Annotated in this window: 44 protein-coding genes and 1 tRNA gene; 20 read left to right on the plus strand and 25 right to left on the minus strand. The window is 39.6% G+C overall.

Annotated features, from left to right (window positions below; genetic code table 11):
* Window positions 1-187: hypothetical protein (locus H6H03_RS39955; protein ID WP_206757990.1), on the plus strand; the 187-nt coding region annotated here is incomplete at its 5' end.
* Here the strand turns inward: H6H03_RS39955 and H6H03_RS15940 are convergent.
* From H6H03_RS15940 to H6H03_RS15960, 5 genes are all read right to left on the minus strand, one after another.
* Window positions 152-388, minus strand: a complete 237-nt coding sequence (locus tag H6H03_RS15940; protein WP_242057858.1) for a hypothetical protein — start codon at window positions 386-388, stop codon at window positions 152-154. The genes H6H03_RS39955 and H6H03_RS15940 overlap by 36 nt on opposite strands.
* A 702-nt stretch (window positions 389-1,090) precedes the next feature.
* A complete protein-coding gene (locus tag H6H03_RS15945; protein WP_190956065.1) occupies window positions 1,091-2,593 on the minus strand; it encodes an MOP flippase family protein in 1,503 nt (500 codons plus the stop codon).
* A 1,063-nt stretch (window positions 2,594-3,656) separates the two neighbouring features.
* Window positions 3,657-5,342 carry a dihydroxy-acid dehydratase gene (gene ilvD, locus H6H03_RS15950; RefSeq protein ID WP_190956066.1) on the minus strand — a complete coding sequence of 562 codons (1,686 nt, stop codon included), beginning with the start codon at window positions 5,340-5,342 and terminating at the stop codon, window positions 3,657-3,659.
* 190 nt (window positions 5,343-5,532) lie between these two features.
* Window positions 5,533-7,839, minus strand: a complete 2,307-nt coding sequence (locus tag H6H03_RS15955) for a beta strand repeat-containing protein (RefSeq protein WP_190956067.1) — start codon at window positions 7,837-7,839, stop codon at window positions 5,533-5,535.
* An 881-nt stretch (window positions 7,840-8,720) separates the two neighbouring features.
* Window positions 8,721-10,154 carry a calcium-binding protein gene (locus H6H03_RS15960; protein WP_190956068.1) on the minus strand — a complete coding sequence of 478 codons (1,434 nt, stop codon included), beginning with the start codon at window positions 10,152-10,154 and terminating at the stop codon, window positions 8,721-8,723.
* A gap of 832 nt (window positions 10,155-10,986) precedes the next feature.
* Between H6H03_RS15960 and modA the strand changes: the two genes are divergently transcribed.
* The 5 genes from modA to H6H03_RS15985 all read left to right on the plus strand — a co-directional run bounded on the left by modA (window position 10,987) and on the right by H6H03_RS15985 (window position 15,023).
* Window positions 10,987-11,904 carry a molybdate ABC transporter substrate-binding protein gene (gene modA / locus H6H03_RS15965; RefSeq protein ID WP_199338956.1) on the plus strand — a complete coding sequence of 306 codons (918 nt, stop codon included), beginning with the start codon at window positions 10,987-10,989 and terminating at the stop codon, window positions 11,902-11,904.
* A gap of 66 nt (window positions 11,905-11,970) precedes the next feature.
* Entirely contained in the window at window positions 11,971-12,546 is a 576-nt protein-coding gene (locus H6H03_RS15970; RefSeq protein WP_190956069.1) for a DUF642 domain-containing protein, read from the plus strand.
* 395 nt (window positions 12,547-12,941) lie between these two features.
* Complete coding sequence (locus H6H03_RS15975) at window positions 12,942-13,583, plus strand: PEP-CTERM sorting domain-containing protein (protein WP_190956192.1); 642 nt, start codon at window positions 12,942-12,944, stop codon at window positions 13,581-13,583.
* Between the two features lie 333 nt (window positions 13,584-13,916).
* The gene (locus H6H03_RS15980; RefSeq protein WP_190956070.1) at window positions 13,917-14,588 is read left to right on the plus strand and encodes a DUF642 domain-containing protein; all 672 of its coding nucleotides are present in this window, start codon (window positions 13,917-13,919) and stop codon (window positions 14,586-14,588) included.
* Window positions 14,589-14,949: 361 nt separating this feature from the next.
* Window positions 14,950-15,023, plus strand: a tRNA-Met gene (locus H6H03_RS15985).
* Window positions 15,024-15,235: 212 nt separating this feature from the next.
* Here H6H03_RS15985 and H6H03_RS15990 read toward each other — a convergent pair.
* Window positions 15,236-15,994: a carbonic anhydrase gene (locus H6H03_RS15990; RefSeq protein WP_190956071.1), complete on the minus strand. Its 759-nt coding sequence runs from the start codon at window positions 15,992-15,994 to the stop codon at window positions 15,236-15,238.
* Window positions 15,995-16,129: 135 nt separating this feature from the next.
* Window positions 16,130-18,433: an amylo-alpha-1,6-glucosidase gene (locus H6H03_RS15995; RefSeq protein ID WP_190956072.1), complete on the minus strand. Its 2,304-nt coding sequence runs from the start codon at window positions 18,431-18,433 to the stop codon at window positions 16,130-16,132.
* A 130-nt stretch (window positions 18,434-18,563) separates the two neighbouring features.
* Here H6H03_RS15995 and H6H03_RS16000 point away from each other — a divergent pair, with 130 nt between their 5' ends.
* From H6H03_RS16000 to H6H03_RS16010, 3 genes are all read left to right on the plus strand, one after another.
* On the plus strand, window positions 18,564-19,175 hold the full coding sequence (locus tag H6H03_RS16000; protein ID WP_190956073.1) for a peroxiredoxin: 612 nt from the start codon (window positions 18,564-18,566) through the stop codon (window positions 19,173-19,175).
* 215 nt (window positions 19,176-19,390) lie between these two features.
* The gene (locus H6H03_RS16005; protein WP_190956074.1) at window positions 19,391-19,933 is read left to right on the plus strand and encodes a peroxiredoxin family protein; all 543 of its coding nucleotides are present in this window, start codon (window positions 19,391-19,393) and stop codon (window positions 19,931-19,933) included.
* Between the two features lie 345 nt (window positions 19,934-20,278).
* Window positions 20,279-21,736 (plus strand): AAA-like domain-containing protein, encoded by a 1,458-nt coding sequence (locus tag H6H03_RS16010; RefSeq protein ID WP_190956075.1) that lies wholly within the window; start codon window positions 20,279-20,281, stop codon window positions 21,734-21,736.
* A 19-nt stretch (window positions 21,737-21,755) separates the two neighbouring features.
* Here the strand turns inward: H6H03_RS16010 and H6H03_RS16015 are convergent, their stop codons facing one another.
* The gene (locus H6H03_RS16015) at window positions 21,756-27,398 is read right to left on the minus strand and encodes an AAA family ATPase (protein WP_190956076.1); all 5,643 of its coding nucleotides are present in this window, start codon (window positions 27,396-27,398) and stop codon (window positions 21,756-21,758) included.
* A 313-nt stretch (window positions 27,399-27,711) separates the two neighbouring features.
* Complete coding sequence (locus H6H03_RS16020; protein ID WP_190956077.1) at window positions 27,712-29,784, minus strand: calcium-binding protein; 2,073 nt, start codon at window positions 29,782-29,784, stop codon at window positions 27,712-27,714.
* Window positions 29,785-30,445: 661 nt separating this feature from the next.
* Here H6H03_RS16020 and H6H03_RS16025 point away from each other — a divergent pair.
* From H6H03_RS16025 to H6H03_RS16035, 3 genes are all read left to right on the plus strand, one after another.
* A complete protein-coding gene (locus H6H03_RS16025; protein WP_190956193.1) occupies window positions 30,446-31,084 on the plus strand; it encodes a lysophospholipid acyltransferase family protein in 639 nt (212 codons plus the stop codon).
* Between the two features lie 176 nt (window positions 31,085-31,260).
* A complete protein-coding gene (locus H6H03_RS16030; protein WP_190956078.1) occupies window positions 31,261-32,298 on the plus strand; it encodes an AI-2E family transporter in 1,038 nt (345 codons plus the stop codon).
* A gap of 114 nt (window positions 32,299-32,412) precedes the next feature.
* Complete coding sequence (locus H6H03_RS16035; RefSeq protein WP_190956079.1) at window positions 32,413-32,709, plus strand: DUF2288 domain-containing protein; 297 nt, start codon at window positions 32,413-32,415, stop codon at window positions 32,707-32,709.
* Window positions 32,710-32,719: 10 nt separating this feature from the next.
* Here H6H03_RS16035 and cofG read toward each other — a convergent pair whose 3' ends face one another.
* From cofG to aroC, 10 genes are all read right to left on the minus strand, one after another.
* Window positions 32,720-33,700: a 7,8-didemethyl-8-hydroxy-5-deazariboflavin synthase subunit CofG gene (gene cofG / locus H6H03_RS16040; protein WP_190956080.1), complete on the minus strand. Its 981-nt coding sequence runs from the start codon at window positions 33,698-33,700 to the stop codon at window positions 32,720-32,722.
* 252 nt (window positions 33,701-33,952) lie between these two features.
* Complete coding sequence (crtW, locus tag H6H03_RS16045; RefSeq protein ID WP_190956081.1) at window positions 33,953-34,714, minus strand: beta-carotene ketolase CrtW; 762 nt, start codon at window positions 34,712-34,714, stop codon at window positions 33,953-33,955.
* A gap of 292 nt (window positions 34,715-35,006) precedes the next feature.
* On the minus strand, window positions 35,007-35,207 hold the full coding sequence (locus tag H6H03_RS16050) for a high light inducible protein (protein WP_190956082.1): 201 nt from the start codon (window positions 35,205-35,207) through the stop codon (window positions 35,007-35,009).
* Window positions 35,208-35,820: 613 nt separating this feature from the next.
* Complete coding sequence (locus H6H03_RS16055; RefSeq protein ID WP_190956083.1) at window positions 35,821-36,273, minus strand: SRPBCC family protein; 453 nt, start codon at window positions 36,271-36,273, stop codon at window positions 35,821-35,823.
* A 19-nt stretch (window positions 36,274-36,292) separates the two neighbouring features.
* Window positions 36,293-36,481, minus strand: a complete 189-nt coding sequence (locus H6H03_RS16060) for a CPXCG motif-containing cysteine-rich protein (RefSeq protein ID WP_096535781.1) — start codon at window positions 36,479-36,481, stop codon at window positions 36,293-36,295.
* 93 nt (window positions 36,482-36,574) lie between these two features.
* Window positions 36,575-38,212 (minus strand): B12-binding domain-containing radical SAM protein, encoded by a 1,638-nt coding sequence (locus H6H03_RS16065; protein ID WP_190956084.1) that lies wholly within the window; start codon window positions 38,210-38,212, stop codon window positions 36,575-36,577.
* A 92-nt stretch (window positions 38,213-38,304) separates the two neighbouring features.
* Window positions 38,305-38,559: a SemiSWEET transporter gene (locus H6H03_RS16070; RefSeq protein WP_190956085.1), complete on the minus strand. Its 255-nt coding sequence runs from the start codon at window positions 38,557-38,559 to the stop codon at window positions 38,305-38,307.
* A 272-nt stretch (window positions 38,560-38,831) separates the two neighbouring features.
* On the minus strand, window positions 38,832-39,149 hold the full coding sequence (locus H6H03_RS16075; RefSeq protein WP_199338958.1) for a hypothetical protein: 318 nt from the start codon (window positions 39,147-39,149) through the stop codon (window positions 38,832-38,834).
* A 435-nt stretch (window positions 39,150-39,584) separates the two neighbouring features.
* On the minus strand, window positions 39,585-39,734 hold the full coding sequence (locus H6H03_RS16080) for a hypothetical protein (RefSeq protein ID WP_242057859.1): 150 nt from the start codon (window positions 39,732-39,734) through the stop codon (window positions 39,585-39,587).
* A 70-nt stretch (window positions 39,735-39,804) separates the two neighbouring features.
* Window positions 39,805-40,893, minus strand: a complete 1,089-nt coding sequence (gene aroC / locus H6H03_RS16085; protein WP_190956086.1) for a chorismate synthase — start codon at window positions 40,891-40,893, stop codon at window positions 39,805-39,807.
* A 321-nt stretch (window positions 40,894-41,214) separates the two neighbouring features.
* On the opposite strand from aroC, the gene H6H03_RS16090 reads away from it, so the two are divergent.
* Both H6H03_RS16090 and H6H03_RS16095 read left to right on the plus strand, forming a co-directional pair.
* Window positions 41,215-41,634 carry a hypothetical protein gene (locus tag H6H03_RS16090; RefSeq protein WP_190956087.1) on the plus strand — a complete coding sequence of 140 codons (420 nt, stop codon included), beginning with the start codon at window positions 41,215-41,217 and terminating at the stop codon, window positions 41,632-41,634.
* A 725-nt stretch (window positions 41,635-42,359) separates the two neighbouring features.
* Window positions 42,360-43,976, plus strand: coding sequence for a tyrosinase family protein (locus H6H03_RS16095; RefSeq protein ID WP_190956088.1), 1,617 nt, complete (start codon window positions 42,360-42,362; stop codon window positions 43,974-43,976).
* A gap of 103 nt (window positions 43,977-44,079) precedes the next feature.
* On the opposite strand, the gene H6H03_RS16100 is transcribed toward H6H03_RS16095, so the two are convergent.
* From H6H03_RS16100 to H6H03_RS16120, 5 genes are all read right to left on the minus strand, one after another.
* A complete protein-coding gene (locus H6H03_RS16100; protein WP_190956089.1) occupies window positions 44,080-45,570 on the minus strand; it encodes a catalase in 1,491 nt (496 codons plus the stop codon).
* A gap of 308 nt (window positions 45,571-45,878) precedes the next feature.
* On the minus strand, window positions 45,879-47,255 hold the full coding sequence (locus tag H6H03_RS16105; protein WP_190956090.1) for an alkaline phosphatase family protein: 1,377 nt from the start codon (window positions 47,253-47,255) through the stop codon (window positions 45,879-45,881).
* 57 nt (window positions 47,256-47,312) lie between these two features.
* Window positions 47,313-48,548 carry a metabolite traffic protein EboE gene (eboE, locus tag H6H03_RS16110; RefSeq protein ID WP_190956091.1) on the minus strand — a complete coding sequence of 412 codons (1,236 nt, stop codon included), beginning with the start codon at window positions 48,546-48,548 and terminating at the stop codon, window positions 47,313-47,315.
* A gap of 157 nt (window positions 48,549-48,705) precedes the next feature.
* On the minus strand, window positions 48,706-49,638 hold the full coding sequence (gene eboC, locus H6H03_RS16115) for a UbiA-like protein EboC (RefSeq protein ID WP_313931854.1): 933 nt from the start codon (window positions 49,636-49,638) through the stop codon (window positions 48,706-48,708).
* A 112-nt stretch (window positions 49,639-49,750) separates the two neighbouring features.
* Complete coding sequence (locus tag H6H03_RS16120; RefSeq protein ID WP_242057860.1) at window positions 49,751-50,680, minus strand: TatD family hydrolase; 930 nt, start codon at window positions 50,678-50,680, stop codon at window positions 49,751-49,753.
* Between H6H03_RS16120 and H6H03_RS16125 the strand changes: the two genes are divergently transcribed.
* On the plus strand, window positions 50,679-50,849 hold the full coding sequence (locus H6H03_RS16125) for a hypothetical protein (protein ID WP_190956092.1): 171 nt from the start codon (window positions 50,679-50,681) through the stop codon (window positions 50,847-50,849). The genes H6H03_RS16120 and H6H03_RS16125 overlap by 2 nt on opposite strands.
* Here H6H03_RS16125 and H6H03_RS16130 read toward each other — a convergent pair.
* Window positions 50,833-51,699, minus strand: coding sequence for an EboA family metabolite traffic protein (locus H6H03_RS16130; protein WP_190956093.1), 867 nt, complete (start codon window positions 51,697-51,699; stop codon window positions 50,833-50,835). The two genes, H6H03_RS16125 and H6H03_RS16130, sit on opposite strands and share 17 nt — an antisense overlap.
* A 494-nt stretch (window positions 51,700-52,193) precedes the next feature.
* Between H6H03_RS16130 and H6H03_RS16135 the strand changes: the two genes are divergently transcribed.
* The 5 genes from H6H03_RS16135 to H6H03_RS16155 all read left to right on the plus strand — a co-directional run bounded on the left by H6H03_RS16135 (window position 52,194) and on the right by H6H03_RS16155 (window position 57,470).
* Entirely contained in the window at window positions 52,194-53,396 is a 1,203-nt protein-coding gene (locus H6H03_RS16135; RefSeq protein ID WP_190956094.1) for a 3-dehydroquinate synthase, read from the plus strand.
* Between the two features lie 271 nt (window positions 53,397-53,667).
* On the plus strand, window positions 53,668-54,720 hold the full coding sequence (locus tag H6H03_RS16140; RefSeq protein ID WP_190956095.1) for an aldo/keto reductase: 1,053 nt from the start codon (window positions 53,668-53,670) through the stop codon (window positions 54,718-54,720).
* Window positions 54,721-54,954: 234 nt separating this feature from the next.
* On the plus strand, window positions 54,955-55,527 hold the full coding sequence (gene dps / locus H6H03_RS16145) for a DNA starvation/stationary phase protection protein Dps (RefSeq protein WP_190956096.1): 573 nt from the start codon (window positions 54,955-54,957) through the stop codon (window positions 55,525-55,527).
* 477 nt (window positions 55,528-56,004) lie between these two features.
* Complete coding sequence (locus H6H03_RS16150) at window positions 56,005-56,721, plus strand: pirin family protein (protein ID WP_190956097.1); 717 nt, start codon at window positions 56,005-56,007, stop codon at window positions 56,719-56,721.
* A gap of 128 nt (window positions 56,722-56,849) precedes the next feature.
* Window positions 56,850-57,470, plus strand: a complete 621-nt coding sequence (locus H6H03_RS16155) for a hypothetical protein (protein ID WP_190956098.1) — start codon at window positions 56,850-56,852, stop codon at window positions 57,468-57,470.
* Window positions 57,471-57,671: the final 201 nt, after the last annotated feature.

Below are 57,671 nucleotides of genomic sequence, written 5' to 3' on the forward strand. Positions count from 1 at the left end.
CAAGCTTAGTAAATTTCATTACCGTAAGCAACATTTATCTAATACAACCTCTACCTATTTTCTCATGAATCTTTCATGCTTTGCCTCCAATACACCTGCTTCTATTACGAATACAAGGCTTTCGGAATCAGATTCAACTAATACTCATGTACTATATATCGGCGATCGCTCTGTGCCAGTTGCGTAAGTCCTGATGGCTTGACAAAACAAACTCTAATGCCTCTGGGCCTACCATCACCACAGTTGGCCTGCCAAGAAGATAAGTTTTGAAGATAGGGCCATACTGGTAATAACGCTTTTTGCTAAAATCGCGGTCAAAAAAAAAGGAAAGTGTTTCACCTAATACAGGTAAACCAAAGCTTCCAGGAGGAATTTGATTATTTTTCATGGGTTAAGTTATTACAAAAGTTATTTAAACAACAATTTGCAATCTGCTTTATTTATAAATACAGCATTTTTTAGGTAAATTACGTACATGGCTAGGGGCACACACCTGTCATTACCGTTTTACCCCACCCTTTAATCCCCTCCCCCCAAACTCTTAGAATAAGTTTTGGCTTGAGACAAAACAGGGGTGAGCCGCATTGCCATCCTAAGTGAGATCTACGATAACCTGTACTTTATCAACTGCAATCCGCTGTATATAGGACTCATATTTGATTTGGAGAAATACACGTAGGGGAGCCAGCCGCATGGGCGGGTTTCCCGACTTGAGCGGACTGGCGTTGCGTTAGCCTGAGGGTACGGCACCAGTTAACGATTTAGGTGCGTTAGGCTACGCCATAAGACACCCTACAAATACTTAGATTTTTTCATAACTCAAATCGGACTTCTATATTAAATCTCAGAATTAGGATATAGTAAGGTATTAGCCTTTTAAATTGCACAATTGTTCATGGTATTGACCGCTGACGGTTAACACTCAACAGTCAACACAAAAAGATGTGCAAATTAAATTTTCTTGGCAGTTTACAAATGCCAAATTAATGACAGCCTCTTAACAAAGATTGTGGCGCACTCAATATAATTCTAGAAGTTCAAATCGGCATTGCCGAATCAAAGGATGATTTAGCAATGCCATCATTTTTAATTATCTTTTACTCTGTCCCAATTTTTTAGATATTGATGGGCGAATAATATCAAGTATTTGTTGTACTATGTGTGGCGCCAGAGATATAATTAAGACTATATATGTCAGACCACCCAAGAATATGCAAACAGCTAATAATGTTTGTATATTTACGAGATTTCTTAACAATTCCCTAAAGACAAAAATCACACCTGTCATACCCAGCACTCCAGTTAATGGAATTATGTACTGCCGTAGATAAACAGTCAATTTAATACCAATTAGTTTACGAATGAACCATAGATCTACAGGTGTCAGCAAGTAACTACGAATCACATAAACTGCTGCAACAGCAACAATTCCCCAGTGTACAGCAATTGCAAAACCGATAACATTTGCTATGGAGTGCATAAAGTTTAGCCTTAGCTTCCAAGCCGGTTTACCCATAGCTGTGATTACAGTACTGTGGAAGTAGGCAACTGAATGAACAATTCCAATAAAAGCGAGTATTTGCATCACTGGAATACTTGGCAACCATTGTTGTCCGAATAACACTCTTACTAATTCGGGTGCTAATGCTGCCATACCCAAAAATGCTGGAAAAGAAATCAGGCTAGTAAGTTGGGTTACTTTGTAGAAACCACTTCTCAACTTTTCAGGTTCTTGCTGTAACCTAGAAAATGCAGGCATAGCTACCTGATTGATTACACCAGTTAACAACTGGGTAATGATTAAGAGCAAACGGTAAGCGACGGAGTAATAACCCAAAGCAACTGGGCCTAAAAAATAACCAATCAGTAAGTCATCAGATCTGCGATTAACAAAGTTGAGTATTTGGGTTCCAACTACATTAATACCGAAGGAAAATAATTCTCGAAAATGCTTTTGAGAAAACTTTAATCTTGGTCGCCAATTGCTAGCCGACCAGAGAACTAAAACCTTAACCAAACTATTTACTAACTGCTGACTAACTAGACTCCAAACACCAAAGCCCATGAAGGCCATTGTGACGCCAACTACGCCACCAAAGCATACCGCTATCAGTTCGCGTATTGCTAAGGGTTTGAAATCGAGGTTGCGTTGAAAAATTGCTTCCTGAGTACTACTCAAGGAAATAATTACAAAACTGAGAGACAACCAGCGAATAATTGACGTTAACTGCGGCTTGAACTCCGGCTTAGACAAGAAGAAATCGGCAAACAATCCAGCAGCTGCAATACTGAGAACTGTCATCACCAAGCCGATACCAAAGTTAGTCCAAAAAGCTGTATCGAGATGTTCTGGTTCTAGTTCCTTACGTTGAATGATCGCTACAGAAAATCCTTGGTCGAGAAAAATAGTTACGAATGCCAGGAATATACTAGCTGAAGCAACTAAACCAAAGGTCTCAGGCCCAAGCAGACGGGCAAGCAGCGCAAAAACAATAAAGGCGATCGCTTGGCGTCCCCAATTCTGAATTGCAGACCAAAATACACCTTTTAATGCCTTCTGTCGAAAATTGGATGATTCTTTAGGTGGTTCCATTGGTTAAGTCTCTAAAAAAATTAATTCCTTTTGCTTGTACTCATATAGCCACAAGTATGGTTGTGATTTTTTCGAGCAAAAAACTCTTACTTCAATGAACTAAATCCTTCCACACGAGACTTGTTAAAGAAATCACATCAAAAAATACCCAAACATTGCTTCCACCTTGGGGCGAAAGTACCAAAAATATGCTTGATGAACAATAATATTCTCGATGTGCCTGGGCATTCTTCTTGACAAGTGCCTTAAAAGACATGGTTCCTAACAACACCCTATTATGAGTGTGGATTTAATCAGCTAATTTTTCCTGACCCAAATCAGAAACTCCAAATTTGACAGGCTATCAAACTATCATCAATAAAGTACAAAATTAAATATATAACATAAAGTGATTTTTTACTCAGCTAATTTCAGTATATTACTGATGCTGTAGCTATCCTAACGCATAAGTGCTTACGAACTAAAGTATGATACTCATGAAATTACAAAAAATAAACGATCCTATTTTTGATATCAAAACGACTTATTTTGCCTCTATTACCCGATCCTATGCCCTAAAACCAATGGGATATTTTGCGATTTGCAAGTCGCTTATATCCTTATAAGTCAACCTTAAAAATCAAAAAATTTATCAAAGCTTTAAATTGTATAAAAATCTGGTTAAAATTTTTAAAATTATTTGCATAGGAAGGGAACAGGCAACACTCCAAGCACAAGCGTACTAATTTTTTCAAAAATCAAATATGAGTCCTATAGTGGCTTAGAGTTCTGAATTTGTCAGTTTTAAAAACTCTGAGTTCAGCTATATTCCAATACGGTTGAATTAAGGAGTAAGAATCAATTTGCGTCCCTTGGGTTTCCTTCCTCAAGCGAACATTGGAAGAAGTTTAAATTATCAATAATGTAAGCAAATCTGATATAACTATTCAACCTGATATGATATACTATCGTACATTTAAATTGCATAATTAGGGCGGGCTTTTTGACCCACCCTACAAGGATTTGATTTAATCTGATTATGCAGTTTAGATGTTTTTTAGTTTATTACTGCCAAATCTCCACTTCAAAATAAATCTAAATCCGTCACTGCGCCAACACTGCTAGAAGATACCAACTTGGCATATTTCGCCAACACGCCTTTAGTGTAACGTGGTGCAGGAGGTTGCCAATTAGCACGGCGACGAGCTAATTCTTCATCAGAGATATTTAACTGCAATAAACGAGCTGGTGCATCAATAGTAATGCTATCGCCTTCTTCTACAAGAGCGATCGCTCCTCCAACTGCTGCTTCTGGTGCAACGTGACCGACTACCATCCCGTAAGTACCGCCTGAAAATCGCCCATCAGTAATTAATCCCACGGCATCACCCAAGCCAGCACCAATAATTGCTGAGGTAGGAGCTAACATTTCCCGCATTCCAGGGCCACCTTTAGGCCCTTCGTAGCGGATAACTAAAATATCCCCTGGTTGAATCTTACCCGCCAAAATCGCATCTAAGGAAGCTTCTTCCGATTCAAATACCCGTGCAGGGCCGGTGATTACTGGTTTTTTCACCCCGGTAATTTTAGCTACAGCTCCTTCTGTTGCCAGATTCCCTCTGAGAATAGCGAGATGCCCTTGGGCATACATCGGATTATTCCAAGGACGAATTACATCTTGGTTGGCAGACGGTTCTTCTGGGATGTCTGCTAATATCTCTGCAATAGTTTGTCCAGAGATCGTAATGCAGTCTGGATGCAGTAAATCATGCACAAGTAGCATTTTCATTACTTGGGGAATGCCTCCAGCTTTGTGCAAGTCTGTAGCTACATATTTACCACTTGGTTTTAAATCGCACAAAACGGGGACGCGGCCGCGGATCGTTTCAAAGTCGTCTATAGTTAACTCTACCTCTGCGGCACGAGCGATCGCCAAGAAATGCAACACTGCATTTGTGGAACCACCCACCGCCATAATTACAGAAATAGCGTTCTCTATAGATTTGCGGGTAATAATTTGTCGGGGTAAGATTTGTTTCTTGATGGCTTCGACTAAAACAAATGCTGATTTTTCTGTACTGTCAGCTTTTTCGGCATCTTCGGCCGCCATTGTGGAGGAATAGGGTAAACTCATACCCAACGCCTCGAAAGCAGAAGACATGGTATTAGCTGTGTACATTCCACCACAGGAACCAGCGCCAGGACAAGCCCGACTTTCAACTTCTAATAATTCCTTTTCGTCAATTTTCCCAGCACTGTATTGACCAACAGCTTCAAAAGAACTGACAACAGTTAAATCGCGTCCATTGTAGTGACCGGGTTTGATGGTGCCACCATAAACAAAGATAGCCGGAATATTCATCCGCGCCATGGCCAGCATTGCTCCTGGCATATTTTTATCACAACCACCAATCGCCAGTACGCCATCCATACTTTGTCCAGTGCAGGCGGTTTCAATGGAATCAGCAATAACTTCCCGTGACACTAGGGAATATTTCATCCCTTCAGTTCCCATTGAAATCCCATCGCTAATGGTAATCGTCCCGAACAATTGCGGCATCGCCCCAGCAGTTTTAATCCCAACTTCTGCCCGTTGTGCGAGTGTATTGATTCCCATGTTACAGGGAGTGATTGTACTATAACCATTGGCAATGCCCACAATGGCTTTGTTGAAATCCTCATCTTTAAAACCAACTGCACGCAGCATAGCTCGATTAGGCGATCGCTGCACCCCTTTGGTGACAATTTGGCTTCTCAAATTATCCGACATCTTTTTTCCTTTCGTGCCATCATCGCAACTGTCGCGATTGTATCACCTGATTTTCTCATGGTTGGGGGGCGCGATCGACCTTGAGTAATTCTTGATGTTTCATCAAAAAAATGCCCACTAACCAGCGAATGAAGATAAAAAAAGGGAGAGGTTCACCTCTCCCCCCGACTATTCAATTATCCTGATTTAATTAAAGGATAATGTCGCTTCCAGGATTTCCTGCCGCTACAAATAGTGCTGGCGCTCCTACAAGCCGAATTTCAAATTCAGCAGAAGCATCGAGATCGAGGTTACCTTGAAGAATGCCGCCAGCATAACGGAGACTACCGACTCCGAATGCACCGCCGAAAGTGAAGGCTTGGTTGCCTGCTAAAAATGGGTTAGCGTCAATGTCAGATAAATCGAGTTGATCCCCTAATCCAACACCGTTGCCAACGAAGTCATTGATGACATCGCGCAACAGACCAGGTAGACTTTCTGAAACTGAGTCGTAATTGAAAACATCGTTACCTGTTCCTCCAGTCAGAACATCAGTTCCATTACCACCAGTGATGCGATCGTTGCCAGCACCACCGTTAATGTTATCGTTGCCACCATCGCCTCTGAGGGTATCGTTGCCAGCACCACCGTTAATGTTATCGTTGCCATTCCCACCGGATAACTGGTTATTTTGGGTATCGCCAGTAATGCTGTCATTTGCATTTGTACCGATGACATTATCAAAGTTAACCGCAGTAAATGACAATACTCCCAAACCAGGAACGTTATTAGCAGATAAACTTTGAGTTTGCAAGTTAACGTTAATAAATACCCCAGCCAAAGATGCGGATGCATCTATAGTATTATTGGCAGCACTCGCATTCGCAACAACTTTTTCGACTTTAAAGAGTTGGTCTTGCCCAAATCCCCCAGCTTTTTGAACGGTTCCAACACCTGACAAGGTGATTTGACCTAGTTGACTGTAGTCTGCGGTATCAATACCATCTCCACCATTAATATTGTCATTACCAGCACTGCCTTTGAATGTATCAGTGCCAGCACCACCATTGAGGCTATCGTTGCCAGCACCACCATCAAGGCTGTCGTTACCATTGCCTCCATTGAGGGTGTCGTTGCCAGCACCACCATTAATAGTATCGTTACCATCTAACCCAGAAAGTACATTATTCCCACCGTTGCCATTGATGACGTTGTTGCGAGTGTTGCCTGTACCGTTAATTACTCCAAACCCTGTCAAAGTCAAGTTCTCTAAGTTAGCACTCAAGGTGTAGCTGACTGAAGACTGTACAGTGTCTACACCGCCCAAAGCATCACCAAATATTTCGCTGGCTACATCCCCAACGTTGTCTACGATGTAGAGGTCATCGTTGTCGCCACCGTCTAGTCTGTCAGCACCTGTGCCCCCATCGACAGTATCGTTGCCATTACCACCAAAGATAGTATCGTTACCAGCCAACCCAGAGAGTCTATTATTGCCACTGTTGCCGTTGATGACGTTATCCCGTAAGTTGCCTGTACCGTTAATTGCTGCAAACCCCGTCAAAGTTAGGTTCTCCAGGTTAGCACTTAAGGTGTAGGTGACTGAAGACTGTACAGTGTCTACACCGCCTAAAGCATCACCAAAGAATTCGGTAGCTACATCCCCAACGTTGTCTACAATGTAGAGGTCATCATTGTCACCACCGTCTAAACTGTCAGCACCTGTGCCTCCATCGACAGTATCGTTGCCATTCCCACCAAAGATAGTATCGTTACCATCCAACCCAGAGAGGAAATTATTGCCACTGTTGCCGTTGATAACGTTGTTGCGGAAGTTGCCTGTACCGTTAATTGCTTCAAACCCTGTCAAATTTAGGTTTTCCAGGTTAGCACTTAAGGTGTAGCTGACTGAAGACTGTACAGTGTCTACACCACCTAAAGCATCACCAAATACTTCGCTAGCAACATCGAAAATGTTATCTACGATGTAGATGTCATCATTGTCACCACCGTCCATTATGTCAGCACCTGTGCCGCCATCTAAAAAGTCGTTGCCCAATCCACCGTTAATAGTATCGTTACCATCCAACCCAAAGAGGCTATTATTAGCACTGTTGCCGTTGATAACGTTGTTGCGGAAGTTGCCTGTGCCGCTAATTGCTGCAAACCCTGTTAAAGTTAGGTTTTCTAGGTTATCGCTTAAGGTGTAGGTGACTGAAGACTGTACAGTGTCTACACCACCTAAAGCATCACCAAATATTTCGCTGGCTACATCCCCAACGTTGTCTACGATGTAGAGGTCATCATTGTCGCCACCGTCCATTATGTCAGCACCCGCGCCGCCATCTACGGTGTCGTTGCCATTGCCTCCATTGAGAGTGTCGTTAGTACCAAGACCTGTGAGACTGTCGTTACCGTCAAATCCGTTGATGACATCAGCAAAATCAATATTAAAAAAAGGAAAATCAAATACACCGACGAGATTGTCATTGAAATTAGTACCGTTAATAGTTGCCATAATCTACGTTTATCCTTGAATTTGTTAGGTAAAGAACTATCCCACTACTTCCCGATCGCGAAATGAGGTGGAGAAATCAAAAAAAAGTTGAATCAGACATAGTTGGAATAGGCGATCGCACTCAAGTCCGACCATTCGAGAACTACTGCACATATCAACGGTGCTGGCATCAAAAATTTGGCTTGCTGAATCGAAAGCATAAATTACCCTTTTCGATATCAGTAAACAAGAATTGTTTGAGCCTTAACGAAGGCAGTCATTCTTTGATAGAAACTAAAAAGGATATTAAACACAGTTGCTAACCACAGCCCCCAAACACTTGAGGACTGCTTGAGCCTTGACGAAGGCAGTCATTCTTTGATGGAAACTAAAAAGGACATTACATACAGTTGCTAACGGCAGCCCCCAAACACTTGAGGACTTGCTAATGATAGAAACCTGTTAAGACAGAGGCTGCATGAATGATTTGCCTCATCCTACGGTGAAGCAAATTTATACTTCAATCAGCAACGCCAAAAATTATCTTATGAGTGATGCTATATCCTTGTGCCCTCATGTCTTTGCTAGTGTAAGACTAGTTTTCTAAGGAACAAGGAGATTCTTTCGTCTCAACTGTGGTTGTTTGGGAATGTTTTTACTTTATATCAAAATAAAAAGGTAATAATAGTACCCCTAAGGGTACTTTTTTTAGCTATGATAGAAAACTAACAAATAGCACTATAGAAATAACAGGACGTACGCAAAATCATGAAAAAACGAACCGCAAAGGACGCAAAGGACACAAAGAAATAAGAGTTTCAGAGATTTTTTGCGTAAGTCCTAAATAAAAAGGAAGAGGCAAGGTTACCTCTCCCCCCAACTATTCAATTATCTCTACTTTATTAAAGGATAATGTCGCTTCCAGAATTTCCTGCCGCTACAAATAGTCCTGGCGATCCTGCAATCTGAATTTCAAATTCAGCAGCAGCATCAAAATCGGTATTAGCTCGAAGAATGCCTCCTGAATAACGAAGTTGACCGACTGTCGTGAATGCTCCAGAGCCAATGAAACTGAAGGCTTGGTTGCCTGCTAAAAATGGATTAGCGTCAATGGTAGATAAATCGATTCGATCGCCTGTTCCAGAACCGTTACCAACAAAGCCACTGATGACATCGCGCAGTACACCAGGTTGACTGTCTGAAAGGAAGTCGAAATCGAAAACATCGTTACCCAATCCGCCGATGAGAGTGTCCCTTCCAGCACCACCTCTGATAGTATCGTTGCCGCCATTACCATCGAGAACGTTGTTGCCGGAGGAGCCAATAATCGTTTCACCACCTTGGCTACCCTCAACATTCTCGAAGTTGAGGATGGTTTCACTATTACCACCACCAACATTAACGGTGGTCAAGCCTGTTGCTAAGTTAATGACGACTGCGGAACTGAAATCGACACCTGAATAATCGATTGTGTCAACACCAGCTCCACCATTATGGAAATCGAAGTTTACAAAGTCGCTATCAATAATGCGATCGTTGCCGTTGCCTCCATTGGTTGAGTCAGCACCACCACCACCATTAATAGTATCGTTACCATCCAAACCAGAGAGGCTATTACCAGCACTATTACCGTTGATTACATTGCCCCGGAAGTTGCCTGTGCCGTTAATCGATCCAGACCCTGTTAAAGTTAGGTTTTCTAGGTTAGCGCTCAAGGTGTAGCTCACTGAAGCCTGCACGGTGTCTATACCGCCCAAAGCATCACCAAATACTTCTGTAGCAATATCTCCAACATTGTCTACGATGTAGAGGTCATTGTTATCGCCACCGTCTAGTCTGTCAGCACCTGTGCCTCCATTTAGGGTGTCGTTACCATTTCCACCAAAGATAGTATCGTTACCACCTAACCCAGAGAGGCTATTATTGCCACTGTTTCCATTGATGACGTTGCCTTTAGCATTACCTGTGCCGTTAATCGATCCAGACCCTGTTAAAGTTAGGTTTTCCAGGTTAGCGCTCAAGGTGTAGCTGACTGAAGCCTGTACGGTGTCTATACCACCCAAAGCATCACCAAATACTTCGGTAGCAATATCGCCAGTGTTGTTTACGATGTAAAGGTCATTATTGTCGCCACCGTCCATTCTGTCAGCGCCCCCACCCCCATCGAGGGTGTCGTTACCATTGCCTCCATTGAGGGTATCGTTGGTACCAAGACCTGTGAGACGGTCGTTACCATTAAATCCGTTGATGACATCACCAAAATCAAGGAACAAAAAAGGAAAATCAAATACACCAACGAGATTGTCATTGAAATTAGTACCGTTAACAGTTGCCATAATTAGGTTTATCCTTAATTTAATTTGTCAGGTTAAGATACTACCTCACTACTTCCTGATGGGGAAATGAGGTAGAGAAATGAAAAAACAGTTGCATCAAGCATGATTGGAATATGCGATCGCAATCATGTCTGAAGATTTGGGAAGCACTGCAAATATCAATAATGTTGGCATCAAAAGCTGTGCCAGCATTTCGTGTTATTTTTCTATTTCCTCACTGGTTATACGACCAGGCTACAAAGGAAAAAGCAGCTTTTTTTGTGCCCAACTGTATACGCTTTTGAGATGGTTTTACTTTATGTCAGAGCAACAAATAATGAAAGTACCCCTGAGGGTACTATTTCTAATGATGGGAGAAAAAGCCAGTATTAGAAAAGTTTTTCGGTTTATTGGTGTATGGGCAATCCACCAAATAAACCTTGAATCTGCTTTTGACTCAATTCTAGTGTGTTAGGCGATCGCCAGCTAAACAACGATCGCTGTTACCTTGAAACCACAATTATTGTTCTTGTTCAATTACTAACGTTCATTAGATTACCAACCTAAACATTAAAGTAAAGTAGTTGGTATTGAATTTGCTACCGGTCTATGCCTAGATAAAATAGGCTATAAAGCTTGCAAATCAATATAAATCACTTGTTTATCTTGGTGCGAATGACCTGAGATAACTACGAAATCATAGTTCAATGTCATGGAATATCTACCAAATATTTTGGTATATACCTACTTTACTGGTACAATTTCATCATTCTATCCCTTTTACTCTCTGTTTACGTAAACCTACTGGAAAGTCATTAATTTCCATCGTCAGAAACGCTTGAGGCGATTCTGAATGGTTATTTGTTTCCGGGTATCGCTGTATCCGAGTGATGGGATTTCATCTCAAACTATAACTTTCATGAACAGAAGAAGACTTATCTCTTGGATTGCTATGGCATTTACCAGCATGATGCTGGTAATAGGCTGGCAGTTTGTTAATTTATCGCCAGCAAAATCTGTAACCACACTTAATGTGTATGCGGCTGTCAGCTTAACGAACGCGCTGAATGCTATTAAGACTCAGTACCAAAATGCTAACCCAGGTGTAACCATTAATTATACATTCGGTGCTTCTGGTACCTTGCTCAGCCAAATACAAGGAGGAGCACCAGCAGATATTTTTATTTCAGCCGCCACCGAACAACTGGATGTCTTGCAGAATTCAAGCCCAAGCAAAATAGTGGCAGGTAGCCGTAAAAACGTTGTCAAAAATAGCCTAGTTTTGATTACTCCTACGACACCTCCGATTAGTGTTGGTAGTGCTGGTCTGACTAGCATCAATGGTTTGACCAACGCCAACGTTACTGGCATTGCTATAGGTGACTACACAGGTACTCCTCCAGTTGTGCCAGCGGGAGAATACGCCAGACAAGTTCTTGTTAGCCGAGGTATTTTTAATACTGTTAGTCCTAAATTATACCGTGCAAGTAATGTGCGTAATGTCTTAACTGCTGTTGAAAATAAAACTCTTGCAGTTGGAGGTGTAAATAGAACTATTGACGCAGGTTTTGTTTACACAACTGATGCTTTCATTTCTAACAAAGTAAAAGTCGTACAAACTGCTGGCGCAACAGAAAGCGATGCGATTGTATATCCGCTGGGTATACTCACCAGAACTACAGTTCTACCAACAGCACAGAGTTTTTCTGCTTACTTAAGTGGTACTAACGCCAAGAATATCTTCAAAAGTTATCAATTTAAGTTGCCTTAATTACCACAAGGTAAATCAATTAAGTACTCGTTGCCGTCAATTTTGAACTATTTGGAGTTATGTCTTGTGAAGTTCACTAAAAAACTCTCAATTCTTGTTTGTAGTTTTACCGCTGCCTTCCTTCATACTGCTGTGATTACCAATACTTATAAATCAACCGCACAAGCAGAAGGACAAGATCTGATTATCAACGGGGGATTTGAAAGCGATCCTCTCGTAGATCCTAATGATGCCACCACTTCAAATCCTGCTATTACAGGATGGATCAAGTCTGGCGATGTATTGGATACATCAATTATTAAAATTAGCAACTTTCCTAAAACTGGTAACCAAGGTTTATCGCTTGGTGGGTTTCAAGACGTTAGCTACATATCACAGACTATCCCTACAGTGAAGAATCAATACTACAAGCTTACTTACTATTTAGCATCAACAGAGGAAGCACCTGACCTGAATAATAAATTTCAGGTTTTGATAGATGGAAAGAAAGTTGATGTTAAAAAGGATGTTGCTTTTCAAGACTACACGCAATACACGCTATATTTCAAAGCGAAAGGAGCATTAACAGAGATAAAGTTTGGTTCCAAAGCCCAGTTTGCATTTTTGTATTTAGATGATGTGAGTGTTCAAGCTCTACCTTAACATCAACAATAAAATTCTGAAAATACAAAAATAGACGTTTGAGATGAATAAACCACAACTGACAAGCCAATCTCGATTCTCTTTGTAGTCTAACTGATGTCTGGCTCCATAGTGTCGATAATGCCTCCATACCAATAATTAGACTGAAGTGCAAACTCACCTATAAATTAATACAGTTCAGTTAATATTTTTGGCGATCATTCTTGTCTATCAAGACGCTTGAACGCAAGTGGTTTATAGGGTAGTTGGGCTAATTTCAGTCAATCTTAGTGTCTCTAGTTCTTATAAAATTGGATGATTTTTTTAATTTGATCGACACTACTTAGAGCCAGCATAAATGTAACTATCAACTTGTTTTAACTGTTGTAATTTAGAATTGTTTGGAGTCAAATTTAATGAAGTTAACGAAACAACTCTCAATTATTGCTTTTAGTGTTACTACTACCTTAATTAGCACTGCTGCGATCGCCAATACTTATAATGCAGCACAAGCAGTAGAACTTGTTAAAAACGGAGGATTTGAACTCGACTCTCTCGTAGATCCTAACAATCCCAACACTACAAATCCTAATATTACAGACTGGGCTAAGTTTGGCGATCCGATAGATACAACATTGATTAAAATGAGTAATTTTCCTAAAACTGGTAATCAAGGTTTATCGCTTGGTGGATTTGTAGACCTCAGCTACATATCACAAACGCTTTCTACACAACCTGGTCAGCAATACGAACTTAGTTATTATTTAGCATCTACAGCCGATCCATCTGACCTTGATAATCAATTTCAGGCATTTGTAGGTGGAAATAAGATTTTCGATCAAACAAATATTTCTTTCCAAGACTACACGTCATATAAGTTCAATTTCACAGCAGACTCATCATCTACAGAGTTAAAGTTTGGGTCTGTCGATAGACAGGCATTTTTCTACTTAGATGATGTGAGTGTAAAATCTGTGCCTGAACCATCAACTATTGGAGGTGTAGCAGTTGCTGTGTGCATAGGAATGTGGCTGAAAAAAAAGAAGGCAATCAGCTAGAAAAAATAGGCTTTTTTGCCAATTTTGTCAAAAAATCAAGCGATGGCTACATAATTTAAATAAAAAATGTCCGCCACTGAACAGCCTGTTGTAGTGAAAAGTTGGAGCGCTAAGGAATCTCAACTCCAACTTTTCAAGGCAGAAATAACCTTAATTTTTTGATAGCTAAACAAAGTTGAAATTTACAAATTTAATGTAACTAAAGTCTAGCTAACTATTATCAGCAAGAAGAAACTGTTCCGTTTTATTGAGATTACTTCAATTCAGCAGAGATGTAATTATCAATTTGTTTGGAATATTGTCGAAATTTGGAATAATTTGGAGTCAATTTTCATGAAGCTAATTAAAAAAATCTCAATTACTATTTTTAGTTTTACCACAACCTTAGCCAGTACTGCTGTGATTACTGGTACTTATATTCCAATAGCGCAAGCACAATACGATCCCAACTATATTTTAGATCCTAGAAGCCTTGTTTTTAACGGAGGATTTGAACTCGACTCTCTTGTAGATCCTGATAATCCCAACGTTACAAATCCTAATATTATAGGATGGACTAAAACTGGCGATCCGTTCGATACATCTGGAACTAGAATTAGCAATTTTCCTCACAGTGGTAATCAGGGTTTATCACTTGGTGGTTTTTTAAACCTGAGCTACATATCACAGACGCTTTCTACACAACCTGGTCAAAAATACGAACTTAGTTACTATTTAGCATCTATATCTGAAGCACCTGACCTTGATAATCAATTTCAGGCATTTGTAGGTGGAAACAAGATTTTCGATCAAAAAAATATTTCTTTCCAACCATACACTCCATATAAGTTTAATTTCACAGCAGACTCATCATCTACAGAGTTAAAGTTTGGCAATGTGGATAGATACGCATTTCTCTACTTAGATGATATCAGTGTAATACCAGTACCTGAGTCATCAACTATTGGAGAAATAGCAGTTGCAGGATTGCTAGGAATTCGGCTGAAGAAAAAGCGATCGCTCTGACTACCACCTGATAAACTCTCTAACTAATTGAGGACTTACGCCTAAGTTGCAATCAAAGATAGTAATTTGGGCTGGAAAGTAAGTAGAGACGTGAGTCTGTACGGAGTGGTAAGTCAATAAAGATAACATATTAAGGTTTGGGATGTGAATGTATGAGGGGGTTGGTGCAATGCTAAACCCCTATCCCACCCCTTATTTTTGAGCTAGACGCTCATGTCATAAATCGCACAATAACCACTCGGAATATTTTCTTTCAAGTGTCCAATCCGCAGTTCGTATTTTCAAAGCAGAAAAACTAATTGCAAAAGACGCTAGGCATGAGGGAATTTGTATGTTATATTCGTAAATGACTAAAAAGTATGGCTCAGTAGCTCAGTTGGTTAGAGCACGGGACTCATAAGCCTGGGGTCGTTGGTTCAAATCCGACCTGAGCCATTTTAAAACAATCTAAAGAATCGTAGTACAAAGATACCAGGTTGAATGTCAGTAAGAAAAGGTGAAATTCTTACGGCGTGGGGGTTTAGGGGAAGAACGTTATCTGTTAAATATTTTGACTTAATTATTCATTATTTATCTTACACCCCTACCCCCATAAGCCTTATACCTTAAATATTTGTGCTTATGTTATTGGCATTCACATATAGACTTTAGTAATGAATACAACTAGGAAGCATTCTGTCGCGTACAAGACATACTTCTCCTGTATCCAAATCGTACCATCCCCCGCGAATTTTCAGTTTGCCTTTCTGTACGAGGTCAGCCAGAACTTTCGACTCTTTTTGTAGCTTTTCAATTTGATATCTAATATTTTCTTCAACTGCCTTATTGACTAAAGCACTTGAATTTAGATCGCTCAAATAGCTATTGTTCTTGAGCGCTGGTTCGATCGCCTTAACCAAAGTGCTAATTTGTCCAGGGAGTGGTTCCCCTGCTAACGCTGCTTTGACTGCGCCACATCTTTCATGACCAAGCACCATAATTAGAGGAACATCTAATTTTACGGCGGCATATTCAAGACTAGCGATCGCCTCAGGAGTGGCGATATTTCCAGCGATGCGAACGTCAAATATATCTCCAATTCCCTGGTCAAAGATAATCTCTGCTGGTACACGCGAATCGGCACAACTCAGCACGGCAGCAAACGGCTGTTGCTTTTCTGCAACTTCTTTCAAACGCGAAAGCGAACGATTGGGATTCTGAAACTTTTCCTCCATAAATCGGCTATTCCCTTCCATCAGCCTTTTCAATGGAGAACCAACAGGCTTATCTGCTGATGCAACCGCAGCTTGCGCTGACTGAGCATTCCCAAATACGCTACCTGCACAACTAGCAGCAATACCAACTCCGCCAACTCCCATTAACTTTAAAAGTTGCCGCCGACTCCTCAATCCATTTATCGCAACCATAAAACTTTTCCTCTCATTTTTAGAAATTATCCTTGTTTCTAGGAACAGTACGCTACCCACTTAACCCAACCTTTTCGGTAAGCAGCGGTATGGCTTAAAGTTGCCTTTTGCGCCCAATGCCAACACTACTCGGCATTATTTAATATGGCGAATAACTTCGGCAACTGACCAAGCTTGAGCGATCGCTCCTCTGGGTGTATGAGGTGGATCGCCATCAAAAATCTCAGAAATAGAACCGATACAAGCGGCAAATAAAAAGTGATCTATCAGAGGTTGCCAATCAAAAGGCAGGGTTTGTTGTGGATAAAAACGTTGCCAAGCACGAATATATGCGCCAATCAACCAAGGCCAAACACTACCTTGATGATAAGCGCGATCGCGTTGCTCTTGGTTGCCCTCATATTTCCCTTTGTATTCCGGGTCTCCTGGGTCGAGACTGCGAAGACCATAGGGAGTCAGCAAGCTGGTAGTTGCCAAATCTAATATCTGACACCCTTGCTGTGGGGAAAATCCACAATGGTGCAGTGACAACGCCAAAACAGCATTGGGACGAATTTGAAAATTTCGGCGATCGTCCGGCTCAATAGTATCGTAAAGATAACCTAGCTGAGGATTCCAAAATTTTTGCAGGGAATTTTTTACCTGTTGTGCTTGCTGGGCATAACGCTGTGCTTGTTTACCGAGACGGACTGGTTCGCCAAACTCAAGCTGGCTCAAGTGTTCTGCCCACTGGCTTAACCAACATAAAGCAGAATACCACAGCGCATTGATTTCCACTGGCTTACCACGACGAGGAGTAACAGGAGTTGCCCCAATTACCACATCCATCCAAGTCAAGGCTACACCACGGGCATCCCAACCAATTAATCCATCGGTAGCATCAGCCTGGATATTATAGCGTGTGCCACCAATAAAGGCTTTATGAATTTGCTGGACTACAGAAAACTGCTCTGCCAAAAATTGCCAGTCTTGTGTAGCTTCCAAATAAAGTCCTAAAGTTTCAATCCACCAAAGCGGCGCATCAATACTGTTATAAAATGCTTCTCTATCGGCTTCGGGAAAGGCATTAGGAATCAAACCGTGGCGACAGTAATGCCCAAAAGCTCGCAATAGTTCTTTTGCTAATTCAAAGCGCTGCGGAACTAGGGTCAATCCCGGTAAGGCAATTAATGTATCCCGTGCCCAGTCATTAAACCAATGATAACCAGCAATCACTGTCGGGCCAGCTATTGAGGCTCGATAGGCGATAAACCGATCGCTGGCTTTAAGTAGTTGTTGGATAATTGGGGATGGGGCATGGGGCATGGGGCATGGGGCATTGGGGAGGCAGTGCGATCTTGGGGTTTCACCAAGTGGAGCAACTGCCGTCATTGGGCATTGGTTATTCTCCGTGTCCCCGTATCTCCGTGTCCCCTCGTCTCCCTCATCTCCAATTTCCAATGCCCCATGTCCCATACTTCGGCTAAGCTCAGTACAAGTGCCCCATGCCCTATTCCATCCAAAAATCTGAGAGAGCCTTTCTTGTTCTGCTTCCACTGCTTCTGCAAAGGTTTCGGGGGTGAGAACGCCTAGCAGTGGGTTGGGAAAACCTAATCGTGCCTCCAGAGTCACTGTATCTCCTGGTTGGAGTGTAACTGTCAAGTAACCAGGGCTGTGCAGATCTTCTTTATCGCCTAATCCCCGTTTTGTCTCCTCAGAGAATCGATAATTCCAATACCAAACTGCATCGGGTTGATAGTTTCCTTTCGTCCAGCGCAAGTGCCAAGGTATACCAAAATGCTCAGATTTTCTTGCTTGCAGGCAGACTTGCTGTTCTCCAAGCAGTTGCGAGAACTGTAATTCTGAGTTAAAAGTCTGTTGTTGGTGAAAGTCACGTTCTGCTATAAGCAGTCGTAGCCGTAAAATCGCTTGTTTGCTTCCCTCGTAGCGATACTGGATTAAAATGCGATCGCAAAATTGGATAGGGGCATTGGGCATTGGGCATTGGGTATTGGGCATTAGGTATTGGGCATTGGGCATTGGGTATTGGTTGTTAAATATTCTCCCCTGCTCCCTGCTCCCCTGCTCCCCACTCCCTATTCCCCATTTCCCAGCCCCTACCAAGCCATAGGGCATCACTAATTGTCTGCTTAATTGCCAGTCATCTTCACCCCAAATCCATTTTGGAACTGGGTTAATATCAAAAGAGCGCAACAGTTCATAGCCACCTTGCTCTATCTGAACGTTACCCCAAATATTTGTCCCCAGCCCGATAACCCCCCCTAATACTTCCAAACTAGCTTCGAGGTGCGATAACAGCAAAGTTCGCTCAGAAGGTGGATTTTTAGCGGCAAATAGCCAACCGTGATAAGTACGCGTGCGGATATCAGAAACTGTACCACTGGCAAAACTTCCTAGACCATTGGTAAGCAACCATTCTCTTGTATCTAAATCAGACATTTGCTACTCAAAATCGTTATGAGTATGATATAGTCGTAACAGATCGTAATCAAACTGTGAAGCGTGGATGGGTGAGTTTTATCTGACCCAAATTCCAACGCTAGTAAACCGATAAAGGAGAATTAAGTTAATGTCTCTAACTTACGGAACAGAAGGAAGCCTCCGCGTTGGTCAGCAAGCTCCCGATTTCACAGCAACAGCTGTGGTAGATCAGGAATTTAAGACAATCAAACTTTCCGATTATCGTGGTAAGTATGTCGTCCTGTTTTTCTACCCCCTAGACTTTACGTTTGTTTGTCCTACTGAAATTACAGCATTTAGCGATCGCTACGAAGAATTCAAGAAAATTAACACGGAAATCCTTGGGGCTTCCGTAGATAGTGAATTCTCCCACCTCGCTTGGATTCAAACCGATCGTAAGTCTGGTGGTGTTGGCGACCTGAATTATCCTCTAGTCTCCGACATCAAGAAAGAGATTAGTGCAGCTTACAACGTGCTTGACCCAGCAGCAGGCATAGCCTTGCGTGGTCTGTTCATCATCGACAAAGATGGTATCATACAGCACGCCACAATTAACAACTTAGCTTTTGGTCGCAGCGTTGATGAAACCCTGCGAACATTGCAAGCAATTCAGTACGTTCAATCTCACCCAGATGAAGTTTGCCCAGCTGGTTGGCAACCTGGTGACAAAACAATGACTCCTGACCCAGTGAAGTCCAAAGTCTACTTCTCTGCTGTCTAGATTAGATATGCTGGAGTTAATCCAGCGATCGACAATAACCACAGATAAACAAAGAATCTATCTGTGGTTTTGTCGTCGAAAAAGGACTGAGGACTAAAGAGATGAGGGAGACAAGGAGAGAAGGAGGTACAGTGCAACAAGTCTTTTATAGCCTATTTTTTCCCCGTGTCCTCTTTTCATGCCCAAATTTTTTTAAATAATCTAAAAATATAAATATGCTGACTTCAACTGATTTTAGCGGATTATTAAATGAGCGATTCTTTCGCAACTTTTTACCAGTTCCAGCTACAAATCAACTTAGATTAGGAGTAGGAACGCCAGATTTTCAGTTACCAGATATTACCAATGGTACTGTAGTAAAATTGTCTGATTACAGAGGTAAGCAACCAGTTTTACTTGCCTTTACTCGGATTTTTACTGAAAAACAATATTGTCCTTTTTGTTATCCTCACATCAAAGATTTGAATGAGAATTATGAACAATTTAAAAATCGTGGAATCGAAGTTTTGATGATTACGAGTACTGATGAACGGCAGAGTCAAATAGTTGTGAGAGATTTGGGCTTAAAAATGCCGTTGCTGAGTGACCCTAGTTGCCGAGTGTTTCGTACTTATAATGTAGGGCAAGCTCTGGGAGCGCCTTTACCAGCACAGTTTGTATTAGATAAAGAAGGAAAACTGCGGTATTGGCATTTATTTTCCTTCCTGGATCATAATGCTAACGTTCAGACATTGTTAAAACAATTCGTCGATGAATAAGGACAAAAATTGATGGTTAAACCTTTAAATTAATGAGATAAGAGGGGTAGGTTAATTATAAATTGAGTTATCCCTCACAAACTGAGTAAAAAATCAATTTTAGTCGATATTTTTGTTTGGCAATTTGAGGAGTTTGCCAAGCCTGATTATTTTCAAAAACTCAATTTTTAAAAATAATTAAAGTTCTAACTAAATCCAATTTGGAACCTCAAGTGATTTCCTGAGACTACACCATCTTGGAAAATTGTAATTATCTTAACTTTTCACAAATGCGTAAAACGAGGTATTGTAAGTAAATATAACTCGTTAAAATTACGTGTTCAAGAAAGTTTAGCTAATAAATCTATGAACGTTGAAGCAGCATTAACTTTGGCAGATACTTTAGTGTTTACCAAGACTGGCAAGCATATCAGTACTCTAGAAGCTGCTATTTTTAAAGGTGCATGGTCAGGAAAAACCTATGAGGAAATTGCACAAAGCGCCCACTGTTCAGAAACCCATGCCAAAACAGTAGGATCGGGACTTTGGGAATTACTGTCTCAAGGGTTGGAAGAAAAAGTCACTAAAAAAAATTTCCGAGCAGCTATAGAGAGAAAAGGTAACTTTACAATAGCTCCAGAGTTTTTAGTACAAACTCAACTACCTCAACCTCAGCTATCAAAACAGATATCAGAGTCTTTAGCTGTAGTCAACGAGTCGTCTAACCAACAGAAGTTAGAACCAGTATTAGCCAACCCAACCCATCTAGAAACTAACTCTGATGAATCATCTGTTATTGATGAACTGGAGTGGCCAGAAGGACAAGTTGAACTTAACTCTAAGTTTTATGTTGAACGTCCACCTTTAGAAATGCGTTCCTTCCAAACCATTTTAAAGCCAGGTTCCCTAATTCGCATTAAAGCTCCTCGGCAGATGGGTAAAACTTCTTTAATGGCGAGAATTCTTAATCATGCAGCTCAACAAAGTTATTACACGGTAACATTAAACTGTCAGCTGGCTGATGGCAAAACTTTTGAAGATTTAGATTTATTTCTCAAATGGTTTGCCGCCAGAGTTACTCGTGGGCTGCAATTACCAAATAAAATAGCAGACTATTGGGATGATATTTTTGGCTCAAAAACAAGCTGTAAAGATTATTTTGAGCATTATCTTTTATCACAACTCAATCATCCTCTAGTATTAGCTTTAGAAGAAGTTGATTATATTTTTCAACATCCTTTATTAGCAGATGATTTTTTTGCCCTGCTGCGTTCTTGGCATGAAGAAGCTAAATGCAGTGATATTTGGAAAAAACTGCGGTTAGTGCTAGTACATTCTACAGAAGTTTATATTCCTTTAAATATTAATCAATCTCCATTCAATGTTGGGCTACCAATTGAATTACCAGAGTTTTCGATTGAACAAGTAACAAATTTAGCTCGTCATCATGGGCTAAATTGGACTTCTGAACAAGTTGCACAACTCATGGGTATGGTTGGCGGACATCCTTATTTAGTCAGAGTGGCACTGTATTATCTTGCTCGGCATAAGATGACTATTGAAGAGCTTTTACGGTTGTCTCCGACAGAAGCGGGGCCCTTTAATGACCATCTTCGCCGACATTTATGGAATCTTCAACAACAGCCAAGTCTATATAGTGCATTAAAAAAAGTACTTGAGACAAATTCGCCGGTTAAATTAGAATCTTTGGATGTATTTAAGTTACATAGTATGGGGCTAATTTACCTCAAAGGTAATGAAGCAACTCCACGTTGTCAGTTATATCGACAATATTTTTCGGAAAAGTTGGGGTTAATAAACTAAAACTCTAATTTAGATGATTTCAATCAAAATTTGCTAATTGCTTTTCAACCCAAGTAATATCAAAAACTGTTTCATAGATACGGTTATACACCTTTAATTTACCATCTTCTTTACTTACTAGCCCAGACAAGATTAACTCTGTTTGTTCTGGGCTATCATCTCCTGCAATTTCACCTCGCTGCAAAATTTCTCGATATATTTTTAATAAATGCTTTGTAGAAGATGCACTCCTGAGTAAGCGATTACGGATATTTTTTAAGTGTTCTGGGTCGTCTTTTGACTCCCAATTTTCAATTACTTCAGAGACAATTAAATCATTAACCCATTCAGCTTCTTTTCCCTCTGTAATAGGTTTTTGGGAATGAAAAACGAGGCTACAAATTTTTTGAGTCAAAAAAGGCTGTCCTCCTGTCCAAGCTAAGACTTCTGCTAGTAAAATTTGGGGGTTACTGTGCAGAGAGGTTAATCCTTTAACTAAAGGTTGAATTTCATGAAGTTGAAAACCCTTTAATGTAATTGCTCTACCAATATTAAATGGGGTACGGTTTTTATCTTGAATTAAACTAGATGGGCTTGCAACTCCCAATAACACAAAACTCAAGCGTTTATATTCGGGATAATCAGCACGATTATTGTAGCAAGAACGAATCATAGCAAAAAAGTCATCCATTGGAAAATTTAAGCTAATAACACTATCAATTTCATCAATGAAAATGACAATTTTTGATTTAATTTCTTTGAGGAGTACTTCTTTAATAAACTCACTAAATCTTTGGACTGGAGATAGAAAATCAAAAGTGCGCCACCAGTTGCGGAAGTTAAATTCAGTTAATTTAAAAGTATTTACTAGTGTATAAATTAGACCAGCGTACCATTGTTCTATAGTAATATTTTGACTACCGATAGAAGTTAAATCTATGGCTGCACAGGCAAATTGTTCTTTTTGTAGCTGCTGCATGATTTTCACCCGCAAGCTAGATTTACCCATGTGTCTTGAATTTAGAACATAGCAAAATTCTCCTAATTTTAAGCCTTTGTAGATATCTTGGTCGGCTTGACGAACAATATAAGAAAGGGAATCTGTAGTTAAACATCCTCCCACTTGATATTCAAAGACTTGTTCTTGTTCAATTTTACGTAGGAGAGCATTTTCAATAGAAATAGCTGCTTGAGAACAAATGAGCTTTAAAACTTCTAGCCGTTCTTCATTAAAGGCGTTGATAATTAAATTGTTTTCTAAATAAAGTATACCAATTAGCTTACTTTGGCTGAGGATAGGCAAGCATAAAACAGATTTTATTCGATTGTTAACAATATAATTATCTGTAGCGAATAGTTCTTCATTTCCAGCATCTTTCAAAACAATAGTTTCTTGGGTTCGATAAACGTAATTGATGATTGTTTTAGATAGCCGATCGCTTTCTTGTAGAGTTAGCGATCGCATTGTTTGAATTTCACTATCTAAACTAGCTTCTGCCTCAATGGTCAGCTTTTCTGATGTCAGCCAAAGTAAGAAACCTTTCTCCGCTCCGGCATTTTCGAGAACAAACTGCATTAAAATTTTTAACAAGCTTTGTAAATCTTTTTCTTGCGATAAAGCTTTAGAAGTTTTAATTAAAGTATGTAAATCTAAATTTTCTTGAGAAGTTTCAGTGGTGTTAGTTATAGTTCTCTTTGGATTAGTTTCCAAAGGACTACTAGTTAACTGTTTGGGAATTGTAATTATAATTTGTGGATATTGCTGTTCAATAACTTTAACTTTCGCGATCGCTCCCCATTTGACATAACAATATCTTGCTTCTTTCATATAAGTTTCAGCAACTTTATTATTACCCTTCGCCAGATAAAATTTAGCAGCGAGTTCATAGGCTAAGGCTTCTTCATGAATATATTCCTGTTCATGGGCAAGTTCAATGGCGCGATCGTAATCATCCATTGCTTCTGCAAATTGATTTAAAACTCTGTGGCGTTCAGCCTCTACAAGATAAAATTTATGCAGAAAATTCATCGGCGCGTAGTTTGCCCATTGTTGCATAATTTGTTGGTTTTCTGCCACTTGATAGAGAATTTTTTCTTGTTCGCTGGTATCAACTTGAGTATAAACAGCTAAACGCGCCAAAGAATCATAAAAATAAAAAACAGCAACAACAAACTTGGCTGGTACTGCATCAATATATTGTTTAATTTCTTCGGAATATTGCCAAGCTTGGTTATAATCTTCAAATAAATAATCAAGAAATAATTTTTGTAATTTTAAATTAAATATTGCTTGTGTATTACTTCCTTGCTGATGAATAGGAAGCATTATTTGTTCATTATATAAGTCTCCTTTTAAAGATAATGGATTTTCTGAATATCCTAGTAAATTACTTACAAGTTGCCCAAGCATCGTTAGCAGTTGTAAAGGAATTTCTTGCTTTAATTTAACTGCTTCCAGATAATAATTGCTGATAGTTTGTTCTAATTCCAGTAAAGGTGTACCTAGCCAGAAAGCATGTTCAGAATACATCCATAAAGAATAAGCGGCTTGTTCTAGATCTCCGGTTTCTAAACCAAGTGAATAAGTTTCTTGTAAAGATCTAAGTGTTGCTTTAAGATGTTCTTGCCAGTGTCGAGTAAAATTATTTACTGCATAAATAACTATCGGTGCTAATGTTTTACTTTGATATTTTGCCAATACGTTTAAAGCTAGCTGACCAAAACCATAGGTAGATTTGATATCTTGAGAAAAACTCCACAAAATAATTGCGTAAGTTCCATAACCTAATGCAGACATGGCACAATTACCAAAGGTGAGAGATAGCCGAACTTGTTTCAAAACAACGATCGCAAATAACAAGGGATTTGTAACATAGGTAATGGGTTGCAGCCGTCCCAAGATATTCATCGCTGTCAAGTAAACAGCATCGTTCATGTCTGGTAAATCAATCAACTCTTCGATTTCTCTACCAACCAAAGATGATTGAACTTCCTGTAAAGCTATGCCAACCTCTTCTAAATTAGGTTGTTCGGGCAATTCTATACCCAAAAGGCTTAGGGCTTGACGACCTTTGGCGATCGCATCTAAACTGCGATTCTGGGCTTTATACATCTCTAGGCTGACTTGATAGACTTTTATTTTGTCTAGCAAGGTCTGTGCATGAGTCAAAACTAGTTGAATAATTTGCTCTGCTTGTTGGAAATCTCCACTGAGATAAGCCACTTCTGCTGCTGTTTCGTGGAGGTCTAGAGAAAGGTTATATTGAGTCTGCCAGCAACTTTTTGGCAGTAGTTCTATGCCAATTTTTAAATAATTTAATGCTGATGTATAAGCTGCTGCTGCCTTTGCTTTTCTGCCGGCAATTAAATTTAATTGAGCAAGTTCATTCTTTTTAGCTTGAGATTTTCTGAGCGGAATGCCAAAGTTTAATTGATTAACAATATCAAAAATTTTTTCTTCAATTTGCTCAGTAGGCGTATTTGTCAGCAGTAGTTGTCCCACTTGTTGGGGAAGTTTCAGTTTTTCTTGTTCAGTCATCAACGAATAAGCAGCTTGCTGGATTCTATCGTGGGCAAACTGATATTCGACGATTATTTTATATTCAGTACTTAGAACATCTAATTCTAGAGATTTATATATATTACCTTTAGGTAAAATTAGTTCTTCTGATATCGCTTGGTGTAAAGACAAAGCTATTTCACGGGGAGATTTTGCTGAAGCGATCGCCAGCGTATAAATCGAAAATTGATTACCTATCACTGCTGCTAGTTTTAATATTTTTTGACTAGCTCTAGGTAGTTTTTTAATTTTTTGGCTCATTAAATCCACAACATTATCAGTTATTTCTTGAGCCTCAATTTGTTTAATATTCCATTGCCAACTCAAAGTTTGAGGATGAAAATGTAATAATCCATCATCATAAAGCGACTTCAAAAACTCCTTAATGAAGAAAGGGTTACCGCCAGTTTTCTTTAGGACTAATTTAGCTAAAGGCTTAGTTAATTCCACAGAAGTTTTGAGCGTATCAGCAATTAACTGATTGACACTGGCTAAATCTAAAGCAGATAAATAAATTTCATTAATAATACTTCCTAGTTGTTTAATTTGCTCGACTGCTAACATCAAGGGATGAGCCGCACTTACTTCATTATCCCGATAGGTTCCAATTAAAAATAAACATTGACGTTCAGAAGGATTCATCAGCAGTTGAATTAATTTTAAACTTGCTGTATCCGCCCATTGCAAATCATCTAAAAAAATTACCAAAGGATGCTCTGGTTGAGTAAAAATTCTAATAAAATTTTGCAATACTAAGTTAAAGCGATTTTGGGATTCTACTGGAGATAAATCTGTTACAGCTGGCTGTTGACCAATAATTAGTTCGATTTCTGGAATTACATCAATAATAATTTGGGCATTTGCTCCCAAAGCCTTAATAAATTTATCTCGCCAAGCTTGCAGTTGAGTTTCAGTTTCCGTTAACAGCTGTTTAACTAAGTCACTAAAAGCTTGTAAAACTGCAAAATAAGGTATATTCCGCTGATATTGGTCAAATTTGCCATAAATAAAATATCCACGGCTTTGGGTAATGGGTTTATAAATTTCCTTAATTAAAGCTGATTTACCGATGCCTGAATATCCAGATACCAACATCATCTCTAAGTGAAATTTTGATGTTGAGAGCTTACTATTATTTATTTTTTGGTTTGAATTATTATCTACTTTGAATATTCGTTCAAATGTTGCTTCTAAAGCTTCAATTTCTTGTTCTCTGCCATATAGCTTTTGTGAAATTTGAAACTTATCAATGATATCTTGAGAACCAAGAGAAAATGCCGAAATTTCACCTTGGGATTCCAACTGATTCAGACATTGAGATAAATCTGTAATGATACCCCAGGCACTTTGATAACGTTCTTCGGCAGTCTTGGACATCAATTTCATGACTATATTGGAAATTATTTTTGGGCAATTTTCTTCTCCAATCATTAAATGAGGAGCAATAGGCTGCTTAGCCAAATGGCAATGAATTAGCTCTAATGGATCGTTAGTATTAAAAGGAAGGTGACAAGTTAATAATTCATAAATAGTCACACCAAGAGAGTAAAAATCACTGCGGTAATCTAAAGAACGATTCATTCTACCAGTTTGTTCTGGTGACATATACGCAAGCGTTCCTTCCAAAACACTAGGATGGTTAAGGGTGGGATTTTCTTGGTTTAAGACACTAGAAATACCAAAATCAATTAGTTTGAGTTCTTGGGTATCGGGATTAAAAACAATATTGGAAGGATTAATATCTTTGTGAATAATATTATATTTGTGAATATCTCTTAAACTTTCAGTAATTTTCAGAGCAATTTTTAGAACTTCTGGCAAAGTAAATTGTTGTTGCTCTAGCAACATTCTCAATGATTGTCCACCAAAATCCTCGAAGATAATAACTAAAGTATTATGGTAATGTTCTAACGTATAAGCTTTCACAATTCTTTCAAGATTAAAATTATGAGTAATCTCATATTCCTGTTTATAGCGAGTCAGTTGAGCAAGAGTAGGATATTCTTCTCTGAGAATTTTGAGAATCACTCTTTTGTTATCTTGTTCTCGATAGCCACGATAAACTAGAGAGTTACTACTTTGATAAATTTGATCGGTAATTTGATAACCAGCAATTGCCACCATTTATATTTAAACTCCAATAATTTAAGTGTTTTAATAATTATGCAAAAAAATATCCAAAACTATTATTACTCTGCATCCTCTGAGGTTCGATTTTTTCTTATACTGATTCAAAAAATGTTTGCGACAGATACCCCACCCGCCTGACGGCACCCTCCCCTTGCCAAGGGTAGGGTTGGGGAGGGGTTTTGTTTATGTGTCGCATTCTTTTTTCAAATTGGTATTACTTTAGCCTCTCGATTTTGAATGAACTTAGCCTAATGGGGTAAGCATTGCTTACCCCATGAATTTAGAGAATTTGGTTCAGACTATTGGCTCAGACAAAGATAAAGTTATTAGCTAGAGAGATATTAGTATTATCTTCAATCACCCCGATTATGTCTGTTCCTTTATAATAGATGGCTGTATCCAGCGTTCCTTCACCATAATCAAAGTTACCAATTCCTAGTGTATATTCACTGATGCTACCAGCTAGTTGAACTTTATCGCCTTCACTTGCTTTAAAGTCACCAATCCGAGCATAATCAAAACTGCGATAGAAAACGTTGTTGTAACCTCCTTCATCAATACCTAGAACAAAAGTATCAGCATCGGTTCCACCGTAGAAAATATCAAAGCCATAATCACCAATTAGAGTATCTTTTCCGGCATCACCAAACAAGGTATCGTTCCCACCATATCCAGAGAGGGTATCGTTACCACCTCCACCAGATAGGGAGTTGTTGTAGGTATTCCCTAGAATTTTATTGTTCAGGTTATTGCCAAAACCGGAGTAGACGGAGGAATTATTAGCTAGAGATAAGTTCTCGAAGTTATCTTTCAATAAGTAAGTAGAAAAACCACTGATAACGGTATCTACACCCTCGTTAGCTAATTCAATAACTTGGTCGGAGATATTGTCTATGACATAGGTATCATTTCCCTTACCTCCATACAAAGTATCGATGCCAACACCACCATTTAGCCAGTCATTTCCATCGAAGCCATAGAGTTTATCATTACCTTCCCATCCATCAAGCAAGTTATTAATAGCATTGCCTTTGATAATATTGTTGAGATTGTTACCATTGGCGAAAATAGCATTACCCATTAATTCGAGATTCTCTACATTATCAGTTAGTGAGTAGCTATTCCAAGAGTAAACGGTATCAACTCCTTCACCTACTTTTTCGACAACGATATTGTAATTATTTTGATTGAGATAGTAGGCATCATCGTTAGCTCCACCTAAGAGGCTATCAGTGCCACTACTACTGTATAGTTTGTCGTTGCCAATCCCACCATACATGGTGTCGTTACCTGCTCCGCCAAAAAGTTCGTCATTACCCTCCCATCCATTGATTTCGTTATTGCCACTATTACCGAAAATGCTGTTGTTGAGATTATTGCCATAACCATTAGTAGCATTGTCGATTAGTACTAAGTTTTCAACATTGGAAGTTAGGGAGTAACTATAAGCAGAGGAATAAACCCAATCTGTTCCTTCGTTGGCATTCTCGCTTACGGTGTCTCCAGGGATGATGATAGTTCCAATTCTGTCAGGAGCGCGATCGACATAATAATAATCATCACCAGAACCGCCAGCCATTTGGTCAGCACCCGTACCACCATCGAGAATATCGTTACCTGCTCCGCCAAACAGGATATCGTTACCAGCACCGGCAAGTAGCTTGTCATTACCTCCATCTCCGCTTAACCAGTCACTCACATCGTCGCCGCCAGCATTGAGGGTATCGTCTCCTTCACCACCATAAAGAGTGTCTGATTCGCTTTGACCATCTAAAAGATCGTTTCCGGCGCCGCCAGATAAGGTATCTTTTCCTGTCCAACCATACAGAGAATCATTGCCATCGCCACCATGTAGGCTGTCGCTACCAATGTCTCCATCTAGGAAGTCGTTGCCAGCACCACCAGAGATGGTATCGTTGCCAGCATCGCCATCGAGGTAGTCGTTGCCAATACCACCATTGATTGTGTCATAGCCATCACCACCATTGATGGTATCGTTGCCATCGAAACCTTCCAACAAGTTACTGATGACATTTCCTAAGATATTGTTGTTTTGGTTGTTGCCTTTGCCGAAGTAGGCAGAGCCATTTAATTGTAAGTTTTCGATGTTAGCGCTGAGTGTATAACTGGTTGAGGCAAAAACTTTATCGATGCCTTCATTGGTGGTTTCCATCGCTTGGTCTGCATTGTTGTCTACAAAATAAATGTCATCACCTTTGCCTCCAATCATTTTGTCAACATCTGCACCACCATCTAGAATATCGTTACCATCTAAACCTGTTAGGGTGTCATTCAAATCCCAACCATAAATATAGTCACTGATATTAGTTCCAACAAGGTTAGGATTAGAAACGCCGGGTTGATCGTAAATATTAGCCATTTGATTTATTTCTCCCAATAGATTTTAGTTTGAGTAAGTTTAGTTCGATATTTTCGTTAGTTTTTAGCAGTTTGCAAAACTAACAAATCAGCATTAAAAAGTTCCAGATACATCGAGAATAAAGTTTTGATTTTTTCACTTAACTCTAATGTTCTAGATTTTTGTGTATGGAGTTAAAATAAATAATTAGGCGTTGACCTTAATTTTTTATTAACTCCATGCAGTTTTGAAATTGATTGGTTTGGGTGGAATCAACTTCATTACTCATAACAATAAATTTAATTATTGAGCTTGTCAGTCAAAAAAAGTGGGAGAAAGTACAGAGTTTACTAAAACCTTTGGGACGAGTGACAAGACTCTCAGTTCTGGCAAGTATGATTAAGTAGGATTCTGTATGCTCGTCTTTCAACTGGACTGGAGACGAACTTATTTTGCAACCGCTTGTTTGCAGAGGTTCCCAGAAGCGACTAATTTAGGTAAAACTGTAATTGTTCATTACCCAAACTCGATATACAGCACTTTTCACTACCTAAGCTACACTACTCCGTGCAAACAAGGGTCAACCCTTGTCTCTACCTACTCCCTACTTTCCCTCTAATTCGTTTGCCTTGGGTCTTGCGATCGCTTATGCTAAATGTCAGTTTCATTGGCATTACCTTCTGTGGACAAAAACCGCGAACCGTTTATTAGTCTGGCACTTTACCACGCCTTTAAATGGTCAGTCGTCAGCCCCATGCTTCACACTTACTTTCGGGGTAAGATTTATGGTGCGGAAAATGTCCCGCGATCGGGGTCATTGGTGGTGGTAAGTAATCATGCTAGTTACTTTGACCCGCCAATTGTCTCTAATTGTGTACGCCGTCCAGTGGCGTACATGGCAAAGGAAGAATTATTTAATATCCCTGTTTTGGCACAAGCGATTAAACTGTATGGTGCTTACCCAGTGAGTAGGGGAAGTGCCGATCGCAATGCCATCCGTGCAGCTTTAGAATATCTGAATAATGGTTGGGCTGTTGGTGTTTTCTTGCAAGGTACTCGCACTCCAGATGGTCGAATTACAGACCCAAAAAGAGGCGCACTACTGTTAGCAGCGAAAGCCAAAGCGCCAATATTGCCAGTAAGTGTTTGGGGTACCGAGGCAATTTTAGAAAAAGGCTCGAAAATACCCCGTGCAGTTCCTATAACGGTGAGAATTGGTAACTTAATTGATGCTCCCAGTTCCAGCAATAAAGAAGAATTGGAGGCTTTGGCACAAAAGTGTAGCGCTGTAATTAATCAAATGCATGATTTAGGAAGATGAGTTAGAGAAGTGTAAATATCTACTTTAGGGGGGTAGCGATCGCTATTACATTCCTCTAATCTTAAATCCGATTATATCAGTAGTCTTCCTTGAAATTCCAGTAACAGTTTTTCCTAAAGACTTCAATAATCCAAAATCCAAAATCCAAAATCCAAAATCCAAAATCCAAAATTAATATGAGCGGCTTTGAAGCCAAAAATTTCTGGCAACGATTAAACAATCTGGCGTTAGTCCGCTTTTTACTCCTAGTTGCTTCTGGATGGGCAATTGTACTGCTTTTAGCTTACTTTGAAACAGTCATAGTTATTTTCACATTCGCCGCTATTTTGGCTTTCTTGCTCAGCTATCCTGTACAATGGCTGCGGCGTTTTTTGCCCCACGGTGTAGCGGTTGCTGTGGTTTTTTTGCTCAGTATTGTAATTATCGGTGGTCTGATAATTACCGTAGGTTTAACGATTTTATCCCAAGGACAACAATTAATTGATAGTATAACTGGATTTCTAAATTCTTTATTACCCCTATTAGACAATTTAGAAGACTTTTTACGCAGCCGCAATCTGAATATAGATTTAAGTTTTGTTCAAGAACAACTACGTAATCAAGCTGTCTCAAGTATTGTTACTAGCTTAACTATATTACAAGGTTTTTTGACTAATTTTGTGACTTTTGTCTTGATTGCAGTTGTAGCTTTTTTTATGTTGTTAGATGGGGACAAGCTATGGAATTTTATATTAAAAATAATACCAAAACAACGGCGTGAGAGATTTACTAAGGTCATCAGACGCGCCTTTCTGGGATTTTTTAGAGGTCAGTTTTTATTAAGCTTATTTCTCACAAGTTCAACTTTTTTAGTTTTCTTAATATTACAAGTACCTTTTGCTCTACTATTATCAGTAATTGTTGGTATTGTTGATATCATTCCTGGGATAGGTGCAACATTAGGAATCAGCATCATAACTGTGGTTGTATTATCTCAAGGTTTTTGGCTAGCATTGAAAGTATTGATAACTTGTATTGTTCTTCAGCAGATACAAGACAACTTAATTGCACCACGAATTATGCAAGGTGCGTTAAATCTTAATCCTGTAGTAGTATTTTTTGCTTTGTTAGTAGGTGCTAGAGTAGCAGGATTATTGGGTGTTTTTATCTCAATTCCCATAGCTGGAGTAATTGTGTCTTTGTTTGAGATAGAAGAAATGAAATCTGAAGTTTAGAGACGCGATAAATCGCCTCTGTACAAGAGATGAATCGCGTTTTTACAAGAGTTGGGAGTGAGGGAGTAGTAAGTAATGTAAAATAGTTTGTTATGGAATAAAAATTGAGGAATTATGTCGGATTTGAAAGCAGAATTAACAGAAAGCTTGGACGAAGCGGAGTGGGAGTGGTTAATTCCTCATGTGCAGCGAGATGCAGTAATTTTGGTAGCACATGAGCTAAACTTAGTGGATGTTGGAGTAGCGATCGCAAATGATAATACTCCATCAGTGGAACAGTGGATTGATGAAAAATTGATTAGCAAACCTAGCACAGCACAGCTAGGAGAATGGAATACTAATGTTACGAAGCGATTTAATACTCTCATCATCCAGCCTTACGTTTTAGTCCAAGAAATCATTGCAACCTAATAAATATGTTTCAGATCTCAACAGGAGATTTAAAAGTATTTCGCCACCGTCTTACTGAGGTTTGCAACTCCTGGGATAACCATCCATCAAATTGCGGATAAACTGGTAAACGCTCAATCAGTTCCCACCGCGCAGGTTGTAAAATTTTTCTCAATACCTGGTCTTGAAGATGAGGATAATCAGGATTAACTTCATCTTTTGGGCTAATTCCGCCTAAGTCTCGCGCACCTGCTTCGACACAAGCAAGCAACCATCGTTCATCGTTAACTAAATTTGGCGGAATTTGGATTGTAATATCGGCTGGTAAAATTTCACGTGCTTTAGCAATTATTTCTGGTAATTCATGGGGGTTGAAAGGGGGCGCATTAAAACTCTGCTGAACTCCTGGACTATGAGGTTGTAAAATTACTTCTTGGATGTGATGATAACGCTGATGAAATTGAGATATTGCTGCTAATGTTTCCCACCAATCATCAGCAGTTTCCCCAATTCCTAAAAGTAATCCTGTTGTAAAAGGAATCTGCAACTCTCCAGCCCATTCTAATTGTTGCAGCCTCACTGCTGGTAATTTACTCGGTGCGTGTCGATGTACGCCATTTAATAGTGTCGGGGTTAATTGTTCCAACATCAGCCCCATTGAAACATTTACACGCTTGAGCATTTCCATCTCTGCAAAAGTCAATGGCCCTGCATTGGTATGTGGTAAAAATCCCCTTGAAAGCGCTAATTCACACAAATCATAAATCCTTTGAAACCACGCCTCACGCTTTGGCGAACGGGGATGCACTTCACCACTAAGGATGAGAATTTCACAAACTTTTTGATTTTGAAGTGATTTTAAAATACTTGCTGCATCTGAAATATTTATCCAAGGACTTTCACCTGGTTCAGTGCGAAAGTTACAGTAGCTACAGCGATTAAAGCACTCATAAGTAGGAACAATTGTATAAGCAGGACTATAGGTAACGACACGAGAATTATTAATTGTCATCAAAACTAATTTAACAACTGGAAATTCAATTATTATAATGTGTATTTAGTTTTAGCTTAACTTACCACTAGATAACAATATAGCGATTCCCAATCAAATTAGGTACAGAAATTTGTAAGGACGTAAAGCTTTTCGCCCCTAGCTTGTATCTTACTAGAACGGGGAATGCTATAAGCTCATCTCAGTCTCAAAGGTGATGAGATTTAATGTTGATTGTTCACTGATGACTGTTAAGCGTCAATAGTTAATGTCTTACACCTTTTTATACATTTCTGGTAATCGCCACCAAGGAAGATGGGGATTTTCGTGATGTTCTTTGTGGTAGCCGAAATGATAACAGGTAAGAAATGATAACCAAACTGGACAGTCAATAGTTTGGGCGCAATGCGGTTGAACATAACCCGTGATTGGTTCGCTATGGGGTATGAAAGTACCAAAATAAAATAATTGCAATGAGCTTAAAAGCGAGGGAACTACCCAAAATAAAATCAAATTTTCATGGGGTATGTGGAGTATAAGATTGGCAAATTGATAGCTGAAAGTTATGGCAATTATCTGTCCCCAACTCCAGTAATTTATCATAAAGTGAAAATACCAAGCAAAGAAGGTTATGTGTTTTCCATCATGGAAATCAGGATCTAGTTTACTCGCTGGATTACGGTGATGCGACCAATGTTTTGCCAATAGTTTGTCGTATGGTAAAAGGCCATAAAAAGCTAAGCTTAATCTCCCAATTAAATGATTAATCTTAGGGTTTTGAGGAAACACTACGCCATGCATGGCATCATGAGACGTAATAAATAGCCCAGTATATAAAAATGTTTGCCAAGGTATTAAAGCACATAGCATCCAAAATTTTAATTGCGAGATATTAACTAAAAGTAAGAAAACTAAGCTTATAGCCCATAGGCTAATAATTAAAATAGCAATGAAAAGTCCCCTAAAAGTAGATTCATTTTTTAGTAATGGGGTTAGTTTTGTTTGATGATTAAGTGATTGTTCTAACTGGATCACGCTTTTTCTCCGCCTAGCATTTAGGTAAAAATTCCTCAAATATAGTCGTGACAAAATCACTAACCACCAGGCAGAAAATTCTATTAGTGGTCAGTGTATTGGACTCGACAGTGCTAACAATCTAGAATTATTCAGAAATATTAATATACATTACATATTATTACATAAATGACCCATACCAAAAACTGTTTTTGCTTAGAAAGCTAGGTAAAAAGAGCAAGGGCACTGGTAAAGTTAGTATTTTTAATCACCAGCGTCCTCTCTTTTGTACTTTACCAACAGTCAACAGTTACTAAGGAGTATAAGAAATTAGATGTAGTACATCTCTGACTAGGCTGTAGCGATTAAGATCCCAAAGTAGATAAGCTAGAAAACCGATCGTAGCCAAGCGACCATTCCAAAGTTCAGACTGAGGAGTTATCCCAAGATCCCCTACATTGCGGTCTTTGCCATTGTATGCAGTTTCAGTTTTATCACTAGGATAAAGTGTCATTCTTAAATTTTCTTAAAAAACTAATTACATTCTTCATGGTACTTACCCATCTATTTAGCGCTATCTGTCTTTAGTTTCAAAGTACAAGCAAGCCCTAAGAATGAGATATAAGCAAATTCAGGAAGTATTTATCTAACAAAAGTTTAATAATAGTTTTGATTAATCTATTAGATATATAGGACTCATATTTGATTTGGTGAAAAAACTCGGTACACCTTAAATTTCCGAAAATCTTATTGCCTCTTGCCTACCTACGCAAGTAATTTCAGTAATCAAATCAGATTCTTATAGCTAACAAATAATTAATCAATAAAACTTGCTAACAGTAGCAAAATAATATTCCAGATATAAGAAAATATCTAACAAAAGTTAGAAGGTTTTGTAAGTCTTAATTACCCAGACTGATAAAGAGTGAGTAAGTTTTCAAACTTACAGCAGATTGCAAGTTGCTGAGGTACAGATCATAGTACGGGCGCACAGCTGTGTACCCGTACTTGTGTACTTCATTTACCTGAAAAACGCTGTAAGCGTCTTTACACCTAAGAAAGTGGGAATAGTTAAAGGCGATTTTCATCCCCAAGTTCAGCAACGGCTAATTTTTCCAAACATTGTGCTATTGTGATTCACATTCTCTTTTGGTTATGTAGTGGCGATAGCGAAACATTGCTTCTAGTTGTGCTTGCACTAACCAACCGCTGATAAATTCAACTGTTTCTCTACCAGGCATGGAAAAGGAAATAGCATCAGTCAGCCTAGTTTTACCAGCATCTTCTGGTTCAAATTCATGTCGATGTACCCAAGATTCAAAAGGGCCAGATATCTGTTCGTCAGTGAACAAGCGATATTTTTCGTGTTCAGTATGACGGGCTAGCCAAGTTAAAGATACCGGGCCGAGAAACAAGCGAAATTCTGTGATAGCACCCACATCAAGGCCTCCATCACGGCGGACTATTTGGACTGGCTGCCAAGGTGGAGTTAGCAGTTTTAAAATGTCTGGCCTTTCGTGAAATTTCCAAACTACTTCTGGTGGCGCATTGATGACTGAGGAATGTTTAAAGTGCAGCATGGAAAGAAAAACCTAAAATTCAACTTTCAGATTCGGTATCAATCTCGATATCTAGGGTGTCTTCATCAACTCGGACATACAAAATATTTGGGTTACAGCAAACTTGACAATCTTCTACATAGGATTGTTGTCCCCCGGCACTCAAATCAATAAAAGTTAAGTTTGGTTCGCCGCAATAAGCGCAGTAATACTCAGCTGTGGTTTGCATCAAGTTTTAAGGTGTAATTTTTGGGCATTGGGCATTGGGCATGGGGCATTGGTTATTCTCCGCGTCCCCGCGTCTTTCCATCTCCCTATCTCCCTATTCCCTACTCTGATTTTGAGATCGGTTGAAATAACTTTTAGCATCACCCAAATGCTTTAGTAGTGTAGACTGTGGCAGAGGCCCTTGCAAGTGGCTCCACGGTAATATTTGCTCTGTTGACCAATCGGCGTGGACGTAAAAATCTAAGTCGGGGATTTGTCCTTTGAGTTCTTTGAAAGCACGTTTGTAACTACCCAAAGAATCGCCAAAGCTACGAGTTAGTTGCAGAAGTTGTGAGAGCCTGCGATCGCCCCTGGATAATAAAGCCTGTATAATCGACCAATTATAGCTTTCTGGGCGAAATTCTATTCCCTTTGGTTTTAGCTGTTTTTGTAAAAGCTGCAAGCGTTTTTCTGCTTGGCGATTGACTCCCAACCATTGAAATGGTGTATGTGCTTTGGGTACAAATGTGCTACATCCAAATGTTAACCGCAATCCCGGTGCAGCTTTTTTGATACTATGCATCATGGTCACGGTTTGTTCTAAATCTTCTGGTTCTTCGCCAGGAATTCCTGCCATTCCGTAGAGTTTTAAACTTGTGAGTCCACCAGCTTTGGCATTGATAGCTGCTTGGATGATTTCATCGTTATGTAGCTTTTTGTTGATGATTTGGCGAATTTTTTCAGAACCACTTTCTACAGCAATGGTAAGCGATCGCGTGTCTCGTTGTGCCAACGTTTTTGCTAACTGGACTGTTACGGTATTGGTGCGTACTGAGGCAATACTCAAACGAACATCATCATATTTTGGCTGACTAATATAATCTAGTAACTCTTCAAATTCTGGATGTTGAGTTACAGAAGCCCCCAATAATCCCAGCCGATTTGTAACTTGTAAACCTTTTTCAATAGCTGGAATTAATGAACCTTCCAAACTTGCAGTTCTAAAAGGTAATGTCAGATAACTTGCCAAACAAAAACGGCACATTTCTGGACAACTTCTCACCACTTCCACCATATAAATATTTTCCCAAGCGGCTTTTTGGGTAACTACAGTCGAGGCTGAAAGAGTATTTCCTCGATAGGTTTGTTTTTGCACCACTGCGGGAATTTCCGGGTAAATTGGTTGAATAGACTTTATTGCACCATCTTTTGTCTGATATTCCACCTCATATAAACTGGGAACATAAATACCTGGTACTTGTGCCAATCTTTTGAGTTGAGTTTGTCTAGAAGCTTTTCTAACTTCTTTATAAGCTTCTATCAAATTCCCCAGTAAATTTTCGCCATCCCCCAATAGAATGACATCAAAAAAATTTGCAAATGGTTCTGGGTTAGCAGTGAGAACCGGGCCGCCGCCAAATATTATCGGATGAGAATCATCACGGAAACTTACTAAAATCGGAATTTCTAAAGATTCCAGCAAATTGAGAATATTCACATAATCTAATTCCCAGGAAATAGAAAATCCAACAATTTCGGGATTTCTGGGTAGTTGTTCGTGAGTATCAGTAAATAGGCGACTTACCTGCACATCATCACGCATTGCCAAAGTCGCCCAAACTACCTGATAGCCCAGGCTAGTGATACCGACGCTGTATTCATTAGGAAAAGCGAAGATGAGGGGGATAGCGTTGGTGTCTGGAGTAGTGGGTGTAAATAAAAGGCGTTCTAAGTCAAATACAGATGATGTCACGGGTTTTTTATAACTTTTTGAATAAATCTAGTCTCTTAAAAATCGCGCCTACACGGGCAAAGCCAACTCTAGCAGGCGGATGAGAATTTACTTTACCTATATTTAATTTTAAGCCATAGAATTATCAAATTAAAAAACAATGTTACGCTGTTGGCGAGAATAATTGGTAAAGCTTGGAGATAAATTCCATATATTAACCACAAAAAAACACCGCTGTTAAATGTAACCAACATTACAAAAGAAACATCCTTTGCTGATTTGCTTTGCCAGGTTTTAAACATCTGTGGTAAAAAGGCGATCGTAGTTAATGTAGCCGCAGCTAATCCTAGAACCGTTAAAAAGTCCATTTATGCAAACCTATAAAATTAAGTGTTGAGTTATTGAAAAATTTAACAACTGATTTTCATCATACTGTATTGATGTGTTCGCTTTAAATTATATTGTGAAGTAAAAATTGGATAAAACAAAATGGGGAAAAATGTTTAATTTCCCCATTGTTCAAATAATATTGTGATAACTTAAAAGTTTTTGACAATAAAAAATGAATTAACTAAAATTTTTGTGGGTTGGTCTAACCCTTTATGAGTGAAACAAATCCAAAATCTAAAATCCTTAGACACTAGCGAAACTTATCAATTAATTCTTCACGCGATAACTGCAACAATAAACGCGTAAACTCTTCTGGTGGTAACGCTAATAAAGGTTCAATAATTGCTTGAAGCTGATTATCTGTTTCACCAAAGCGAACTTTCAGCAAATTTTCCACTACCAAACGTTCTCCTTGCTGAACTCCTTGCTGAATTCCCCGTTGTTCCCCTTCTTGTATCGCTTGTTGTCGGTCTTGTTGGTAAAGCGGTGCTAATCGCATAAGTAATTCCCTGTCTTCTTCATCTTGATTTTGAGTAACTTGTAAATTTTGTTGTAAGTTGTACAACAATTCTAACGCCGCTTTGCGGAAAGGGTTATCAGGAGTAAGTGCTTCTAATTCGTCAATTGCTTGCTTTTGAACGTTGCCTCTACCGATGATTCTTAACCATAAAGTTTCTGGAATAGGAGGTAACTGATGAATTGCGACTATAGCAGTACGCTTACCTTGGCGCTCTTGGCGTTCTTCTCTTCGAGACGCTTCGCGTTGGCGGAAGCCTCTCGTAGAGAAGGCGGTTTGTTAAAAAATTAAATGCATCTTCATACAGAATTGATATTAGTAATTGTTCGAGGTAGTCTTTAGCAAATTGGTCATGAATGAATCTCGTCATTTTTTGAAACTTTTGCTATGTAACCCAATTTATTTATGGTTATCTTGCAATTTTTTGAGATAAGACTTATCTCAAGAGTAGCGTTTAGAATCTTTTTTTAGTAAATATTCTGCTGCTTAATGTCGTTTATTCTCATCTTTTGTACTATTGATTACTCGTTTTTTATCAGCATCTATATCTTCTGTTTCTGCACCACGCTGAATGGCTTGTTCAAACCAATAATCACCTTCTTCATAATTATATTTGTCATAACATATAGCACCCATACTAGTAAAAAAGGGCGAGTTCCTTACCCACCCTAGAAAAAGAAATATTTTCAAAAAACGTAGTATAATTTTACAGCAGTTTACACTGAGCGTAATGCCGCAGTAAATGGTCGCATAATACCAATGCCACCATTGCTTCAACCATCGGAACTGCACGCGGTAACACACAAGGATCGTGTCTTCCTTTTGCAGCTAAAAGCGTTTCTTCGCCTTCACGATTTACTGTTTTTTGTTCTTTTCTAATTGTTGCTGTCGGCTTAAAAGCAACTCGCGAAATAATATTTTCTCCGTTGGAAATTCCCCCTTGAATGCCACCAGAACGGTTGGTTACGGTACGAATTTCGCCATTTTCATCAATATAAAATTCGTCGTTATGCTCAATTCCTGTTAACAGTGTCCCGCCAAAACCAGAACCTATTTCAAAGCCTTTGCTAGCAGGCAGAGACATCACACCTTTAGCAATATCAGCTTCCAATTTATCAAATACTGGTTCGCCTAAACCTTTGGGCACATTTCGCGCCACACATTCTACTACACCGCCAATAGAATCGCCTTGTCTGCCAGTTTGCTCGATTAATTCAATCATGCGTTCGGCGCATTCAGCATCAGGACAGCGAACGATGTTGCTTTCCACTTGTTCTAAAGTAACAGTGTTTGCATCGACTACGCCTTCCAAATCCTTGATGCGCTTGACGTAACCAATAACTTCCACATTGGCAACCTGGCGGAGAATTTTTTTAGCGATCGCACCTGCCGCTACTCTGCCAATTGTCTCACGCGCTGACGACCTACCGCCACCTTGCCAATTGCGAATCCCATATTTTGCATCATAAGTTGCATCGGCGTGTGAAGGACGATACTTTTCGGCCATTTCATCGTAATCTTGCGGACGAGTGTCTTTGTTCCGCACCAAAATTGATATCGGCGTTCCCAAAGTTTTGCCCTCAAATACCCCCGATAAAATCTCGCAGGTATCCGCTTCTTTGCGAGGTGTCGTGATTTTACTTTGTCCCGGCCGCCTTCTATCTAGTTCTACTTGGATTTCTTCTGCTGAAATTTCTAGTTGTGGAGGACAACCATCAATCACAACTCCCACGCCACCGCCGTGAGACTCGCCAAAAGTAGTTATCCGAAATAGATGACCAAAAGTGTTACCCATGATTATTGAGTGAGGAAAAAGGGTGAGGCTTATCTATCCACTCTAGTGTAAAATAGCCCCGCCCGCTTATGGGCTGGGCTTTTGAGTAGTTTCATCTGCATTGAGAAATTTTTAAGTATAATTACTTAATATGTGTCATTCAGTCCCAACAAGAAGCGATTTTTAGCATCTGTTAATCGGAATATTGTTAGGAAAACCTGATTTAAAGTTGCGAAAATTCAAAGGTCTTGATAAGCTGAAACACCAATAGTATAAGCCTTCTGGCGGTTTTATTGTCTTCACATTTCCCCAGACGCCGACGCAATATAGGAGTGTTTTTTAGTGAACGCATCTGAACAAGCAACTAACTTAGAACTCGCCAGCAAAATTGCTACGGTAGTTAATTTGTTCAAATTCGAGTTTCCTGATGCCAAATCTGACCTCAAACCCTGGAAGAATGACCCGGAAACCAGGGAGTTAGTCGATCCAGATTCTATAGATATTGGCTTTCACTTTCCTGGTATTAGCAAATCTTGGCGAAGTCGCAGCGTATTAATTCAAATCCGATTTTATCAAGATCCCATCAATAATTCACGGCGAGCGATCGGTGTGGAGGTAGCTGGATTCGATCATCGTGGTGAGGCATGGCGACTCTCTACAGTAGAAAATTGGAGTGTTGTCGGCGCATCTTCGCCTTCTAGTGAAATCGGGGATAAGCTCAAACAGATTTGTCGGCAGATTTTAGAAGTATTTAATAACTGAAGTTGAGATTAGGGAGTGTTTTCAAACTCGAAATTGGAGAGGGACAGGGGGGGGAGACGCTCTGAGGCAAAGATGTTTTTGAATAAATTTTCGCCGTGTCACCGCGTCCCCTAATCTCCGTGTTGGACTTTTTCGGTAATATTTATTACTTTAAATACACGCCCTAACCCCCATTTGCCAGCTGCATCCTTGAAGAAGTTGACGACTTGCCTGTTCGTCAAAATTAATGCGATCGCCCGCTATTTACTGATATGAAATTACACTCCATATTTATGGCGTTAGCACTGCACTTGGTACACCACAGTAAATACTTCCAAAAACCAAAGCGATTCTATAATTGCTTAAATAAAAATGCCGGACTAAAAGCATCGAAAGTATAAAATTACTCTCTATAAATAATAAATATTTCCAATGTTTTGATTTATTGCCAGAGGTGGTAAAAGAGTATCATTTTTGAATATAAATTGCTATATATAGTGCTAACACTTAGACAAATACAATCAAAAACTCTTTGGTAATCAAACTGAAGTCCATCAATCGAGTAAGTCTATACTTCGATTATCAATAGACTTGGCGCAAGATAATTTTGCATCTGCGTTCAATTGGACTGCATTTTTTCGTTTGCATTAATTATTTAGTCTAATTTGAAAAATGTATTTTATTTTTCAAATGATTACTGAATTTTAAGTTCGCAGTCTTCCGTTTTAAAGTCAAAGGAACTAAGCATGTCTACATCAAACAAACTAAATATACGTTACTCAGTACGCTACCTTGAAGAACAATACAATAAAGGCAACAAACAACCTCTCGAAGACTTGGTGCGTGCTTGGAAAGGAATTAAAGAACTACCCCCAACAGATAAAAGATCGTTTTTTGTTCTAGGCGGTTATCACGGTGAGCCTTTTCAATATCGGCAACAAGTTGACGAGCTATCACCTGTTGACACATATACATATTGGGGAGGCTATTGCAACCACGGAAACGTCCTCTTCCCTACTTGGCACAGAGTATATGTCCTGAAATTAGAAGAAGCATTGCAAAGTATCGTACCTGGCGTGACTATGCCATATTGGGATGAAACAAGTGAAGATTCTCTCGAATATGGAATTCCCTCAATCCTCACACAAGAGAAATTTGAACTTGACGGAGAACTAATTGATAATCCGTTGCGTTCGTTTGTCTTGCCTGAAGCGTTATCTGATTACGTACCTAGTGATAACCGGATTTATGAAAAGCCCAAAGGATATGAAACCGTGCGCTACCCCTTGTCAGGGTTAGTAGGTACCCCAGAGGCTCAATCTGTCACCAAAGAACACAACGCTGCATATCCTGACTACGAGGAGAATGTTAAGCTCCTCAACCAGAATATAATTGCTTGGCTAAAAGGCCCGGTGCCAGAGGAGAAACCTATTGATAGTGTCTACTCACAATTCCAGAACTGCTTGCGGGCACCAAACTACACTGTTTTTTCCAACACGACTTCAGCAGCAGAGTGGAACAAGAATCATTCTGGTGTGATAACTTCATTAGAATCTCCTCACAACGACATCCATTTAGCTGTGGGGGGGTTTGATGTACCAGGACAGGGAGAGGCTGGAATAATACATGGCGCAAATGGTGACATGGGCGAGAATAATACCGCTGCTATGGACCCGATTTTTTTCTTTCACCATTGCAATATAGACCGTGTATTCTGGCTATGGCAGAAGCAAAACGGTTACACCGATGAAATTGATATCATTGATGGGTATCAAGGCACTAGTTCAAGCGATTCCCAAGGCCCCACTCCAGGCATTGCTCCTGGTACTTCACTATCACTAGATACACCTCTCAACCCGTTCCTGAAGGATGAGTTTGGTACTGTTTACACATCCAAAGACTGCATCAACATCGAAAAGCAACTTGGTTATACATATGCACCAGGTTCCCTTGAGGAAGTACCACATCTGATGGCAACGAGGAGTGATGTCAGTTCCGGAAAATTAGTTGCTAGTAAAATTGACCGTGCCTTATTCCAAGGTTCTTTTGTAGTGGAAGCTTACGCAACATTTAAGAACGCAAACGGTGAATCGACAAAACATTATATTGGACATCATTCTGTTCTCAGTCGTTGGAATGTCATTAAGTGCGCTAATTGCCTAACTCACTTGGAGGTGATTGCACATTTCCCCTTAAGCGGTATCCCAACAGAGGCAGTGAATGATGCCGAGTACCATCTAGAATTTAAACATCGTCAATTTGCTCAGTACCATTTAGAACCTCAACATCGCAGATTAGAATTTCTACGTTCTGGAGCAAAACTTCCTGCGAAATTAAGCTATAAGCTTGAGGTTAAAGGTTAAAGAAGTGGTAAGCTGTCAGGCATTTAACTTGTAAATTTAGCTGAAGTAGGGTAACACAGCTGTGCTACCCTACTTCAGTGATTTTTAGTTTTACGTAGCAGTACTACATAATTACAACTTCAGCATGATTGTTAAGCATTGAAGGATCGATCGCAATGCCTAACGCTTCAGCTACACGAAGACCATAGGAGACATCTGCTCTAAAAAAGTGGCAAAGTTGGCGCATTTGGATGTCTTGCTTTGCTTGGCTGAGGCTACCAACAATATTTTGCACTAGACGTTCTTGCTGTTCGGGAGTCATTAAGCGATAGAGGTCGCCTGCTTGAGTATAATCGTCGTTTCCTTCACGATGATTGTAGCGATCAACTGTGACATCGCCCAAATGACTAGGTGGCTCTGCATAGGCTGGATTTTCTTTCGGCGTACCCTCAGCACTATTGGGTTCATAGTTGGGAACGCTACCACCGTTATTTCCCAAGGCCATGAAGCCATCCCGCTGGTAATGCATTACTGGACATTTGGGTTGGTTGACAGGTAGTTGCTGATAATTACCACCCAAACGATAGCGTTGAGCATCTGGGTAAGAAAAGATGCGAGCTTGAAGCATTTTGTCTGGAGAGAAACTAACCCCAGGAACCACTGCACTCGGACTAAAAGCGGCTTGTTCAACTTCCGCGAAATAATTCTCTGGGTTACGGTTTAGCTCTAATATCCCAACTTCAATTAAAGGATATTCTGAATGCTTCCAAACTTTTGTCAAGTCAAAGGGATTATCTCGATGTTTTGCTGCTTGCTCCTCGGTCATCACTTGAATACAAAACCGCCATTTGGGATAATCTCCTTGAGCGATCGCTTCAAATAAATCGCGAGTCGCATGATCGGGATCTTCTCCTTTAATCTTGGCCGATTCCTCCTCTGTCAAGGTTTGATGCCCTTGCAATGTCTTAAAGTGAAATTTACACCAAACGCGATCGCCCTGAGCATTAATTAAGCTAAAGGTATGGCTACCAAAGCCGTCCATGTGTCGATAGGTTTTGGGAATTCCCCGGTCTGAAAACAAAATCGTTACCTGGTGGAGTGATTCGGGACTCAGCGACCAAAAATCCCATTTGGCATTGTGGTCTTTACAATTTGTCTGGGGATTCCGCTTTTGGGTATGGATGAAATCAGGAAACTTCAGTGGGTCACGGATAAAGAAAATCGGAGTGTTGTTTCCTGTAATATCCCAGTTACCTTCTTCTGTGTAAAACTTAACAGCAAAACCTCTGGGGTCGCGCTCTGCATCTGCTGAACCCTTTTCCCCACCAACCGTAGAAAAACGTAAGAGAACCTCTGTTTTCTTGCCAATCTCAGAAAAAAGCTTGGCTTTTGTGTAGCGAGTAATGTCATGGGTAACCGTAAAAGTACCGAAAGCTGCTGCACCTTTGGCATGGACAACTCTTTCAGGAATACGTTCTCTGTTAAAATGAGCCAGTTTTTCTAACAGGTGAAAATCCTGTATTAATACAGGGCCACGCGCCCCAGCAGTTAGGGAATTCTGGTTATCCGCAACAGGGATACCATCAGCAGTTGTCAAGTTTTGGGGTTCAGTCATGGTCAAGAACTTCTCCATTAAGTAAGTAAAATTTTCAACAGTATATTTTAGCCAGTAGATCGACGGATACCTACTGATAGAAATAAGAAATCGTAGTCATTTCGAGTTCATATCTAAAGCATACTCGAAATGACTATGATTTAAAAGAAATTTTTTTGTATTTTTGTAATTTGTCGAGGCGAACAGCTATCTACCCCTAAGTATGAACCTATCGCAGTAATCTTGTGCAATGCTATGTAAATATGATTAAGATAGGGATTTTTGATTAATTTTAGGCATTATAGGGCAATAAGCATCTCTCTCATCCCTTACTGCCAATTCAAATGTTTGAGAATCAACGAACAAACATCCGTCGCCTCAATTATGTCGGTATCAACTAGATGAGTTTGATGGGTGATAAATAGCGGCCCTTCATTTGTAGAAGTAGTAATGTGACCGTGAGAACCACGTACTAAGGAAGCATCCAGAGGAATCACATCCATGAGGTAGCGAAAACCGAGTTGTTTCTTAAGTAGCTTGAGAGCGATTTTTCCTTGAGGAAATTTAATTTGCGGGTCGAGGAAAAGTTCTACAGGATCGTAACCGGGTTTGCGGTGAATATCTACGGTTCGGGCAAAATCCGGGGCTTTGTTATCATCGAGCCAATAATAATAAGTAAACCACGTATTAGGCTCGGCGATCGCCACTAACTCTCCCGATCTGGGATGATCGAGATGGTAGGCTTGTTTACCTTGTTCGTCTAATACTTGGGCTACACCTTCAGTGGCTTCTAAAAGCGATCGCACTTTTGGAATGTAGGCCGGATCGTTCACATATACATGAGCTATTTGGTGATCGGCCACAGCAAAAGCAATACTAGCACCAAAATCGAGCAGTTCTCGCCCCAATTCTTCCCGCACTGCAATTAAATTATTTTCCCGTAACACGCGGTTCAAATGTACTGCTTTATCGACAGGAGTAATGCCATACTCAGAAAGAATAATTACCTGAGTATTTCGTGCTTGATAATATTCAATTAACTCTTTACAAACACCATCAATTTCTTGTAAATCTGCTTGGATGTGTTTTTCATCGTGACCAAATTTTTGCAGACAATAATCTAAATGTGGCAGATAAACTAGTGATAATGTAGGGCTATAACGTTCCTCAATCCATTTTGCAGAATTAGCAATCCATTGGCTAGAACTAATTGAAGTTTTTGGCCCCCAAAAATCAAATAAAGGGAATTGTCCTAAATCAGATTGAATTGGCGATCGCACATCACTAGGATGGGTATAAATATCAGGTAATTTTCTCCCATCCGCAGGATACATTGGCCGCGGTGTAATAGCATAATCCACTGACGAATACATATTGTACCACCAAAAAAGGTTGGCACAAGTAAAATTTGAATCGATAGATTTAGCAATTTCCCAAACTTTACGAGCTTGTACTAATTTATTAGATTGTCGCCAAAATTTTACTTCACATTCATCTCGAAAATACCAACCATTAGCAACAATTCCATGTTCATTAGGCAACTTTCCTGTTAAATAAGTAGCCTGAACAGAACAAGTTACAGCAGGTAGGACTGTTTTGATCGGAACTACTTGGCCTTTTGCTGCCCAAGTAGATAAAAATGGTGTGTTATTTCCCAATAAGCTAGGCGTTAATCCTACGACATTTAGAATAACTGTTTTTTTCATAAACTTTATTTTCTCTTAATTTACAGCCAGTTCTCTAAAGATTCACGAGGTTAGCTATCAAAAGGATTCTGGACTTTTACTAAATTCTTTTAATACCCAATCATATTCTCGCTGAATAGAAGTCAACAAATCTATTTTCATTTCTGGCGGTAATACATCCCAAGTGTAAGTTTCAATTTCTAAATGCGAACAAGCATGATTTGTTTGCAGTAAATGTAAAACAGTGGCAATATCATCTTGCGTAGACTGCAAAATTTGATAATCATGAATAAAAATTGGGACATGAAAGTGAGTACGCCATTCTTGAGCTAGAGATTTTTCCAAATGAGGTAATGCAGTGACTAAATCGGGATAGTGATATAACGTACCATCAGTGCGACGTTCGATTACTTGGTGAAGATAGGTAGATTCTGCAAAAGGACGTAAGCGTTCAACTATCAAACTACGTTTTTCAACTTCAGCAGGAATTTTTACTTTAATTGCTGCACTAATTTGAATCTTGCCAATCTTAATTCCTGCTGATTCTAAGCGTGCAAACACAGAATCTGGTTGTTCATATTCAACTGAAAAATGGCAGGTATCATAACAAAGCCGGATATGCTCTAGTAATTTTGCTTCAGCTAAACTTTGTTCAATATTTAGTTTTTCTGATAAATAATTACCACCAATCGGCAATAACCAATTTTGGAAAAAATCAATTACTTCTGATGTATTCTCAATTAATCCGTCGGGTTCTGGTTCTAAATCGATATGTAATAATTTTCCTGTTTCTTCCCAAATGCGGATTGTGTTTTCAACAACTGATGCTAGGTTTAAACAACTCTGTTTGATAACTGAATCCCAAGTTGTTTGGTCTTCTCCCCACCAAGGTTTATAGGATAATGGCAATGTAGAAATCCCGCCATCAAGTCCTTTGGGTAACAGAGTTGCTAAAATTTGTGTAAGATTTAATGTGTAGTTTACTCGTTCTTGTGTAGACCAATCTGGTGCATAAACTTGGTCTTTTACTATTTGTCTGTGGAATCCTCCGTAAGGAAATCCATTTAGGGTAAAAACATATAAATCTTGCTGAGTTAACCACTCTTGGAATTGAGCTAATCTATTACTTTCTAAAAGTTCCTTGGCGGCTACATCCGCTAACCTCAAACCAATACCAAAAGGTTCTGTTGGCGATAAACGCGATTTAAGTTCGGGAATATATTTTTGTAGATTTGCAAATACCTCCACCCAAGTTTCACCAGGATGAATATTGCTGCAATAAGTTAAATGGAAGTTGTTGTTTGTAATTTTCATTTTTTAGGTTTCTCATCTAGTTTTATTTACACGCAAAGACGCAAAGACACAAAGAGGTTTTCAGTTTTGGAGTAATTAAAATATTTTGTAGAGAACTCAATGTTGGTCTGTGCGGCTGTGCGTGAGATTTTCATAACTGTATTGAGGAAGGTTAATTTTAAGTAACAGCAAAGATTTGTGCTAATTTCATAGAAATTGGTAGCAAAATCAGCACTGCTAAACCGTAATACAAACCCGCAAAACCAGATGCAACAGTCGCATCAAGAACAATTAGAGACAACACGCCTATTTTGACAGCATTACGGATATTTTCGGGTAAAGGTTCACGCGCAGCTTTGACAAAATTAGGCAGTATTCGGATAGCTAAGAAAACGGCGAATGGTAATGCTGCGATCGCTGTATACTCTGGTAATATTCCTAATGCTAAAACTGCCGTCAAAACTATTGCAATCAGAACTAGTGCTAAGACTCCTGTAATCTTCTTTCCTCCGTGAACTTCGCCCTGACTAATTGCGGTGATAGCAGCAATATAAATAACAGGAATCAGCGTTAAATACCAACGTTCTCCGATGATTTCCGGGGCAGCACTTACACCTAATAATAAATTACTGCCACGGCACAAGCCCATATTCAGCGGCCCGAAAAAAGGATGATGTTTGGCAAGGGAATTATACAGTAGTGCTGAAAGAGTAATGAAGATAGCGATCGCACCGCTCAACCAAGATACTTGAAAAGCTGCTCCAATACCTATAGCAAAGAGTATACTGCCTAATAAAGTAGCATTTTTCAACGACACCCGACCACTAGGTATTGCTCTATTTGGTCGTTCTTTTGCATCTAAATCAGCATCAAAAACATCATTAAAAACGATGCCACCACCATATAAACCTGTTGTTGCTAATAACAACCAGCCTAATGAAATTAAAACTGCAAAATTGGCATCGCCATTAATTAATTGAGTAAAAATAATTCCAGATCCAGAAGCAGCAAAACCGACCAAAATATCAGCCCAAGCAGTAACAATATTAGCCGGACGCATCAATTCAAAATAGCCCCGCCAGCTTTGAAATTTCAAGCTTGCAACATTCACTTATCTGCCTCCTTAATACTATTTTGGATTTGAGATTTGGGACTGTGACAATAACAAAAAACAAATATAAAAACTTCTCTTCTAATGCCCAATGCCCTACTCCCACTTTTTCCTATTCAATCAGCACTGAAAGTGAATTAATACCGGGTTCTTGTCCTCGCAAGACAGAATTACCATTAAATAGCTGACGCTGGTCGATGGATTCGGGATTAAGCCAGTCTGAGGCTTGCATCTGCCCGGTTTGACTGTAAGCAGCTAGAGCATTTTCGTAACAAACTGCTCGCACGTGTTCTTCAGGAATGCCTCTTTCTAACATCAACTGAGCCGTTTTTGGCACTGCTAATGGATCGCTAATTCCCCAATCAGCACTACTATCAACAATGATGCGATCGCGTCCATATTTACGAACAACTTCTACCATCCGGGCGTTACCCATTTTTGTCTGGGGATAAATCGTAAAAGCTGCCCAAAAACCACGTTTTAATACTTCTTCAACGGTTTCTTCGTTGTTATGATCGATAACTACTTGTGAAGGATCTAAGCCATATTCAATACACCGATCCATACTCCGACTTGCACCCGCTTTCTTATTACGATGAGGAGTATGAATTAGTACCAACATATCGAGTTCTTTAGCTAACTCTAACTGTTGACAAAAATATTTGTCTTCTGCTTCTGTCATGTCATCGTAGCCAATTTCGCCAATGGCAACAACTCCTTCTTTACAAGCATAAAGCGGTAAGAGTTCCATCACTTCTGCCGCCAGTGCTTCGTTGTTAGCTTCTTTGGGATTTAAGCCGATTGTGCAGTAGTGCTGGATGCCAAACTGACTAGCGCGAAACCTTTCCCAACCCACTAGGCTGCTGAAATAATCTTTAAATGTGCCGGCGTTGGTTCGGGGTTGTCCCAGCCAAAAAGCTGGTTCGATAACGGCAACAATGCCATATTCCCGCATTACTAGGTAATCGTAAGTAGTACGGGAACACATGTGAATGTGAGGATCGATAAACATCATAGGTTTAGGGAATGGGGCATTGGGCATGGGGCATGGAGAAAGAGGCAGGGGGCAGGGGGCATGGGGAGGTGTGGGAGGTGTGGGAGGTGTGGGAGGTGTGGGAGGTGTGGGAAGATGGGGAAGAAATCTTTCCCCCCACACTCCCCACACTCCCCCATCTCCCCAGTCCCCAGTCCCTTTCAGCGATCGCTGCTAAAACTATTCCAAGTCAGGTTACCCTGTTCTATGGATGACTGTAAATCTGGATAATGAGAAAGTAATACTTGCGCTTCGGGTAAACCTGATTCAGCACAAGCTAATGCTGCTGCTTGTTGTTCGGCTGTATCACCATTTATCAGGACTTTTTCTAAATCTGCGATGATTGCACTATCAGCATATTTACCTACAGGTCGCCAAAGTTCTGGGGTAACTGAGCGTTTAGCCGCCCAACGTTCGTGGGCATAGTCTGTCAACATCTTTGCTAATTCTGGGTTAGCGCGACGATCTAGACCCCAAATTAGATGCAACGGACTACCGACAAACACGGCTTTTAAGACCATCTGATTCCAAGCGGCATTATCTAAATAATCGGCTGGATAAGGGTTGCGTAGTGCTATGGCTTGGAATACGTTGCTCATATTGCTGCGAATTCCCTCAGCAGCACGCTGACGGTGTAATTCTGGATGTGGCAATAGGGGTAAACTCTGATATAGTGCAACTAACTCGCCCATGTCGGCACTAGAGAAAAGTTTATCAAGCGATCGCACATAACCCTCGGCATTATCGTGAGGCAAAGCTAAAACCAACAGTGTGCGACCTGCTTGATCTACACTCCAATTACCAGGATTCCAACCCGGAATTGCCTCCTGCGCTGCTGCTAAATCTTCGGATGTTAGCTGCAAATTCTGTTTACCTAGATAACGCGGCACAGCACTAAAAGCTGTGAAAAACACTCGCTCCCCAGCACCGCCAGTAATCTGTGCCTGCTTCTGTTCCAGCCAAGCAATACCGATCTGAGAAACAGACTGTAGTAACCACTGATGTAGTAACTTGTTTACTCTACTCATGACAAATTTCAGATAAGTTGCCCAACTTTTTTTGGTGACAACTATGTATAATTTCTAGCATTAAAATTGATACTTTATTCTTCAACTAGTTATATAGTATATTACTTAGCTAATAACTTCATTGAATCTATAAAATACATATAATTTAGATAAGATACTGTAAAGTTATGATTTTCAATCAATAAAACCCTAAGTTCGCTTACGGGAAAAAACTAGATTTGTGTGTAATAATGATGATATCAACTGTCAAACTTAGATGAAAGTCTAAGATATACTTAAGTACAGCCATCAAGAAATTTGCCAACCACTTTCATTCACAGTATTATTCAACAATGAATAATACTGTTGTAAGACAATGAATTACTAGCTCTGGTTATCTAGTAGTTAATTGTAATTTTGAAGTGCAAATTTATTTGTATTGTTGAAATTGCCACTAATCTAAGTTCAGTTAGTGCATATATCTACAATTAATTAATAGTTAATAATATTCGGATATGGCTATTAAACAAAAGACTGCTCTCAACCTACAACCCATTAATCAATGTGTTCAAGTAACCTTCAAGTATGATGTTCATTTTACCAGAGGTTTGTTTGAATTAGATAATTCTTTATTGGCACAAGTGATTGCAGGAAATGGGGAGATAACTCCAAAACGAGTGTTAGTAGTGGTAGATGGAGGAGTTTTAAATTACCAAAATGGATTGCTAAAAAAATTAGCACATTACGCCGAGCATTATGCAGATGTGCTTACCTTGACTGGCGAACCAATAATCGTTCCGGGTGGAGAAGCAGTCAAGAATGATTCTACATTTATAGAGCAAATTCATCAACGAATTGATGCAGTTGGATTATGTCGTCATTCCTACGTGATAGCAATTGGAGGTGGAGCCGTACTAGACATGGCAGGATACGCCGCAGCGACGGCTCACCGAGGAATTAGGCTGCTACGGGTGCCGACAACAGTATTAGGACAAAATGATTCGGGTGTTGGAGTCAAGAATGGAATTAATGCCTTTGGCAAGAAAAATTTTCTTGGCACATTCATGCCACCTTATGCTGTATTGAATGACTTTGATTTTATTACTAGCCTTGACGATCGCGATTGGCGATCGGGTATTGCAGAAGCGGTAAAAGTCGCGCTAATTAAAGATGCAGATTTCTTTAATTTTATTATGACTTATGCCGATAGATTAGCTAATCGAGATATGGAGATTATGGAAAAGCTAATCTATCGTTGTTCGCAGTTACACTTAGAACATATTGCTGGTGGCGGTGACCCTTTTGAAATGGGTTCATCACGTCCATTAGATTTTGGACATTGGGCAGCTCACAAGCTAGAACATTTAACTAATTACAGTTTACGTCACGGTGAAGCTGTGGCGATCGGCATTGCTTTGGATACAACCTATTCATATTTAACAGGGCGACTTTTAAAATCTGAGTGGCAAAGAGTTTTAGTTACACTTAAGAAATTAGGCTTTACATTGTATGTATCGGCACTCACAGAGCAACTAGATCGCCCAGACCATCCTAACTGTATATTTAGGGGTCTTACAGAGTTCCGCGAACATTTAGGAGGAAAATTAACAATCACCCTTCTAGAAGGAATCGGTCAAGGGATAGAAGTTAACGAAGTAGATTTATCTTTCTATAAAGATGCTATTTCCTTGCTGCAAGATTGGGAACTATTGCGTTAATTATCTATAACAATCCCCATTTTTCTTATCAATCTCTTGGAGATAATAACCTAATTTTTCGCCGTTCAAATGTAGAGACGTTGCATTGCAACGTCTCTTTTACATTGGTGCGTTACGCGACAACACATCCTACATTTAAATTTCTGACAGCCAACGGTCAACCATCAACACAATAAAGATATGCTCCGTTAGATGCGCGACAGCTTAATTTCCAGTTATCATGCCTTTGGAATAGTATTCGCATAGTTTTTTCATTAATGAGAAAATATTTATGAGATACAAACTCTTGGGCAAAAGCGGATTAAGAGTTTCTGAACTCTGCTTAGGAACCATGACCTTCGGTGAAGATTGGGGTTGGGGTGCTTCCAAAGACGAAAGCGCTAGAGTCTTTGATGCTTTTGTGGAAGCAGGAGGCAATTTTATTGACACCGCCAATGGTTACACCGATGGTAGCAGTGAGAAAATTGTCGGTGAATTAATTGCCAAAGACCGGGAACGCTTTGTAGTTGCAACGAAATATTCCTTTCCCTTGCGGATGAACGAACACAAGGGCGACCCCAATGGTAGCGGGAATCATCGCAAGAACTTAATCCAGTCTTTAGAAGGTAGCCTGAAGCGGTTGAATACTGACTATATTGACTTATTTTGGTTGCACGCTTGGGATTTTACCACGCCCATTGAAGAAGTGTTGCGATCGCTTGATGATGTAGTCCGCCAAGGTAAAGTACTTTACATCGGTATTTCTGATGCACCCGCTTGGATTGTTTCCCAAGCAAATACCATCGCTCAATATCAAGGATGGACGCAATTTGTCGCTCTGCAAATTGAGTATAGTTTAATCCAGCGGACACCAGAACGCGATTTATTACCGATGGCTAAAGCTTTCGATTTAGCAGTCACACCGTGGTCACCTTTAGGTGGTGGTGTGCTGACAGGTAAGTATAATAAACCGCCTCAAGAAAGTAGCGAACCAGGACGGTTAGCAAATCCAGCCTTAGGAATTATTTCAGAAAAAAGTTTAGCGATCGCGGAAGTTGTAAGTCAAGTTGCAGCAGAAATTGGACACACACCATCACAGGTAGCATTAGCTTGGTTACGCGCTCAAAGTGGGGTAATAATTCCCATTGTTGGCGCACGTAAATTAACTCAGTTTCAAGATAACTTAGCTTCTTTGGATGTGACTCTTTCCCCAGAACATTTGCAGCGTCTAAATGAAGTAAGTCAAATTGATTTGGGTTTTCCCCATGAATTTTTGCAGACTGATGGGATTCGCGATCGCCTTTTTGGTGGTACATTTAATGCCATAGACAACCATCGCATCTAATGTGATTAGTCATTAGTCATTTGTTACTTGTTCATTGATGAGTGTTTTATTATTTACTAATGACTAATGACCAATATATTTACACTAAGCATTGAACGAAAATAAATTTTCCATCAAAATTGTATCAATCACAAACAATAACACATTCAGGCTTTAATTCAATCTATCGTCAGAGAGTTTCGCTTTACCAACTAAAATCTGTAAAGTTAACTGTAAAAGGCATTAAGTAAAACCATGAGCGACAACACCCTCTCATCACGTTTGTACCCCACACGCATTGACATTCCTGCTGAAGCACGAGTGCAAATTGTAGTTATTCTCAACAAAACCCTGGCAGCTAGTTTAGATTTGAAAACCCAGGTAAAGCAAGCGCATTGGAATGTTAAAGGCACCGATTTCTACCAGCTACATGAACTATTTGATGAGATTGCTGGTGAATTAGAAGAATACGTTGATATGGTTGCAGAACGCGTCACCGCTTTGGGTGGATATGCTGTAGGAACAGCCCGTGCTGCTGCCAGTAATTCCATTCTGCCAGAATATCCATTTGATATTTTGGATGGTAAAGACCATGTAACAGCTTTAGCAGATCGTTTTGCACCTTTCGCTAAACATATCAGAGAAGCGATCGCTAAAACCGATGAATTAGGTGATGCAGACACCGCTGACCTTTACACTGAAATTTCCCGCACCATTGACAAACGTCTGTGGTTCTTAGAAGCTCATCTACAAGTAGCAGAAATCAAGGGAGAAAATGGCAGCGCAGGTGCTACTAAAAGTCAAAAAGCAGTAGCTAGCGTCAAGTAAGCGCTTTTAAGTTAGGGAATAGTAAATCTTAAGTAGTAGGGTGCGTTACGCCTTGAGCCTAACGCACCATATTATTTGTATACAGGAGAATTCAGAATTCAGGAGTCAGAATTCTGAATTAACAATAGCCTCTCTAACTACCTTTGAAAATCCAGATGTAGAGACGTTGCATTGCAACGTCTCTACAAAGATTTTGATATCATATAGAATCGTTTTCATAGATTAAATCAGCAACACCAATCAAAGCATCATATTTAATTAGATACCGCTCCAAAATTCCATAGTATATTTTTGGTAAGTATCGCACTTTTAAGTGCGTACTTTTCATTTTATATGTATATACTTTACTATTTAAATAGTTGAAATTGAGGTTGAATAAATAAAAGTTATAAACAATTTTTGTTATCCAACCCTTATTAATTCTGAATTCTAAGTTCTGAATTATTACCTAAAAACAATTAACAACAAGGGAAATCTATGTCTAAAAATACAATCACTCATCTAATCCACGATCGCAATGCACGGGGTCACGCTCAAATAGGCTGGCTGGATAGTTATCACACATTTTCCTTTGGTAGTTTTTACGATCCCAACCGTATGGGATTTCGTTCTCTGCGAGTAATCAATGATGACCGCATCGCCCCTGGTGCTGGATTTCCTACCCACGGTCATCGAGATATGGAAATTCTCACCTACGTCTTAGAAGGTGCTGTGGAACATAAAGACAGCTTGGGTACAGGCTCAGTAATTCGTCCCGGTGATGCCCAAATTATGAGTGCTGGTACTGGAATCAGCCACAGCGAATTTAATCCTTCGCCAACCGAACCACTACACTTGCTACAAATCTGGATTATTCCTGACGAACAAGGGTTGACACCAAGATACGAACAAAAAGCTTTTCCCATCGAAGAAAAGCGCGGCAAATTACGCTTAATTGCTGCTAAAGATGGCCGTGATGGTGCTGTAACAATTCACCAAGATGTTGACCTATACACATCTGTTTTAGAACAAGGTGATGTTGTTAATTATCAAGTCAAAAGCGATCGCTATGCTTGGTTACAAGTAGCCCAAGGTATAGTCACCTTAAACGGTGAAGAACTCAGAGCAGGCGATGGCGTACAAATCAACGGTGAAGATCGGTTAGAAATTAGCACTAATATTGGCGGCGAAATCTTGCTTTTTGATTTGGCGTAATAGGCTCAGTAATTGAATAGACCACTGTAGGGTAGCACAGCTGTGCTACCCTACAATCATTGGAGATAGTAATCAAATTGTCCACGCAGGCGCTAGAGTTTAGTTGTGAATAGTTGAGGATGTTGCAGATGGCATACAGTGATTTCACACTTGCCAAAGTTCGAGAAACTTTTCAACTTATAATTGATGAAAAGCGCAATTTGTTCAAAGATGTGTCGCCTATTCAACCTTCCACTATCTTGAGAACACTCTTAGAAGAATATACTCAACTAGCAACTGCTATCAACACTGAAAAAGCCCGTTCTGAATTACTAATTATGCCAGTTCTAACGGAAGTTAGACGGCAGTTAAATTATCAAATTTCTCTGTTTTCTGGAACAGATTTTTATGTAGATGCTAGTCAAGGATTGAATGGATTTTGTGATTTCATTCTCTGTGGTTCGGAAGAACAGTTTTACATTAAAGCGCCTGTGCTTACAATTGTTGAAGCAAAGAATGAAAATCTTAAAAATGGCTTAGGGCAATGTATCGCCACTATGCTAGCCGCCCAATTATTTAATAAAAATACTCAACAAGAAATTACGAGAATCTATGGAGCTGTCACTAGTGGAACCAATTGGCGGTTTTTAATGTTGGAAGGGGTAACAGCATATATTGACATAGTTGAATACTATATCAATGATGTTGATAAAATTCTGGGTATTCTGTTGCAACCATTTCAATCTGCTTTGCTACGAGCATCTTCCTAAATCAGTCAAAATAATTATTTGAACAGTTAAATATGCTGATAGTCGCTACAATAGCCGTAAACTCAGCCAATTCATGAACCAGTATTTGCAGCATCGCACTTATTACAGTGTCAGTTTTTGAGATGTTGGCTACAGCTACGAAGTCGGACAAACTCCCGCAGGTGATTGGATTGGCGTGCGAACCCAAAGGGAATTTGAATA

It is taken from the genome of Nostoc paludosum FACHB-159 (genome assembly GCF_014698835.1).
GTDB lineage: Bacteria > Cyanobacteriota > Cyanobacteriia > Cyanobacteriales > Nostocaceae > Nostoc > Nostoc paludosum.

Excerpts from the sequence above, each read along its gene's own strand:
- eboE (WP_190956091.1), bottom strand. The coding sequence starts at position 48,548 with ATGAAAATTACAAACAACAACTTCCATTTAACTTATTGCAGCAATATT.
- H6H03_RS16010 (WP_190956075.1), top strand. The coding sequence starts at position 20,279 with ATGAACGTTGAAGCAGCATTAACTTTGGCAGATACTTTAGTGTTTACC.
- H6H03_RS15955 (WP_190956067.1), bottom strand. The coding sequence starts at position 7,839 with ATGGCAACTATTAACGGTACTAATTTCAATGACAATCTCGTCGGTGTA.
- H6H03_RS16155 (WP_190956098.1), top strand. The coding sequence starts at position 56,850 with ATGGCATACAGTGATTTCACACTTGCCAAAGTTCGAGAAACTTTTCAA.
- H6H03_RS16050 (WP_190956082.1), bottom strand. The coding sequence starts at position 35,207 with ATGACACTTTATCCTAGTGATAAAACTGAAACTGCATACAATGGCAAA.
- H6H03_RS16060 (WP_096535781.1), bottom strand. The coding sequence starts at position 36,481 with ATGCAAACCACAGCTGAGTATTACTGCGCTTATTGCGGCGAACCAAAC.
- H6H03_RS15995 (WP_190956072.1), bottom strand. The coding sequence starts at position 18,433 with ATGTCTGATTTAGATACAAGAGAATGGTTGCTTACCAATGGTCTAGGA.
- H6H03_RS16135 (WP_190956094.1), top strand. The coding sequence starts at position 52,194 with ATGGCTATTAAACAAAAGACTGCTCTCAACCTACAACCCATTAATCAA.
- H6H03_RS15990 (WP_190956071.1), bottom strand. The coding sequence starts at position 15,994 with ATGGTTGCGATAAATGGATTGAGGAGTCGGCGGCAACTTTTAAAGTTA.
- H6H03_RS16130 (WP_190956093.1), bottom strand. The coding sequence starts at position 51,699 with ATGAGTAGAGTAAACAAGTTACTACATCAGTGGTTACTACAGTCTGTT.
- cofG (WP_190956080.1), bottom strand. The coding sequence starts at position 33,700 with ATGACAATTAATAATTCTCGTGTCGTTACCTATAGTCCTGCTTATACA.
- dps (WP_190956096.1), top strand. The coding sequence starts at position 54,955 with ATGAGCGACAACACCCTCTCATCACGTTTGTACCCCACACGCATTGAC.
- H6H03_RS16055 (WP_190956083.1), bottom strand. The coding sequence starts at position 36,273 with ATGCTGCACTTTAAACATTCCTCAGTCATCAATGCGCCACCAGAAGTA.
- H6H03_RS16105 (WP_190956090.1), bottom strand. The coding sequence starts at position 47,255 with ATGAAAAAAACAGTTATTCTAAATGTCGTAGGATTAACGCCTAGCTTA.
- H6H03_RS16120 (WP_242057860.1), bottom strand. The coding sequence starts at position 50,680 with ATGCCCAATGCCCCATTCCCTAAACCTATGATGTTTATCGATCCTCAC.
- H6H03_RS15960 (WP_190956068.1), bottom strand. The coding sequence starts at position 10,154 with ATGGCAACTGTTAACGGTACTAATTTCAATGACAATCTCGTTGGTGTA.
- H6H03_RS15940 (WP_242057858.1), bottom strand. The coding sequence starts at position 388 with ATGAAAAATAATCAAATTCCTCCTGGAAGCTTTGGTTTACCTGTATTA.
- H6H03_RS16030 (WP_190956078.1), top strand. The coding sequence starts at position 31,261 with ATGAGCGGCTTTGAAGCCAAAAATTTCTGGCAACGATTAAACAATCTG.
- H6H03_RS16015 (WP_190956076.1), bottom strand. The coding sequence starts at position 27,398 with ATGGTGGCAATTGCTGGTTATCAAATTACCGATCAAATTTATCAAAGT.
- H6H03_RS15980 (WP_190956070.1), top strand. The coding sequence starts at position 13,917 with ATGAAGCTAATTAAAAAAATCTCAATTACTATTTTTAGTTTTACCACA.
- modA (WP_199338956.1), top strand. The coding sequence starts at position 10,987 with ATGGTTATTTGTTTCCGGGTATCGCTGTATCCGAGTGATGGGATTTCA.
- H6H03_RS16125 (WP_190956092.1), top strand. The coding sequence starts at position 50,679 with ATGGGGCATGGAGAAAGAGGCAGGGGGCAGGGGGCATGGGGAGGTGTG.
- H6H03_RS16035 (WP_190956079.1), top strand. The coding sequence starts at position 32,413 with ATGTCGGATTTGAAAGCAGAATTAACAGAAAGCTTGGACGAAGCGGAG.
- H6H03_RS16005 (WP_190956074.1), top strand. The coding sequence starts at position 19,391 with ATGCTGACTTCAACTGATTTTAGCGGATTATTAAATGAGCGATTCTTT.
- H6H03_RS16150 (WP_190956097.1), top strand. The coding sequence starts at position 56,005 with ATGTCTAAAAATACAATCACTCATCTAATCCACGATCGCAATGCACGG.
- H6H03_RS16095 (WP_190956088.1), top strand. The coding sequence starts at position 42,360 with ATGTCTACATCAAACAAACTAAATATACGTTACTCAGTACGCTACCTT.
- ilvD (WP_190956066.1), bottom strand. The coding sequence starts at position 5,342 with ATGTCGGATAATTTGAGAAGCCAAATTGTCACCAAAGGGGTGCAGCGA.
- H6H03_RS15945 (WP_190956065.1), bottom strand. The coding sequence starts at position 2,593 with ATGGAACCACCTAAAGAATCATCCAATTTTCGACAGAAGGCATTAAAA.
- H6H03_RS16140 (WP_190956095.1), top strand. The coding sequence starts at position 53,668 with ATGAGATACAAACTCTTGGGCAAAAGCGGATTAAGAGTTTCTGAACTC.
- H6H03_RS16070 (WP_190956085.1), bottom strand. The coding sequence starts at position 38,559 with ATGGACTTTTTAACGGTTCTAGGATTAGCTGCGGCTACATTAACTACG.
- H6H03_RS16100 (WP_190956089.1), bottom strand. The coding sequence starts at position 45,570 with ATGACTGAACCCCAAAACTTGACAACTGCTGATGGTATCCCTGTTGCG.
- H6H03_RS16000 (WP_190956073.1), top strand. The coding sequence starts at position 18,564 with ATGTCTCTAACTTACGGAACAGAAGGAAGCCTCCGCGTTGGTCAGCAA.
- H6H03_RS16080 (WP_242057859.1), bottom strand. The coding sequence starts at position 39,734 with ATGGGTGCTATATGTTATGACAAATATAATTATGAAGAAGGTGATTAT.
- H6H03_RS15975 (WP_190956192.1), top strand. The coding sequence starts at position 12,942 with ATGAAGTTAACGAAACAACTCTCAATTATTGCTTTTAGTGTTACTACT.
- H6H03_RS16020 (WP_190956077.1), bottom strand. The coding sequence starts at position 29,784 with ATGGCTAATATTTACGATCAACCCGGCGTTTCTAATCCTAACCTTGTT.
- aroC (WP_190956086.1), bottom strand. The coding sequence starts at position 40,893 with ATGGGTAACACTTTTGGTCATCTATTTCGGATAACTACTTTTGGCGAG.